The following is a 57,671-nucleotide window of genomic DNA, read 5'->3' on the forward strand; positions in this document are numbered from 1 at the left end:
GCGGTGGACGGTCATTTCGAGCACATCGCCGAACGGCTCGGCCTCGAAGCCCCGCGCACGCTGTTCGCGCCGAGCCCGTTCGACTGGACGCGTCAGGCCTTGTGCTTCCTGCCGCCGGGCCTGCCGCCGCCGTCGGCGCGCGAGTACACCGCGGCGGTGGCCGAGGCGGTTTTGCCGGTGCTGCAGGCGTCCGGTGGGCGCGCGTTCCTGCTGTTCGCCTCGCACCGCGCGTTGCGCGAGACCGCGGCCCTGCTGCGCGACGGTCCGTGGCCGCTGTTCGTGCAGGGCGAGGCGCCGCGTCATGTGCTGTTGCAGCGTTTCCGCGAATCGGGCAACGGGGTGCTGCTGGGCGCGGCCAGCTTCCGCGAGGGCGTCGACGTGGTCGGCGATGCGCTGAGCGTGGTGGTGATCGACAAGCTGCCGTTCGCGGCGCCCGACGACCCGGTCTTCGAAGCGCGTCTCGAGGCGATCCGCCGTGCCGGTGGCCGCCCTTTCGCCGACGAGCAGTTGCCGCAGGCGGTGATCGCCTTGAAACAGGGCGTGGGGCGATTGATCCGCAGCGAGCGCGACCGCGGCGTGCTGGTGCTGTGCGATCCGCGGCTGACCACCCGCGGGTACGGACGGACGTTTCTCGGATCGCTGCCGCCGTTTCCCGTCACCCGGGCGCTCGCGGAGGTCCAGGCGTTCTTCGGCGAGGCGGGCGACGGGACGCCCGCGTAGACGGTCGTACGGCCCGGCATCGTGGCCGGGGACCGCAGCGGTACTAGTCGCCGCTAACTGCGGCGTCCCGATCAGGCGTTCGTGCCACCGGCCATGGATCGTCTCGAGGTCGTCCGCATGGGCGGCCTGCTCGAGCGGTCCGGGCCGGATCCCTCGTGGCGACGGGGCGCTGCCGGCACCGCTCGGAGCGCTGGAACGGGGAGCGCGCGCCGGCTTCGCTTCCCTCGACCGGCCGGAACGCCCAAAATAGCCGGTTCTCCCGGCCCGGTGCCGGGATCGATTGCCCCCGGAGCCCCCATGCGTACCCATTACTGCGGCCTGATCGACGAAGCCCTGATCGGCGAGACCGTCACCTTGTGCGGTTGGGCGGACGTCGCCCGCGATCTGGGCGGGGTCTGCTTCATCGACCTGCGCGACCATGAGGGCATCGTGCAGATCGTCGCCGAGCCCAGCGACGCTGCGGGCAACGCCGAGGTCGTCGCCACCGCGGTGCAGGTGGGCTACGAGGATTGCCTGCGCATCACCGGTACCGTGCGCCGCCGGCACAGCCCGAACGCGAAGATCCCCACCGGTCAGGTGGAAGTGGTCGCCACGGCGATCGAGATCGTCAACAAGGCCGCGCCGCTCCCGTTCCACGCCCACGAGAACCCGGGCGAGGAAACCCGCCTCAAGTACCGCTACCTCGACCTGCGTCGCCCCGAGATGCAGCGCATGCAACGCACCCGGATCAAGCTGGTGCAGGCGCTGCGGCGGTATCTGGACGGACGTGGCTTCCAGGACATCGAGACGCCGATCCTGACCAAGGCCACCCCCGAAGGCGCGCGCGACTTCCTGGTGCCGGCGCGCATGCATCCGGGCGAGTTCTACGCCCTGCCGCAGAGCCCGCAGCTGTTCAAGCAGATCCTGATGGTGGCCGGCTTCGACCGCTACTACCAGGTCGCGCGCTGCTTCCGGGACGAGGCGCTGCGCGCCGACCGCCAGCTCGAGTTCACCCAGCTCGACATCGAGTTCGCCTGGGTCCGCGAGCAGGATGTGCAGGACGCGGTGGAAGACATGATCCGCGCGGTATTCAAGGAGGTCGTCGACGTCGACCTGGTCGAGTCCTTCCCGCGCATGACCTGGGCCGAGGCGATGCGCCGCTACGGTTCGGACAAGCCCGACCTGCGCATCGACCTCGAACTGGTCGACGTGGCCGAACGGGTCAAGGACAGCGATTTCGCGGTGTTCTCCACCGCGGCCAACGACCCTGACGGCCGCGTGGCCGCGCTGCGCATTCCCGGTGGCGCGCGCCTGAGCCGCAAGCAGATCGACGAGTACGCCGCGCACGCGGCCAAGTACGGCGCCAAGGGCCTGGCCTACGCCAAGATCGACGACGCCGGCGCGGTGAACTCGCCGGTCGCCAAGTTCTTCGACGAAGCCGAGTTCGCCGCGTTGCTGGCCCAGGTCGGCGCGGCCAACGGCGACATCGTGTTCTTCGGTGCCGGTGCCTACGGCAAGGTCAGCGACTTCATGGGCGCGGTGCGGCTGAAAGCCGGCAAGGATTTCGGCCTCGTCGCCGCGGGCTGGAAACCGCTGTGGGTCACCGACTTCCCGATGTTCGAATGGGACGCGGACGACCAGCGCTACGTCGCCCTGCATCATCCGTTCACCGCGCCTGCCGTCGACGACATCGCCGATCTGCGCACGCACGCGAAGACCGCGGTGTCGCGCGGCTACGACATGGTGCTCAACGGCAACGAGATCGGCGGCGGGTCGATCCGTATCCACCGTCCGGACATGCAGAGCGCGGTGTTCGAACTGCTGGGCATCGGGGCCGACGAGGCCGAGGCCAAGTTCGGCTTCCTGCTCGACGCGTTGAAGTACGGTGCGCCGCCGCACGGCGGCATCGCCTTCGGCATCGACCGCATCGCCGCACTGATGGCCGGCACCGAATCGATCCGCGACGTGATTCCGTTCCCCAAGACCACCGGCGCGCAGTGTCTGATGACCGGTGCCCCGTCGCCGATCCCCGACGCGCAGCTGGCCGAAGTGCACGTGGCGGTGCGTCCCAAGGAGTGATGCGCCCGGATCCGGCGTCGCACCGGGGGGCGGTGCGGCCGTCGCTGCCGATGTGACGGTAAACGTGACCGCGCTCCGGGTTTGCGGGGCGCGCCGGGCATCGCGACGGCATGGGTGTAGGCTCGCCGGGGCAGGGGCATCCATGGAGGGCATCACGATGACATCCACCGTTTCAGGCTCCAGAGCGCGCCGCATCCGTTTCCGCGTCCTGCAGGGCGCCATGCTGGCGTTCGTCCTGGTCATGCTGGCCGGGACTACCTCGGCGCGTTGGCCGATTCCCGGCGTGGAGTGGGCGGAATGGACGAACTACGACGCTGCCGGCAATGCGATCGGCGGCGGCCGGATCGAGTGCGAAGGCGACATGCGGACCTGGGGCGACCCGGGCCGCCCGGGTCCGTTCACGCTGTATCCCTGCCCGTGACCTGAGCGCACCGGCGCGTGCGTGAGTCAACCGGCGTCGCGGCCGCAGCGAGCGCTGCGGTCGTGCGCCGGCGATGTCCGGATACACCATGCCGTGCCCGGTGGGAGGTTCCGCGTTGGGCGGCGTCGGTCCGGCAGGCATACTGGCGGTGTCTTCCCCACACAGGCATCACGATGCCGGTCGTTCTCCGTCGTGCCACCGTCGACGATGCGCAGGCCCTGTCCGAGTTGGCCGCACGCACGTTCACCGAAACGTTCGGTCACTTGTATCCGCGCGAGGATCTCGACGCCTTCCTGTCGGAGGCGTACGACGTCGAGCGCCAACGGACCATCCTCGGCCACGCCGACTATGCGGTATGGCTGCTCGAGGCCGACGGCGAGCCGGTCGGCCATGCGGCGGCCGGCCCATGCGGTCTGCCGCATGCGGGCAGTGCGACCGGCGACGGCGAGATCAAGCGGCTGTATCTGCTGCGGGCGTGGCAGGGCACCGGCCATGGCGCGCGGATGATGGATGTGGCGATGGACTGGCTGCTGCAGGCCGGCCCGCGCACGCTGTGGGTGGGCGTGTGGTCCGAGAACCTCGGTGCGCAACGGTTCTACGGCCGCTACGGATTCGAGAAGGTCGGCGACTATCTGTTCCCGGTCGGCGAGACGCGCGACCTGGAGTTCATCCTGCGACGGCCGGCTGCGTCCGCCTGACCGGAACGATCACTGGTGCCGGGCACCTGCTTTGCGTGAGCCGTTCCTGCAGGCGCGGCCCGGGCGGCGATGATGGCGCTGCGTCGTGGCGATGCGCCGACGGGAGAGGCCGGCAAGCTGGTGCGAACCGTGGCCGCACGAAGATCCGGCACCCAGATGCAAGACAGGACCGACGCCGTTGCCGGCGCCGGTCCTGGCCGTCCGCTGTCGCTGGGCGGGCCGGTGTCGGATCGGACGTCACTCGCGCAGGAAGTCCAGCAGATCCTGGTTGAGCCGGTCCTTGTGGGTGTCGGTGATGCCGTGGGGGCCGTCGGGGTAGACGATCAGGCGGGCGCCGTCGATCAGCGCGGCGGAGGCGCGGCCGGACAGGTCGAGCGGCACGATCTGGTCGTCGGCACCGTGGATCACCAGAGTGGGCACGTCGAACTTCGCCAGGTCCTGGCGAAAGTCGGTGGCCGAGAACGCCGCGATCGAGTCGTAGGTGTTCTTGTGGCCGGCCTGCATCCCCTGCGCCCAGAACGACTGGACCAGGCTGTCGTCGGGCGTGGCGCCGGGGCGGTTGAAGCCGAAGAACGGACCCGAGGCGATGTCCAGATACAGCCGCGAGCGGTTCGCCACCGACGCCACCCGCAGGCCGTCGAAGACCTCCTGCGGCAGGCCACCCGGGTTGTCGTCGGTGCGCAGCATCAACGGTGGCACCGCGGAGACCAGCACGGCCTTGCTCACGCGCGAGGTGCCGTGGCGGCCGATGTAGCGGGCGACTTCGCCGCCGCCGGTGGAAAACCCGACCAGGGTGACATCGCGCAGATCGAGGGCCTGGATCACGGCGGCCAGGTCGTCGGCGTAATGATCCATGTCGTTGCCGTCCCAGGGCTGGCTGGAGCGGCCATGGCCGCGGCGGTCGTGGGCGACCACGCGATAGCCGCGTTCGGCCAGGAAGAGCATCTGCGACTCCCAACTGTCGGAACTCAGCGGCCAGCCGTGGCTGAAGGCGACGACGGGACCGTCTTTCGGGCCCCAGTCCTTGTAGTAGAGCTGCACGCCGTCGGCGGTGGTGATGGTGTCCGCGGTGCGCTGGATCGCGTGCTCCGCGGTCGCAGGGGTGGCCTGGGCCTGTGCGGGATCGACGATCAGGCCGATGCTGGTGGCCAGCAGGCCGGTGGCGAGAAGGCGGGGCAGGGTGTTCATGGGATCTCCTTGGGATGGAGGCGCCGATGCCGTTCGTGGCCCGGCCGCCCGGTGAACACACTGTGCGCGGGACCTTCATACGGAAGGTGATATAAAATCCTCATTACTTGATCGAGAGTTCCCGTGACCGACCGGCTCGCCATCCTGCTCGACCGCTTCGCCGTCGAGGCCGACGTGTTCCACGCCGGTGCGTTGTGCGGCATCAATCTCCTGGAAGCCGATACCGGGCTGGGGCAGTTGCATCTGATCCGCAGGGGGCCGGTCGATGTCGTGCACGAAGGCGCGCCTATGCGGATCGAGACGCCGAGCCTGCTGCTGTATCCGAGGCCGATGACGCATCGTTTCGTGACCGATCCCAATCGCGGCGCCGACATGGTCTGCGCGAACCTGCGTTTCGAAGGCGGGACGGCCAATCCCATTGCGGCCGGCCTGCCCGGGGTCGTCTGCATGCCGTTGGACGACGTGTTCGGGCTGTCCGAAGTCCTGGTGGTGCTGTTCGACGAGGCGTTCGCGCAGCGCTGCGGGCGGGTCGCGCTGGTGAACCGGCTGTTCGAGGTCGTGATGATCCAGATCCTGCGGCAGTTGATGGAACAGGGCGCGGTCGAGGTCGGCCTGCTCGGCGGCCTCGCCCATCCCCGGCTGCGGCATGCGCTGGTGGCGATGCACGAGGCGCCGGCGCGTGCGTGGACCCTCGAGGCGTTGGCGGACGTGGCGGGCATGTCGCGCAGCACGTTCGCCACCGGATTCCGCGATGCGGTCGGGGTGACGCCGGGTCAGTACCTGCAGGGCTGGCGGGTCGGTCTGGCGCAGCAGGGGCTGCGCCGCGGCCAGCCGTTGAAAGTGGTGGCGGGCGATGTGGGCTACGGCAGCGAAGCGGCGCTCTCGCGCGCATTCAAGGCGTACAGCGGCGTGTCGCCGCGGGAATGGAAGCGCACGCATGCGCCCGGGAGTGCCGGATGAGCGCGCTTGCGGCGCCGGGGCAGGACGATGCGACGTCGATCCTGCTGGTCCATGGCATCTGGAACGCGAAATCCTGGCTGGTGCCGATGGCGCGCCTGTTGCGGGGGCATGGCTTCCGGGTGCGCACGTTCGGCTATCCCAGTGTGTTCGGCGGGCCGGAGCCGGCCGTCGAGGCGCTGGTGGCGTGTCTGCGCGATGGCGGACCGACCCACGTGGTGGGCCACAGCCTGGGCGGCATGATCGGCGTGGAAGCGTTGCGCCGGGAGCCCGCCCTGCCGGTGCGGCGGATGGTCTGTCTCGGTTCGCCGCTGTGCGGCAGTGCCACCGCGCGCAGTCTGGTCGCGCGCGCGTGGTCGTCGTGGGTGCTCGGGCGCAGCGGCACCCTGCTGCGCGATGGCTGTACGCCCTGGCAGGGCGCCGTGCCGGTCGGCATGGTCGCGGGCAACGTACCGCACGGCGTGGGGCGCCTGCTCACCCGTTTCGAGGGCGGCTCCGATGGCACGGTGGGGCTGGACGAGACCCGCCTGCCCGGGCTGGCCGACCATTGCGAAGTTGCCGCCAGCCATACCGGACTGGTGTTTTCCCGGGCCGCTGCCGCGCAGACCGCGCAGTTCCTGCGGACCGGGCGTTTCCTGCGAGGCGGGGCGGGCACCGGCGCGGTGTAAAATCGCGATCTTCCGATCACCACATTCCGGACTGTCAGATGGGTCGAGGACCTTCCATCGAGGCGCGCAAGAACGCCTCGGACGCCAAGCGCGGCAAGATGTTCACCAAGATCATCCGCGAGGTCAGCGTGGCCGCGCGCGACGGTGGTGGCGACCCCGCCAACAACCCGCGACTGCGCGTGGCCATGGACAAGGGGCTGGCGGTCAACATGTCCAAGGACGTCATCGAGCGCGCCATCAAGAAGGCCACCGGCGAGCTGGAAGGCGTCGAGTACGAGGAGATCCGCTACGAGGGCTACGCCCCGGGCGGTGTCGCGGTGATCGTCGATTGCCTGACCGACAACCGCGTGCGCACGGTGGCCGATGTTCGCCACGCCTTCTCGAAGAACGGCGGCAACATGGGCACCGAAGGGTCGGTGGCCTTCATGTTCAAGCGTCTGGGCGTGCTGAGCTTCGGCGCCGGTGCCGACGAGGATCGGGTGACCGAAGCCGCGATCGAGGCCGGAGCCGAGGACGTGACGGTCTATCCCGAGGACGGCGCGATCGATGTGCTCACCTCGGCCGAGGACTTCGCCACCGTGCGCGACGCGATGACGGCCGCCGGTCTGGTGCCCGACCATGCCGAGATCACGTTCCGCGCCGACAACGACATCGCCGTGGATGCCGACACCGCGCCACAGGTGCGCAAGCTGCTGGACATGCTCGAGGACCTGGACGACGTGCAGGACGTCTACTCCAACGCCGACCAGGCGTCGCTGGAGCAAGGCTGATCCCGCGGCGCGCCGCGGGCGAGGCCGACGTCATGGATGTACCCGCCCGGCGCCGGTTGCTCGCCACACCTCGGTGCCGCGTGTCGGCGACGGCGACGCGCCTTCGGTCGGGGCGTCGATCGGTCTGCACGCTGTGCAGCGGGCGGGCCCGGCGATGACCCGCATCCTCGGCATCGATCCCGGCTCGCAGCGTACCGGTGTGGGGATCGTCGATGTCGCGCCCGACGGGCGCATGCGGCACGTCTATCACGCACCGTTGAACCTGCTCGGTGCCGGCGCGTTTCCCGATCGCCTCAGGCGGTTGCTGGACCAGCTCGGCGAGGTGGTCGACACCCACCGTCCCGACGAGGTGGCGATCGAACAGGTGTTCATGTCGCGCAATCCCGATTCCGCGCTCAAGCTGGGCCAGGCCCGTGGTGCGGCGATCTGTGCGGTCGTGCTGCGCGACCTGCCCGTGCACGAATACGCCGCCACCGAGATCAAGCTCGCGGTGGTCGGCCGCGGCAAGGCCGACAAGACCCAGGTCCAGCACATGGTCGGCGTGCTGTTGAACCTGCAGGGCAAGCTGCAGGCGGATGCCGCCGATGCGCTGGCCGCCGCGATCACCCACGCCCACGTCCGCGCGAGCGCCGCACGCCTGGGCGTCGGCACGCGCCAGGCCTGGAGCCGGTGATGCCGGTGCGCGGCGTCGGGATCGGTCCGGCAGCGTCCGGGCGCCGATGCCGGGAGGGCTCCGTACCGCGGCAGGTCCGCCTGGTGGTCGCGATCCCTCCGGCCGGGCGCCGCGGGTCCGGAGACCGCCGAGGTCGGCCGATCCGCGGGGCCGACCGCGCGCCGCATGCGCCACTTGCCCCCCATTCCCGTTCGAGCTCCAGGAGACCCTCATGATCGGCCGCCTCAAAGGCCTGCTGGCCCACAAGCAACCGCCCTGGTTGGTCATCGACGTGCATGGCGTCGGCTATGAGCTGGAGGCGCCAATGAGCACCTTCTACGATCTGCCCGAGGTCGGACGCGAGGTGGCGCTGTTCACGCACTACGCGCAGAAGGAAGACAGCGTGTCGCTGTACGGCTTTCTCAGCGAGGCCGAGCGGCGGCTGTTCCGTGACGTGCAGAAGGTCAGTGGCATCGGCGCGAAGATCGCGCTGGCGGTGCTGTCCGGGGTCAGTGTGGGCGAGTTCGCGCGGCTGGTGCAGACCGGCGACGTGACCGCGCTGACCCGGATCCCCGGCATCGGCAAGAAGACCGCCGAGCGGATGGTGGTGGAACTGCGTGATCGCGCCGTGGATCTCGCGGCCGGGGCGCCCGGCGGGCTGCCCAGCGCCGGGCCGGTACCGGCCGATCCGCTGTCGGAAGCCATCGTGGCGCTGCAGCAGCTCGGCTACAAACCGGCCGAGGCGCAGAAGATGGCCAAGGCCGCGGTCGAGGAAGGGGATTCCGCTGAAATCATCATCCGAAAGGCGTTAAAGTCCGCGCTTCGCTGACGCCCCCACCGTCCGCGCGCCCACGACATGACCCGTCCCCACCCCGCAGGCCCCATCGCCCGCCAGGAAGCCGGTCACCATGGCAAGGTCGGTCTCGCCGGCCTCGCCGTGGGCGCGATCGGCGTCGTCTTCGGTGACATCGGCACCAGCCCCCTCTACACGATCCGCGAGGCGTTCTCGCCGCACTACGGTCTGGTCGCCGATCACGATACCGTACTCGGCGTGCTGTCGATGATCTTCTGGTCGCTGATGCTGGTGGTCACGGCCAAGTACGTGACCATCATCATGCGCGCCGACAATGACGGCGAGGGCGGGATCATGGCGCTGATGGCGCTGGCGCAGCGCTGCCTCCCGACGGGGTCGCGGTCGGCCTATCTGGTCGGCCTGCTCGGCATCTTCGGGGCGTCGCTGTTCTTCGGCGACGGCGTGATCACGCCGGCGATCTCCGTGCTTTCGGCCGTGGAAGGTCTGGAAGTGGTCGCGCCGAGGATGCACAACTGGATCGTGCCGATCGCGCTGGTGGTCCTGATCACGTTGTTCACCACCCAGCGCTACGGCACCGAAAAGGTCGGCCGGATCTTCGGGCCGATCATGGTGGTGTGGTTTCTGGTGCTGGCGGTACTCGGAATATTCAACATCGTCCACGAGCCGGAGGTGCTGCAGGCCCTGAATCCGTGGTGGGCGGTGCAGTTCTTCCAGGCCCACACCTTCGGCGGCATCTTCATTCTCGGTGCGGTGATCCTGGCGGTGACCGGCGGCGAGGCCATCTACACCGACATGGGGCACTTCGGCCCGCGGCCCATCCGGTTGGCGTGGTACTGGTTCGTGCTGCCTGCGCTGATGCTCAACTACCTCGGCCAGGGTGCGCTGGTGCTCGAGGACCCGTCGGCGATCCGCAATCCGTTCTACATCGGGGTGCCGGAGTGGGGGCGCATCCCGATGATCGTGCTGGCCACCATGGCCACCGTCATCGCGTCGCAGGCGGTGATCACCGGTGGCTTCTCGGTGGCACGGCAGGCGATGCAGCTCGGCTACATCCCCCGCATGAAGGTGCTGCACACTTCGCGCGAGACCATCGGGCAGATCTACATCCCGGCGATCAACTGGATGATGATGGTCATCGTGATCGGACTGGTGCTGGGTTTCCGCACCTCGTCGGCACTGGCGACCGCTTACGGAATTTCGGTGTCGCTGACGATGCTCATCGACACGTTGTTGCTGGCGATCGTGGCCCGTGCGCTGTGGCCGCGCTGGCGGCGCTGGGTGCTGCCGCTGTGCGCGGTGTTCCTGGTGATGGATGTCGGGTTCGTCGTGGCCAACATCGCCAAGGTACTCCAGGGCGGCTGGTTCCCGGTGGTGCTGGGCCTGACTCTGTTCACCTTGCTGCGCACCTGGCGCAAGGGGCGTCACCTGCTGCATCAGGAGGTGCAGAAACAGGGCATTCGCCAGGAGACATTCATTCCCGGCCTGATGCTGGCGCCTCCGGTCCGGGTGCCCGGTACAGCCGTGTTCCTGACCAGCGATCGTGGTGTGGTACCGCAGGCGTTGATGCACAACCTCAAGCACAACAAGGTGCTGCACGCGCGCAACGTATTCCTGACGGTGGAGACGCTGACGGTTCCCTACGCGCACCGGCGGCTGAAGATCGAGACGATCGGCGACGACTTCCATCGCGTGCTGATCCGGTTCGGCTTCATGGAGACGCCGGATGTACCGCTGGCGTTGATGGGCAGTAGCGATCTCGACGGGGGGTTCTGTATCGATCCGATGGAGACGACCTACTTCACCAGTCGCGAGACCGTGGTCGCCAGTGCGCACCGGGGTATGGCGTTGTGGCGGGAGAAGGTGTTCGCGGTGATGCATCGCAATGCGGCGCCGGCGTCGGGGTTCTTCCGGATTCCGGGCAACCGCTTGGTGGAGCTGGGGACCCAGGTGGAGATCTGACGGCACGCTTGCCTTTGCCTTTGCCTTTGCCTTTGCCTTTGCCTTTGATCTTGATCTTGTCGTTGATCTTGATCTTCGAGCCGTAAAGCGAGCCGAGCATCGCAGGACGGCGGGGCCGAAGAGCTGCCCATGTTTGAGCGCAGCGAGTTTGGGCAGCGTGCCCCGTCGTCCGAGAAGCGCAGGGGCCCGGTCGGGCGCAGCCCGGCCGGATCGCGTCCGGCGAAAGCGGTTTGACTCGCGCTTGCAGCGCTCGCCCTTCGGGCCGGCTTCGCCGTTCGCCGCCACTGCGCGGCGTCGTGGCTTACTTTTGTCGCGACAAAAGTGAGTCGCGCTTCAGCGCGAAAGCTGTTGATCTTGTTGTTGCTCCGGCTTCCTGCCGGGCTCCGTCATGTCTTGCTGCAGAGGGAGCAAAAAGCGCGAGCAGGATCAAGAGCGGTTTCGCACGCTGACACGCGCGAGTTCCTTTTTGCAGGACCAGAAAGGAACCAAAAAGTCCTTTCGCCGGACGCGAGCCGGCACGGCTGCGCCGCGCCGGTCCCCTGCGCGCCTCGCCCGACCCGGCACGGCGCCCAAACTCGCTGCGCTCAAACATGGGCGCCTCTTCGGCCGCGCCAGGCTCCGGTGCTCGGCTCGCTTTACGGCTCGAAGATCAAGATCAACAGCCACAGCCACAGCCACAGCCACAGCCACAGCCACAGCACTGCGACTGCAGACGTGGGCGACGGACTTCGGCTCCCCGGGGCGCAAACGAGCGGGAAAGGTAGGACAAGAAAGGACGGATCGAAAATCCGTTGCCTGTGCCTTCGGATGAAACGTGTGCGCAGCGCAGCGCTGCGGAAGGCGCCACTGAGCATCGTGGTGGGCGTGTGGCGGGGGGTGTCCGACGCGCCGGCTCTGTAGCGGGAAGCAAGGGCCGCGCCGTGTCGCGGCATTCATGAATGATTGCCATCGACGGGCGAGCGCACGCCGACGCACGTGCCGACTTTCGCCGCGGCGCTGCTGTCGCACAAGCGGAGCTTCCTGCGCGCGGCCGCCTGTGCGGGTGATCGGTGATGGGCCGCAGCGTCCCGCGCCGCGGGCTCGTGCGCGCGCGGGATGCGCGGCAAGATGGGCGGCATGAGCACACCCGTCCCCCTGTCCGTCCTCGATCTCGCGCCGGTCTGCGAAGGCAGCGACATCGCCGCCGCGTTTCGGCAGTCGCTGGATCTCGCCCGCCATGCCGAACGCCTCGGCTACCGCCGCTATTGGCTGGCCGAGCACCACAACATGCCGGGCATCGCGTCGGCGGCCACGGCAGTACTGATCGGTCATGTTGCCGGTGGCACGTCGACCATCCGCGTCGGTGCCGGCGGCATCATGCTGCCCAACCACGCGCCGCTGCAGGTGGCCGAACAGTTCGGCACCCTCGATGCGCTGTATCCCGGGCGGATCGACCTCGGCTTGGGTCGTGCGCCCGGCACCGACCAGGCCACGGCCCGTGCGCTGCGCCGGTATTTCGACAGCGCCGATGCGTTTCCCGACGATGTGCGCGAGTTGCTCTATTTCTTCGAGCCCGCACGCCCGGGGCAGCCGGTGCGCGCAGTACCCGGTGCCGGGGCGGACGTGGAGGTGTGGCTACTCGGTTCCAGCCTCTTCAGCGCGCGGCTGGCGGCCGCACTGGGGCGGCCGTTCGCATTCGCGTCGCACTTCGCGCCGGGCGCGATGGCCGAGGCGCTGGCGGTGTACCGTCGCGAGTTCCAGCCTTCCGCCCGGCTCGATCGCCCGCACGCCATGCTGGGCGTGAACGTGGTGGTGGCCGACACCGAGGCCGAGGCGAAGCGGCTGTTCACCACCCAGCAGCAGGCCTTCGTGCGCCTGCGCCGCGGCCAGCCGGGCCTGGTGCCACCGCCCATCGACGATATCGAAGCATTCTGGAGTCCGGCGGAGAAGGCGATGGCCGAGCAGGCGCTGGCCTGCGCGGTGATCGGCGATCCGGCCCAGGTGAGCGCCGGCCTGCGCGACTTCGTCGCCCGCCACCATCCCGACGAGCTGGTGCTGACCGCCAACATCCACGACCACGCCGCGCGCGTGCGCAGCTTCGAGCTGGCGAAAGCGGCCTACGCCTGAAGCCCCCGGGCGGCGGAGACCACGCGCCGCTGAAACCCCTTGGCTCGGGCGGCCAGACCCGGGCCGGGCACAGATGCCCGGTCTCGCCGCCGCATCCGTCAAGGCGGTGCGGCGAGCCGCTATCCTGATCGAAGCGCCGGGTCGTGCGGCGCGTCCAGGGGCTCCCGATGATCACGAACACCGCCCGCCTGCCGGCGCTCGACGTCCTGCGCGGCATCGCCATCCTCGGCACGCTGGCGACCAACGTCTGGGTGTTCACCCATCCGGCCGGCCTGCTGGGCGAGATCGACGGGCCACCGCCGTCGGACCTGGCGGAGGTGCTGCTGCGGCAGCTGTCGACCGGCAAGTTCCTCGGCCTGCTGTCGATCATGTTCGGGATCGGCCTGGCCATCCAGCAGCGCGCGGCGCTGGCCGCCGGCCGCCCGTGGCCGCGCTCGTATCTGTGGCGCGCGGCCCTGCTGTTCCTGGACGGCGCGCTCAACTACATCCTGGTGGTCGAATTCGATGTGTTGATGGGCTACGCCGTCGCCGGCGCGGTGGTGGCGTGGCTGCTGTGCGCCAGCGAGCGGGCCCAGCATCGCTGGTGCGTCGTCCTGGTGGCGGTGCATGGGGTGCTGCTCACGCTCGGAGCCCTCGCGATGCTGGCGCTGCCGGCGTCGGCGCATGCCGATCCGGCGGCGTACGCGGCGAGCCTGGACTGGAATCCGTATCGCGACGGCAACTGGTGGGAGATGGTGCGTCACCGGGTCGAGCACCTGCCGCTGTTCCGCATCGTCGAGCCGGTGTTGATCCTGCCGGCGACGATCGCCCTGTTCCTGCTCGGTGCCCGGCTGTTCCGCGCAGGCGTGTTCGAGCCCGAGGGGGCGGTGTTGCGCCGGCGACTGATCCTGATCGGTCTACTGGCCTGGCCGGTCGACATGGCCATCGCGGTGTTCGCCGGCATGCCCTGGTGGTTCTACACGCGCTGGGGCACGGCGGCGCTGGTGGCGCTGGGCATCCTTGGGCTGGTGGCGGCGTTTTACCGGTGCCGGCCGGCACCCGGCTGGGTCGGCCGGCGGCTGTCCGAGGTGGGGCGCACCGCGCTGAGCTGCTACGTGCTGCAGAACGTGCTCGCCTCCATCGTCTGCTACGGCTGGGGATTCGACCTGGCGGGCCGCATCGACGACACGCAGCGCCTGCCGGCCACGGTCGCGCTGTACCTGGCGCTGGTCCCGCTGATCGTGCTGGCGGCGCACCTGTGGCTGCGCTGGTTCCGGCGCGGGCCGCTGGAGGCGCTGTGGGCGCTGGGCGGCCGGGCCGGCCGCGACCCGCGGGCGCCGGCGCGCGAGACGGCGTAGCGTTGTCGCGGCAAGCCGGTGGCGTGCGACCATAGCGCGATGACCGAAGACCGCATCATCGCCGCCGGCGCCACCCGCGAGGACGACGCCGCCGAGGCCAGCATCCGCCCGCAGCGCCTGGCCGATTACCTCGGCCAGCAGCCGGTGCGCGAGCAGCTCGGCATCTACATCGAGGCGGCCAAGCGGCGCCGCGAGGCGCTCGACCACGTGCTGATCTTCGGGCCGCCCGGCCTGGGCAAGACCACGCTGTCGCACGTGATCGCCAACGAGCTCGGGGTCAGCCTGCGGGTGACGTCCGGCCCGGTGATCGAGAAGGCCGGCGACCTGGCCGCGCTGCTGACCAACCTGCAGCCGCACGACGTGCTGTTCATCGACGAGATCCACCGGCTGTCGCCGGTGGTCGAGGAAGTGCTCTATCCGGCGATGGAGGACTTCCAGATCGACATCATGATCGGCGAGGGCCCGGCCGCCCGTTCGATCAAGCTCGACCTGCCGCCGTTCACCCTGATCGGTGCCACCACCCGCGCCGGGCTGCTGACCGCGCCGTTGCGCGACCGCTTCGGCATCGTCCAGCGGCTGGAGTTCTACAGCGCCGAGGAGCTGACCCGCATCGTGCGGCGTTCGGCGGCGATCCTCGGCATCGCCTGCGAGGGCGAGGGCGCGGCCGAGGTGGCGCGGCGCGCGCGCGGCACGCCGCGCATCGCCAACCGCCTTCTGCGCCGCGTGCGCGACTACGCCGAGGTGAAGGCCGGCGGCCGCATCGACCGCGACGTGGCCCATGCGGCGATGCAGATGCTCAAGGTCGACCCGGAAGGCTTCGACGAGCTCGACCGCCGCATGCTGCGGCAGATCGTCGAGCATTTCGACGGGGGGCCGGTCGGGGTGGAATCGCTGGCGGCGGCGCTGTCGGAGGAGCGTGGCACCCTGGAGGACGTGATCGAGCCCTATCTGATCCAGCAGGGCTACCTGGTCAGGACCGCGCGCGGCCGCATGGCCACCCACAAGGCTTATCGCCACCTCGGGTTGACCCCGCGAGCGCGGCCGGACCTGTTCGCGGGCGGTGGAGGCGACGACATCGCCGATGCACACTGACCGCTATCGTGCCGGCGCCGCGTCGCGGGCCGCGTCCCTGCGGATCCGGTCCGTCTCATGAGTCCATCGGGTTTTCAAGCAATGTTCAGCCATCCGGTTCGTATTTATTGGGAAGATACCGACGCTGGCGGCGTGGTCTACCACGCGCAGTACGTCGCCTTCCTCGAGCGGGCCCGCACCGAATGGTTGCGATCGCTCGGCCACGGACAGGAGCGGCTGCGCACGGAGCACGATCTGGTGTTCGCGGTGCGGGCGATGCGGATGGATTTCCGAAAGCCCGCGCGGCTGGACGATGCGCTGGAGGTGTCGGTGGCGCTGGTCGAGTGCCGGCGCGCCAGCCTGGTGATCGCCCAGTCGATCCGCCGCGGCGACACCCTGCTGCTGGATGCGGAGGTGCGGGTGGCGGCGCTGGATGCGGCGGGCTTCAGGCCGCGGCCGATTCCGGAGCCGCTGTACCCGGAACTGAAATCGCTGCAAGTCGTGCCGGACTGACAAGGACGCCTCCCCGGCCTTCAACGAATCGGCCCGCATCGCGAGGACGCGATCGGGCATCATGGCGCGCGGTCGACCGCGCGTGGATACCCCAAATCGGAGCGGATGCATGATCCCATTGACGATGCTGCTGCAGGCCACCCAGGTCGAGCCCCTTCCCGAGCAGGCGGCGGCGAGCGCCGAGGCGCTGCAGGCGGGTGGCGAGGCGGCCGGCGAGGCGGTCATGTTGGGCACCGACATGAACGTCATGGAGCTGATCCTGCATGCATCGCTGCCGGTGCAGCTGGTCATGCTGCTGCTGCTGTTCGCCTCGATCGCATCGTGGGTGATCATCTTCCGCAAGAAGCGTCTGCTCGATCGCGCCACCCGGGAAGCCGACCGTTTCGAGGAGCGCTTCTGGTCGGGCGCCGAGCTGACCAAGCTGCATGCCTCGGCCACGGAGCGCAACCGCGAGATCGAGGGGCTGGAGGCGATCTTCGAATCCGGCTTCCGCGAGTACTCGCGCCCGCGTCGCAGCGTGGATCCGCGCTCGCGCCTGGAAGCCGCCCAGCGCGGCATGCGGGTCTCCGGCGCGCGCGAGATCGACGGTCTGGAGCAGAACCTGGAGTTCCTCGCCAACGTCGGTTCGATCGCCCCGTACGTGGGCCTGCTCGGCACGGTGTGGGGGATCATGGTGTCGTTCCAGGGCCTGGCCAATGTGCGCGAGGCCACCATCGCCACCGTCGCACCGGGTATCTCCGAAGCGTTGATCGCCACCGCGATGGGCCTGTTCGCGGCGATTCCCGCGGTCTGGGCCTACAACCGCTTCGCCACCCGCGTCGAACGCATCGCCGGCCGGTACGAGGCGTTCTCCGAGGAGTTCTCCTCGATCCTCGAACGCCAGTCCAGCGAGGGCTGACCCCGCGCGCGCCCGTCGCGCGTTGATCCGACCCGACTGCGAGGACCGACCATGTCCGTCACCATGCGCCGCAGCAAGCGCCGCAAACTCAAGAACGAAATCAACGTCGTGCCCTACATCGACGTGATGCTGGTGCTGCTGATCATCTTCATGGTCACCGCGCCGCTGATGAACCTGGGCACCGATGTCACCCTGCCCGATTCCAACGCGCGCTCGCTGAGCACGCCACGGGATCCGGTGATCGTCAGCGTGTACCCCGACGGCGCGCTCGCCCTGATGGTCGAGCAGCAGAACCAGTCGGTGACCCGCGAGGACCTGCTGGTCCGGTTGCGCGCGATCCACGCGCAGAATCCGGAGGCGACGATCCTCGTGCGCGGTGACGGGTCCGCCAGCTACCAGCTGATCATGGACGCGATCAGCGCGATCAACGAGGCCGGAGTGACGAAGGTCAGTCTGCTCAGCCGTCCGCTCGAGTCGGGTGGCTGATGCGGCAGCAGCGTGCCGACACGGTCCAGGCGGTCGTCCTCGCCCTCGGGCTGCATGTCGTCCTGATCCTGTTGCTGGTGTTCGGGCTGGGCCTGAGCCGCAGCAACACCGATCCGGCCTTCGGGTCGCCGGTCAGCGCCGACATCTTCGATCCGGACGCACTCTCGGCCGCGCAACGCCGTGCGCTGGATGCCGCACCCGAGCCATTGCCCGAGCCTGTACCGGCGCCGTTGCCCGATCCCGAGCCGGAGCCTTCGCCCGAGCCGGTCGAGGACAGCGCGCCGCCGCCCCAGCCCTTGCCGGCCCCGGTGCCTGAGGACGCGGAGATCGCGCCGCAGCCCCGGCCGCAGGAGCGGGTGCCCGAGCCCGACACCGTCGATCAGGATGCCGCGCGCGAGCAGGCCGAAGCCGAGCTCACGGCACAGCGCGAGCAGGAAGAGCGTCGCCGCCAGGAGCAGATCGACCTGACCGAGCGCCAGCGCCAGCAGGAGGCCGAGCAAAAGCGCCGGCTGGCCCAGCAGCAGCGCGAGGAAGAGCTGGCCAAGATCCGCGAGCAGCGCGAGCGCAACCGTCGCGAGGAGGCCCAGGCCGAACAGCGGCTCAAGCAGATCGCCGATGCGCGCGCGCGCCAGGCCGCCGAGCAGGCGGCCAGCGCGTCCGCCAGTCCGCCGCCCGGCCGCCCGGACGGCAGCAACGACCTGGCCGCGAAGTACGCCGCAGCGTTGCAGGAGGCGATCGCCCGAGAATGGACCCGGCCCGACAACGTGCCGCTGGGCCAACGCTGCAGGATGTACATCACGCAGCTGCCTGGTGGCGAGGTCATGAGTGTGGAGTTCGACGCTTCCTGTCCTTACGACGCGCTCGGCCGTCGCTCGATGGAGGCGGCGGTACGTCGTGCGGCGCCGTTGCCCTATGCCGGGTTCGAGTCGGTGTTCAATCGCCGCTTGAACCTCAATTTCACTGCGCAGGACCGCTGACCGGTTCCGCGTTCACCTTGCGCTGCGGGTATCGCGTTCAAGCTGTCCGCCGGCCCGCCACGGGCGAACGGAATCCGTTCCCGTGGTGAGCACGCTGTTCTTTCCGAAATCCAAGTCCATACCGGGTGTACCGATGAAACCAATCGTGCGTTGCCTGCTCGTCCTGTTCGCCCTGATGCTGCCGTCGCTTGCTGCGGCGCAACAACAGGGGCTGGAGATCGACATCGTCGGCGGCCATGCCTCGGCCTTGCCGATCGCGGTCGTCCCGATGCCGTACGAGGGCTCGGGCCAGGCCCCCGATACCGATATCGCAGCGGTCATCCGTGCCGACCTCGATCGTTCCGGCCAGTTCCGTACGCTGCCCGAGCGCGACATCGCCGAGCGCCCGACCCGCGGCAGCGACGTCCAGTTCCAGAACTGGCGCGTGCTCCGGCAGGACTTCCTGGTCATCGGCCGTGTGCTGGATGCCGGCGCCGGCACCTACCGCGTCGAGTACGAACTGTTCGACGTCGCCAAGCAGGAGCGCCTGATCGGCATGGCGATGACCGCGCGCTCCGGCTCGATGCGTGACGTCGCCCACCAGATGGCCGATGCCATCTACGAGAAGATTCTCGGCGTGCGCGGCGCGTTCTGGACCCGGATCGCCTATGTCACCCAGACCGGCGTGGGTGACAGCGCACGTTACGCGCTGATCGTGGCCGATTCCGACGGCTACAACCCGCAGACGGTGGTGCGCTCCAACGAGCCGTTGCTGTCGCCGGCGTGGAGCCCCGACGGCAATCGCCTGGCCTACGTGAGCTTCGAGCGCCGCAACTCGTCGATCTACATCCAGGACATCAACACCGGCAGCCGCGAGCTGGTCGCCAGCTTCCGCGGCATCAACAGCGGACCGGCGTTCTCGCCCGACGGCAACCGTCTGGCCATGACCCTGTCGCGCAGCGGCAACCCCGAGATCTACGTCATGGACCTGGGCAGCAAGGCGCTGACCCAGCTCACCAACCACTTCGCCATCGACACCTCGCCGGCGTGGAGCCATGACGGCAGCACCATTTACTTCACCTCCGATCGCGGCGGCCGCCCGCAGATCTACCAGGTGCCCGCCAGCGGCGGCAGCGCCACCCGGGTGAGCTTCCAGGGCAACTACAACGCCGACCCGAGCGTGTCCTTCGACGGGCAGAAAATCGCCGTAGCGCAGGGTTCAGGGAACGTGTACCGTATTGCCGTGCTGGATCGCAGTCTGGGTTCGCCCCGCTGGTCCACGCTGTCGCCAGGGTCGCTCGACGAATCGCCGAGTTTCGCCCCGAACGCCAGCATGATCCTGTACGCGGCACGCGAGGGGCGGCGAGGGGTGTTGTATGCCGTTTCGGCGGATGGACGGGTTCGGCAGCGGCTGGTGCTGTCGGACGGCGATGTCCGCGAGCCGGCCTGGGGGCCCTATCGCGAGCAGCGCTGACGCGGTCTGCACATATAACCAATCAATCTGAACCGCCTGTTCAACCACTTAGGGAACGACGAGATGAACACCACCACCCGAGTCCTGCTCGCCGCCGCACTGTGCGTCGCCGTTGTCGGTTGTGCCCGTAAAGTCCGGGAAGAGCCGACCACCACGGCTCCGCCTCCGAGCACGGTGACCCAGCCGCAGCAGCCCACCGCCGGCGCCTATGGTCCCGAGGACCTCGACACCGACGCCTGCCTGCGCCAGCGGGTGGTGTACTTCGACTTCGATCAGGAATCCCTGCGTCCGGAGTTCCAGGCCGCGATGGCCTGCCACGCCAAGTACCTGCGCGACCGTCCGTCGGCCCGCATCACCCTGGAAGGCAACGCCGACGAGCGCGGCAGCCGCGAGTACAACCTCGGCCTGGGCGAGCGTCGTGGCAATGCGGTGTCGTCGGCCCTGCAGGCCAATGGTGGCTCGGCCGGCTCGCTGACCACCGTCAGCTACGGCGAAGAGCGTCCGGTCTGCACCGAGACCAGCGAAGACTGCTGGGCTCGCAACCGTCGCGTCGAGATCGTCTACACCGCCCGTTGATCGGCATGCGTGGATTGATCGTTTCAAGCCTGGTCGCGGCCGCCCTCGTGGCGGCCGCGCCCGCGTCCGCCCAGCGCGCGAGCCTGGCCGACCGGGTCACCCTGCTCGAGCAGCAGGCGGCCAGCAACCAGGGCAACATGGATCTGCTCAACCAGCTGACCCAGTTGCGCTCTGAAGTTCAGACGCTGCGTTCGCAGATGGAAGAAGTGCAGAGCGAGAATGGCCAGCTGCGCGAAAGCGTCCGCGCCCAGTATCTCGATGTCGACGGTCGTCTGAACCGGATCGAGAGCGGTGCCGGCGGTGCCGGGCTCGAACTGCCCGACCCGCAAGCCGCGACCGGCGAGGCAGCGCCCGCGCCGCCTCCCGCCCGGGGCGAAGAGGGGAGCCGCCCGGCGGCTCCGCCCATCGCGATGCCGGCGGCCAACGAGCGCGAAGCCTACGACCAGGCCTTCAATGCACTGCGTGCCGGCCAGTATGCCGACGCGGCCAACCTGTTCCAGGATTTCCTGCAGCAGCATCCCGACGGCGCGCTGACCGCCAACGCCGTCTATTGGCTGGGCGAGAGCTACTACGTCACCCAGAACTACGCGTTGGCGCAGGAGCAGTTCGAAGCGCTCATCGCCCGCCATCCCGAGAGCGACAAGGCGCCCGGCGCGTTGTTGAAGATCGGCCTGTCGCAGTACGGGCAGCAGGAACTCGACGCGGCCGAGGCCACGCTGGCGGAAGTCGGCAAGCGGTATCCCGCCTCCGATGCCGCACGCACCGCCGAGGATCGCCTGCGCGCGATCCAGATCGGTCGCCTGCGCTGAGCAACGAACCGGCCTCGCGGCCGATGCGAATCCGCTCCGGCCCTGATCGGGCCGTGGCATCGCCCTGGCGTCAGTCGTCCAGTCGCCGGGCGCCGCAGTGATTGCCGCCTACGGCCGCCGCGGGAACTGACCGCGCGGCCGCATCGCCCGGATCCAGCACGACCGTTACAATACGCCGATGCACGGCGTCGCTCCCCAGGCCCCCACAGCCTCCGCGCCTCCGGTCGCCGACCGACTGCGGATCACCGAGATTTTCCTGTCCCTGCAGGGCGAAGCCCTGGATGCGGGGTGGCCGACGGTGTTCGTCCGCCTGACCGGCTGCCCGTTGCGTTGTCAGTACTGCGACACCGCCTACGCCTTCCATGGCGGCGAGTGGCACACGATCGACGCGATCCTGGCCGAGGTCGCCGCGCACGGCGTTCGCCACGTCTGCGTGACCGGTGGCGAGCCGCTGGCGCAGAAGCGCTGCATCGGGCTGCTGCAGCGACTGTGCGATGCCGGCTACGCGGTGTCGCTGGAGACCTCCGGCGCACTGGACATCGGCCAGGTCGATCCGCGCGTGTCGCGGGTGCTCGACATCAAGACGCCGGGCTCGGCCGAGGTGCACCGCAACCATTGGGACAATCTGCCTCTGCTCACGCCGCACGACCAGGTCAAGTTCGTGATCTGCTCGCGCGAGGACTACGAGTGGGCGCGGGGCGTCGTGCTCGAGCACGCGCTCAACGCGCGCTGCACGGTCTGGTTCTCGCCCAGCAAGCAGGAAGTGGATCCGCGCGCGCTGGCCGACTGGATCGTCGCCGATCGCTTGCCGGTGCGTTTCCAGTTGCAGCTGCACAAACTGCTCTGGGACGACGCGCCCGGCCGCTGAGGCCGCACCGTCGCAGCACGGCCCGGAACCCTCGTTTTCTGCCGGCCCGCATCGGGTGCGCGACTCCCGTCCTCGCCTTCCGTCTTCCATCTCTCCGGACCCGCTACCTTGACCGCGTTACCGAATCGACCCGAACCCACGAAAAAAGCCGTCGTCCTCGTGTCCGGCGGTATGGACTCCGCCGTCGTCGCCGCGCTGGTGCGCGAGCAGGGCTTCGCCGTGTATGCGCTCAGCGTCCGCTACGGGCAGCGGCACACGTCCGAGCTCGAGGCCGCGGCACGCCTGGCGGCCGAGGTCGCGGTGGCGCACAAGACCGTCACCGTGGACCTGCGCAGCATCGGCGGCTCCGCGTTGACCGACGACATCGAGGTCCCGGACGCCGGCGGCGCCGGCATCCCGGTGACCTACGTCCCCGCACGCAACACGATCATGCTGTCGATCGCGCTGGGCTGGGCCGAGGTCCTGGGCGCCAGCGACATCTTTTGTGGCGTCAATGCGGTGGATTATTCGGGCTATCCGGACTGCCGGCCGGAATTCATCGACGCGTTCGAGCGTCTCGCCAACCTCGCCACGAAGGCCGGGGTCGAAGGTGCCGGACTGCGCGTGCATGCCCCGCTGTTGCGCATGAGCAAGGCCGACATCGCCGCCGAAGGGGCGCGCCTGGGCGTGGACTTCGCCGGCACGGTGTCGTGCTACCGCGCCGACGATGCCGGCCGCGCCTGCGGCCACTGCGATGCCTGCCGGCTGCGCGCCGAGGGTTTCGCGGCGGCCGGGCTGCCGGACCCGACCCGTTACGTCGACGGGGCGTCGCCGCCCGTCTGAACGCGTCGCGGACCCCGCGGCACGCATTGCGCTAGAATGCGCCCCCTGCGCGGGCCGATCGGCCCTGCGCACCGTCTTTCGGGTCGTTAGCTCAGTCGGTAGAGCATCGGACTTTTAATCCGCTGGTCGTTGGTTCGAATCCAACACGACCCACCATCGAATCAGCCGTTTCTGGCTGTGCCACGCGCCCTTGAATTGATGTCCTGACGACTCCGCGTCTTCAGACGGGGTTGGACGCCGGTGCGTAGCGGTTCTGCCGCGGCGTGCCGCGAAATGCTCAAGGGGCCGATGCTCCCGACTCGACTCGACTCGACTCGACTCGACGCGACGCGCCTGCGGGTGTCGTTGTCTCCGCGATCGGCGCGGACGGCCGGCGGTAGGCGACCGGGCCTTCAGTGGTGCGTTCCGTTGTCCTGATTCGCGACGGAACGCTGCGATGCCGGGGCATGCATCGAGTGCCGTGCCGCCCGGCTGGACATCCATGAAAGGGATGGGCAACGTCGCTGCCCGGCGGGAAGTTGATCGTGGCGATGGCGTTCGCGGCGGCAACGGCGACGGCTTGCAGCCATGGACATGATGCTCGCATCACAGGTGATGGCTCCGCGGCGCCGGAGCCGATTACGTTTCGACGCGCTCCTGGCCGACAGGGGCAAGGGAGGGGTGCAGAGTCGCGCCCCTGCCGATGTTCCGCAGGCCGTCCGTCCGCTCATCCGTCGTGGGTAGCAGGGCGACGACACGGATCGTGCAACCGATACCCCGGCGCGCATGTCTCACGGGTCGGTATGCGCCTGCATGGCGCGGCCGCGCAGCCAGCCGGCGACGCCGTGCAACTGGTTGGCGAAGGTCTCGACCCATTCGGCGATGGCGATCATGTCCTGCTCCTCGAATGCCGGGCGGTCGCCGCGGGTTCGTCCCGTGGCGGCATGCGACGTGCCGGATGCCCCGTGCCGGCCGGCGTCGAGGGAGCGATCCCCTCGTCGGCGCCGGTGCCGCAGGAACGATAGTGCGGCCTGGAGCGGCCGCCGGGTGTCCGGAATCGGCCGCTGGATGGGCGGAATCGGCACGAAGACCCGATGATGGGCGTCGACGGGTCCTCATTGCGCGGCGGCGGCGTCGAGCGCCGCCGTGGCGGTGCGCCAGGCATCGGCCAGGTCGACGGGACGCCCGTCCGTCCACACCGCGACGATGCGGCGGGTGGCCAGGATGTCCTGCGTCGGATCGCCATCCACGACGACGATGTCCGCGCGGGCGCCGGCGTCGAGGCGTCCCAGGTCGTCACGGCGCAGGATGTCGGCGGCGACCGACGTCGCAGCCTGCAGCGCCTGCACCGGCGACAGGCCGGTGGCGACGAGGGCGTCGAGCTCCTGATGGAGGGCCGCGCCCGGGAGCAGACCGGGGGCCGCCGGCAAGTCCGAACCGGCGCCGATGCGGACCCCCGCCGCCGCGAGCCGAGGCAGCAGGGCGCGGGCGAGGCGCAGGTCGGCGGCCGCGTTCGCCTGCGCACCCGGGGCCACGACGTGGCCGGACAGCCAGGTCCAGTAGGCCTCGAAATGCGGCACGAGCAGGGCGGCGCCCGGCAGCGTGTCTGGAGCGACAGCGTCCGAGCCTGCGAAGCGGTGTGTCGCGGCCACGGTGGGCACCACCGCCATGCCGCTGGCGGCGATGTCGAGCGCGAGCGTATCGAGCAGGTCGTCGCGCAAGGTGGCCGCGGTCGGATCGCCGCCGAGCCGGCGATAGGCCAGCGCGACGCCGCCGAGGTGTTCGAGCGTCCCGACCCCGGCCGCGCCGGCCTGCACCGCATCGATGTCGGCACCGGACAGGCCGCGGGTCAGCATCATGCCCAGATCGACCATCACCGGAAGGCCGGCCGCTTGCGCGGCCGCCAGTGCGGCGTGGAAGGCGTCCGCCGGCATGCGTTCGTAGAGCTTGATCCAGTCGATGCCGGCGGCGACCAGTGCGGCGACCGCCACGCGCGCCTGCGCGGCATCGTGGACGACCAGGGGCATCGTGTCGGGCGCGAGCGGCTCGCCGTCGCCCAGGGGGGACGTATCGGCGCCGACGAGAACCCCGTGCGGGCCGTCGAGCATCGGTCCGCTGGCGATCAGCGTGGGCGCATACGGGCGTGCGCGCACGGCGTCGAGCATGGCCAGGGTGTTGTTGGCGTCGCGGACCGTGGTGACGCCGGCGGGTACGAACGTATCGGCGTAGTGCGGCCGCGCGTGGACGTGCAGATCGATCAGGCCCGGGAGCAGCATCGCCCGTCCGTGGTCGTGCACGGGCGCATCGCGCGGCCAGCGGCACGCGATGCGTGGCCCTGCGCAGAGGATGCGCCCGTTCGCCATCACGATCGCGGCGTCGTCGATCACCCGCCCGTTGCGCGCGTCGAACAGGCGCCCGAGCAGCACCGCATCCGCCGGAGGCGGCGGGCTGCATGCGCTCAGCACCAGTGCGGACAGGAAACACAGGACCGGGGACAGTCGAACGAGGCGAAATCGCATGGAAACTCCGATGGCGAGGCTGAACGCGACAGGGGCCGGCGGTTGAAGCGGACCGGCTTCGGGCGCAGATTGGTGGGGCCGCGGACGTGCCATCGCGCTGCTCCCGTCAGATCCTCCAGATGCGCCGCGACCCGCTAAGGTCGCAACCGGCGCACCGACCACGACGCCATGCCCCTCGACGCCTTCCACCCTGCCGTTTCGCGCTGGTTCAACGGCGCGTTTCCCGCGCCGACTGCGGCGCAGGCCGCGGCGTGGCCGGCGATCCGGGCGGGCCACGACGTGCTGGTATCGGCGCCCACGGGATCGGGCAAGACGCTGACCGCGTTCCTCACCGCCATCGACGGCCTGGTCCGCGAGGGGCTGGCCGCGCCGCATGGGCTGCCGGATGTCACCTCGGTCATCTACGTCTCGCCGCTCAAGGCGCTTTCGAACGACGTGCAGGTGAACCTGGAGGCGCCGCTGGCCGGGATCCGCGAGGCGCTGGCCGGACTGGGCCTGGCCGATGTGCCGATCCGTACCGCGGTGCGGACCGGCGATACGCCGCAGGCGGAACGTGCGCGGATGCGCCGCAGGCCTCCGCACATCCTGGTGACCACGCCCGAGTCGCTTTACGTGATGCTCGGCTCCGACTCCGGCCGCGCGATGCTGCAGACCGCGCGCAGCGTGATCGTCGATGAAATCCACGCCGTGGCCGGCAGCAAGCGCGGCAGCCACCTCGCCCTGAGCCTGGAGCGGCTGGATGCGCTTGCGGGCCGGCGCCTGGTGCGCGTCGGGCTGTCGGCGACGCAGAAGCCGATCGAGACCGTCGCCCGGTTCCTGGTCGGCGGCAGCGACGACGCGACCGCGCCGCCGGCCTGCACGATCGTCGACGTCGGTGCGGACAGGCCGCGCGATCTCGCGCTGGAACTCCCGCCCACACCGCTGTCGTCGGTGCTGTCCAACGATCAGGCGGAACAGGTCTACCGGCGCATCGCGCACCTCGCCCAGCACCACCGGACCACGCTGGTGTTCGTCAACACCCGGCGCATGGCCGAGCGGGCGGCCCGGCATCTGGGCGAATTGCTGGGACGCGAGCACGTGGCCGCGCATCACGGCAGCCTGGCGAAGGAGGCGCGGCTCGATGCCGAGCAGCGGCTCAAGCGCGGCGATCTGCAGGCGCTGGTGGCGACGGCGTCGCTGGAACTGGGTATCGACATCGGCGATGTCGATCTGGTCTGCCAGATCGGCTCGCCGCGTTCGATCTCGGCGTTTCTCCAGCGCGCCGGGCGCTCGCGTCACCACGTGGGCGGCGTGCCCAAGGCGCGGTTGTTTCCCACCAGCCGCGACGAACTGGTCGAGTGCGCCGCGTTGCTGGACGGCGTGCGCCGCGGCGAGCTCGACGTGCTGCGGATGCCGCAGGCCCCGCTGGACGTGCTGTCGCAGCAGATCGTGGCCGAGACCGGCGCGCAGGATTGGGACGAGGACGCGCTGTACGCGATGTTCCTTCGCGCATGGCCGTTCCGCGCCTTGGCGCGCGCGGACTTCGACGCGGTGGTGCGCATGCTCGCCGAGGGCTACGTCGGCCGGCACGGCCCGCGTGCCGCCTGGGTGCATCGCGACGCGGTGCACCGCCGGCTGAGCGCGCGCAAGGGTGCGCGCCGGGTGGCGTCGATGTCGGGCGGGACGATTCCGGAGACCGGCGACTACAGCGTGCTGCTCGAACCCGACGGCCACGGCATCGGCACGGTGAACGAGGACTTCGCGGTCGAGAGCCTGGCCGGCGACGTGTTCCAGCTCGGCAACGCCAGCTACCGGATCCTGCGCATCGAGTCCGGGCGATTGCGGGTGGAGGATGCGCAGGGACAGCCGCCGAACATCCCGTTCTGGATCGGCGAGGCGCCGGGCCGCACCGATGCGCTGTCGGCGAGCGTGTCGCGGCTGCGGGAGACGATCGAGGCGCGGCTGGGGGCGCCTGCGGACATCGCCGACGGCATGCGTGCGAGCGACGTGGCGGGTGCAGCCGTCGAGGCCGGCACGGCGGCCATGGCCGCGATGGATCCGGCCGCCGCCGGCGCATCGCGTGCCGCGGCCCGTGGCGAGGTCCGGATCGGCGACGGCGAGCCGGCTGCGATCGCGCGCCGGACGCCTGACCGCCAGGGCGATGCCGATGCCGCATGCGCCTGGCTGACCGGCGAGGTCGGCCTGGACGAAGCGGCGGCGCGGCAGATCGTCGAGTACCTGGCCGCGTCCCACGCTGCGCTGGGCGTGCTGCCGACCCAGCGCCAGGTCGTGCTCGAACGCTTCTTCGACGCCAGCGGCGGCATGCAGCTGGTGATCCACGCGCCGTTCGGCAGCCGCATCAATCGCGCCTGGGGCCTCGCCCTGCGCAAGCGGTTCTGCCGCACCTTCAACTTCGAACTGCAGGCCGCGGCCACCGAGGACGCGATCGTGCTGTCGCTGTCGACCAGCCACAGTTTCCCTCTCGACGATGTCGCACGGTTCCTGCATTCGTCCAGCGCGCTGGAGGTGCTGGTGCAGGCGCTGCTGGACGCGCCGTTGTTCGGCGTGCGCTGGCGCTGGAACGCGACCACCGCCCTGGCATTGCCGCGCTTCGCCGGCGGTCGCAAGGTGGCCCCGCAACTGCAGCGGATGAGGTCGGAGGACCTGCTGGCGGCGGTGTTCCCCGATCAGGTCGCCTGTCTGGAGAACATCGTGGGCGAGCGCGAGATTCCCGAGCATCCTCTGGTCGCGCAGACCCTGCGCGACTGTCTGGAGGATGCGATGGATGCCCCCGGCTGGCTGGCGGTGCTGCGCGGCATCGAGGCGGGCGACATCGCGATGGTGGCGCGCGATCTGGTCGCACCGTCGCCGTTGGCGGCCGAGCCCTGCAACGCGCGGCCCTACGCCTTTCTCGACGATGCGCCGCTGGAGGAGCGACGGACCCAGGCCGTGCAGCATCGTCGCCATGCCGACCCGACCGGTGCCGACGATCTGGGCCGGTTGGATCCGCGCGCGATCGCGCGCGTGCGGGAGGATGCCTGGCCCGCGCCGGCGACGGCCGACGAGCTCCACGACGCCTTGATGACGCTCGGCGCACTGGACGACGCCGAACTGCAGACCATGCCGGACGGCCCCGCACTGCTGGCGCGCCTGCTGGACGACGGCCGCGCGACGCGCATGACCCTGGCGGGTGGGACGCTGCATCTGGCGACCGAGCGTCTGCCGCTGCTGCGCGCGCTGCATCCCGACGCGCCGGTGGCGCCGGAGGTCGCGGTGCCGCGCGAGTACCTCCAGGACTGGACTTGTGAAGCCGCCTGCGTGGACCTCGTGCGCGCCCGGCTCGGCGCGCTCGGCCCGGTCGATACGCTCGCGCTGGCGAAGCCCCTCGGCCTCGATGTCGCCGAAGCGCTGCAGGCGCTGCTGGCGCTGGAGCAGGCCGGCACCGCGATGCGCGGCCGCTTCACCGGCGACCACGACGACGAGTGGTGCGAACGGGGCCTGCTGGCACGCATCCATCGCGACACGCTCGGACGCCTGCGGCGCGAGATCGAGCCGGTGCCGGTGGCCGATTACGTGCGCTTTCTCTGCGACTGGCAGCGCGCTAGTGGGCATGCACGCGCCGGGGGACAGGAGGCGCTGCCTGGGGTGCTCTCGCAGCTGGAAGGCTTCGAGGCGCCGGCCATCGCCTGGGAATCGGAGTTGCTCGCGCTGCGTCTGCGCGACTACGCCAGCGGCTGGCTCGACGAACTGTGCACGGCCGGTCGCACCACCTGGTTGCGCCTGCGGCCGCGCGCGGCCGACACGGCGCCCGCGCGCGGCGGCAGCCTGCGCACCACGCCGGTCGTGCTATTGCCGCGGCGCGAGAGTGCGTCCTGGGTGCGGCTTGCGCCCGCGCCAGCCGCGGCCGATGCGCTGTCCTCGCGCGCGCAGCGCCTGTACGGGGTGCTGCAGCGGCAGGGGGCGTCGTTCTTCGACGAACTGGAAACCGATGCACGCCTGTTGCGGACGGAACTCGAGGATGCGCTGTCGGAACTCGTCGCGGCGGGCCTGGTGCATTGCGACAGCTTCGCCGGTCTGCGGGCGCTGCTGGTGCCGCCGTCGCGGCGTCCGTCGTCCGTCCGTCGTCGCGCACGCGGCATTCCGATGTCGGGGATCGCCGATGCCGGCCGCTGGAGCCCGGCCCGCCCATCCGCGCGTGCGGTCGGTGCGGGCGCGGCGGCCGAGTCCGACGATATCGAGTACGTCGCGAGGGTGCTGCTGCGCCGTTATGGCGTGATCGGCTGGCGCATGTTGGAGCGCGAGCCGGACTGGCTGCCGCCATGGCGCGAGCTGGTGCGCGTGTACCGGCGGCTGGAGGCGCGTGGCGAGATCCGCGGTGGCCGCTTCGTGGCCGGACTGTCGGGCGAGCAGTACGCCTTGCCCGAAGCGATCGGCCTGCTGCGTGCGGTGCGCAAGCGGCCGCATGACGGCGAATTGATCTGCGTGTCGGCGCACGATCCTTTGAATCTGGCCGGCACGGTGCTGCCGGGCGAGCGGGTGCCCAGATCGCCCGGCGCGCGCCTGGTGCTGTGCGATGGGCGTGTCGTCGGTACGCGGGTCGGGGACGTCGTCGCGTTCGGCCCTGGCGTGGGCGACGACGCGCATGCCGGGATCGAGCGGGAACTGCGGGCCAGCCCCTCGGAAAGGCGTATCCGGGCGATCAGAGACCTGCCGCTACGAACCGGTCGTTGAGTTCGTACACCAGGCGTCCGATCTCCGGCGTGAGGCAGTCGTTGAACGCAGCCGGGTCGGCACAGCGCGCATCCACCTCGGCCGCGCGCTGGCGAAGCGCGGAGGCGGCCAGGATGGCGCGGCTGCGCGCGTAGCAATCGGCCGCTTCCGAGCCCTGGCGAAGCGGTCCGTGTCGGGCGATGCAATAGCTCATGGCGCTCGCCAGTCCGGCGGCGCTGACGGCGTGGATGGCGCGAGGCGACGAACCGTCGGCGGATGTCTGCGCGGCCACGCTGCTGACGCACATGAGAAGCGCAGCGCTGGACATGATCCGGGCAATGGACCGGCACGACCGCACGGCGAGCTGTTGCAGAGGCATGGAATGGTCCTTTTTCGTCACTTGTTGACAGTCACCGAGAGTCGATCCGTCCGAATCGAAGGAAGTGTGAAACGTTTTAGATAAACCGTGATCGAGTTGGCATTGATCGTGCTTCGTTTGTGTGAATCGTGTCACATAAAAATCGTGACATAGAACATGGCCTCGGGCCACAACGGAGATCGGCAATGAACAGGGTATTTCGGAAAGTCTGGAACACGCGCCTGGCGCACTGGGTGGTGGCCTCGGAGTTCGCCACGGGCGACACCCCGGCCCGTGTGATCGCGGCGACCACGACGGCGCCGCGGCCGCAGCCTCTCGCCAGCGCGCTGCTGGTCCTGTGTGCCGCATCGCTCGCGTTGCCCGCCGCCGCGCAGGAGTTCACCGTGACCGACGGTACGACGCCCGCCTCGGTCGCTCCGGGCGACACCGTGACGTTCCGTGGCGACGACAACATCGGCGTCCGCCAGACCGGCAGCGATGGCGATGCCGTCGTCGAGATCACGCTCGATCCCGACCTGGCGGTCGACAGTGTCAGCGCGGGCGCGACGCGGCTCGATACCACTGGTGTGGCGATCGGCCCGAATGCGTTTCTGGGTGCCGATGGTCTGACCCTCGGCGCGGGCGCGCCCAGCCTGACCACCTCGGGCATCGATGCCGGCGACCTGGTGATCGGCGGCGTGGCACGCGGCACCGCCGCCGACCACGCGGTCAACCTCGCGCAGCTGCAGGACGTGCAGGCGCAGGCGGCCGCGGGCTGGAACGCAACGGTCGGCGCCGAGACCCGCAACATCGGGCCCGACGGCCGCGTCACCTTCGTTGGTGACGACAACGTGCGCGTGTCGCTCGGCGGCACCGACGATGCGGCCAGCGTGCAGATCGGGCTCGCGCCCGATGTCGCCGTCACCAGCCTCACCGCAGGCGCGACACGGGTGTCCGATGCCGGTGTCGCCATCGGCGCGGCCACGCTCGGCGCGACCGGCCTGACCGTGGCCGGCGGGCCGAGCGTGACCGGCGCGGGCATCGACGCGGGCGGGCTGCAGATCGGCGACGTCGCCGACGGCCTGGTGGCGGCCAACAGCCAGCAGGCGGTGACCGGCCACCAGCTCTACATGCTGCGCGAGGAGTTGTTCGCCGACGGTATCGGCGTGAAGTACTTCCACGCCAACTCGGTGGCCGAGGACTCCCAGGCGGTCGGCCAGGAATCGGTCGCGATCGGCCCGAACACGGTGTCCAACGGCGCCAGCAGCCTCGCCGCGGGCAACGGCGCCAGCACCACCGAAGGCGCGACGGGCAGCGTCGCCGTCGGCCAGGGCGCGCGCGCCGGCACGCCGGCGCCGGGCGCGCAGCGCGTCGACGGCGTCGGCGCCGTGGCGATCGGTCGCAATGCGGTGTCCGCCGGCAACAGCACGCTGGCGATCGGCGACGGCGCCGGGGTGACCTCGGAGTTCGTCGACCACGCGCTGGTGATCGGCAGCGGCGCGCGCGTCAACGGGACCGCCAGCAGCCAGGCGCTGGCGATAGGCCGCCAGGCCGCCGCCAGCGGCACCAGCGCCACGGCGATCGGCCATCTCGCCAGCGCGTCCGGCGCCGCCACCCTGGCGCTGGGCCGCAGCGCGGTGGCGACCGGCGCCAGCACGCTGGCGATCGGCGACGGTGCACGGATCGAATCGACTTCGATCAACCAGGCACTGGCCGTCGGCAGCAATGCCCGCGTCTCCGGCGCCTTCAGCAGCCAGGCATTGGCCATCGGCAACCAGGCGCACGCCAGCGCGGCGAGCGCGACCGCGGTCGGCGCGTCGGCGTTCGCGTCCGGCGCGAGCAGCATCGCGATCGGTCAGGCATCCGCCAACAGCGCCAATGCGATCGCCCTGGGCACCGGCGCCCTGGGCGGGTCGCCGGACGGGATCGCGCTGGGCACCGGTGCCGGCGTGGGCACGAACGGCAGCAGCGCCGGCGACCGCACCTCGCACATCGCCATCGGCACCCGGGCGGGCACCGGCGTGGAGGGCAACCAGACCGTCGCGCTCGGCTACGAGGCGGGGCGCAGCGTCGTCGGGGACTACAACGTCGCCGTCGGCCCACAGGCCGGCAGCAATCTGCGCGGCGACGAGAACGTGTCGATCGGTTTTCAGGCGAATCTCGGCGCCGGCGAGATCGACCGCGCGACCGCGGTCGGCGCGTCGACCCGGGCCGAACGCGACGCCGTCGCGTTCGGCTACCGCGCCAACGCCGTCGGCGTGGGCGGCATCGCGGTGGGCTCGGAATCCATCGCCCAAGCCGACGGGGTCGCCCTCGGCCGCAACGCCGGCGCGAGCGGCGGCAGCGTGGCGCTCGGCTTCAACTCGGTGGCCGAGGAGGCCGATGCGCAAGGCGCCGGCTTTCTCACCGGCGATATCCACAGCGCGGGCACCGTGGTGTCGGTGGGTGCGACCCCGGTCGACGGCGGCCGTGCGGCGTTGCGCCGCCGTGTCGTCAACGTGGCCGACGGCGCGCAGGGCCACGACGCGGTCAACGTGAACCAGCTGCGCGCCGCGCAGGAGGCGACCGCCAACCTCGTCAGCCCCAATCTGATCGTGAACCCCGACGGCACCTACGGCGGCTACGTCATCGACCTGGTGGACGCCGACGGCGTCACCCAGCGCTACACGAGCGTCGAGGGCGCACTGCGCGCGGTGTCGAGCGGCGAGGTCAACGTGGGCCTGCCCGCGAACGCCGTGGTCTACAACGGCGACGGCTCGATCACCCTCAACGCGCCCGCCGGCGCGGCCAACCAGGCGGTCAGCCTGGGGCAGATGAACGCGGCGATCGACCAGAACACCGCACGCTACTACAGCATCAACTCGGCCGATGCGGCCAACCGCGACAATGCCGGCGCCTCGGGCGCCGACGCGATCGCGATCGGCCCGCAGGCCGATGCCGACGGCGTGTCGTCGCTGGCGGTCGGCCACCAGGCCCGCGCGCTCGGCGACGAGTCGGTGGCACTGGGCTACAACGTCGCCGCGCTCTCGGCCAACGCCACCGCGATCGGCAACGGAAGCCAGGTCTACGACGAAGGCGGCGTGGCGCTGGGCCAGCGCGCGATCTCGCGCGGCCTGAATTCGGTGGTCATCGGCACCGGTGCGGAGGCCGATCCCAAGTCGCCCGGCGTCTCCATCGACAATGCGGTGGTGATCGGCACGCGCGCCGAGGCGACGGCCGAGGACGGCATCGCGGTCGGCCGTGATTCGGTGGCGGCCGGCATCCGCTCGGCGGCGCAGGGTGTCGACGCGCAAGCGCTCGCCCTGGACGCGATGGCGTACGGCACCGGTGCGTTGGCGAACGGCATCAGCGCGCAGGCCAGCGGCACCGACGCCCTGGCCTCCGGCGTCAATGCGGTCGCCACGGGCACCGGCAGCCAGGGCCTGGCCGGTAACAGTGTGGCGATCGGTACTGCCGCGATCTCGGGCTTCGCCCCGTTGCCTGGCCAGGAGAGCAGCAACGTCAACACGATCGCGATCGGCAACGGCGCGCAGGCCACGTTCCGCGACGCGACCGCGATCGGCCGCGCCTCGCGGGCGACCGCCACCGCCGCCGCCGCCTTCGGCGACAGCGCCAACGCCGGCAACGTCGCCGCGCTGGCGCTGGGGCGCAACGCCGCCGCCAGCGGCAGTTCGTCCATCGCACAGGGCGACGACGCGCGCGCCAGCGGGCTGTCGTCGATCGCCCAGGGCACGGCGTCGCGCGCGCAGGGGCAGGGCGCGGCCGCGCTCGGCCGCGGCGCGCAGGCGACGCAGACCTCGGCCACCGCGGTCGGCGACGACGCACGCGCCACCGGCATCAATGCGACCGCGGTCGGCCATGCGTCGCGCGCGAGCGGCCTCGCGGCGGCGGCCTTCGGCCACGACGCGCAGGCGCTGGCCGAGAACGCGCTGGCGCTCGGTGCGCTCAGCCGCGCCACGGCGGAAGGCGCGGCGGCGTTCGGCCAGAACGCGCGCGCCACCGGCCTGCATGCGCTGGCCCTGGGCCAGGGCGCACAGGCGACGCACGAGAACGCGGTCGCGCTGGGCCACAACGCCGCGACCGCCGCGGCGGTGGAGACCGCATTCGCCGAGATCGACGGCGTGCGCTACGACTACGCGGGCGACGCGCCCATCGCCACGGTGAGCGTGGGCCGGACGGGCGAGACCCGCACCTTGACCCACCTCGCCGCGGGCCGGGTCGATGCGCAGAGCACCGACGCCGTCAACGGCAGCCAGCTGTACGCCGCGCACCAGGCGACCGAGGCGGTGGCCGACGATGTCGACACGCTCGGCACCAGTGTGGCCGGCGCGCTCGGCGGGGCCTCCGCCTACGATCCCGACACCCATCGCGTCACCGCCGGCCTGACCGTGGGCGGGGCCAGCTACGACAGCGTGCAGAACGCGCTGACCGCGGCATCGGCGGGCTGGAGCGTGAGCGCGCAGGGTGCCAACGCGACCGAGGTCGGCATCGACAGCGCCACCGGCAACAGCGTCGACCTGCGCAATGCCGACGGCAACATCGTGGTGTCGAAGGCCGACGACGACAACACCGTGGTGTTCGACCTGGCCGACCGGATCGCAGTCGAGCGCGTCACCGCGGGTGCGACGGTGCTCGACACCACCGGCGTGGAGGTGACCGGGACCGCCGGGCGGGTCGCCCAGTTGACCGCCAGCGGGCTGACCGCGAGCGTCGGCGCGAGCACCGTCACGATCGCACCGGGCGCGGTGGCGGTCGGCAACGGCGTCCACATCAGCACGCTCTCGCCGACCTCGCTGTCGGTGGGCGGCGCGTTCCCGATCGTGGTGAGCGGCACCAGCGGCACCATCGGCGGGCTGCAGAACCGCACCTTCGATCCGAACAACTTCACCAGCGGGCGCGCGGCCACCGAGGACCAGCTGGCGCAGGTGCGCAATGCGGTGGACGCGGTCAACGGCGGCTGGACGGTGGCCGATGCGGAAGGCAGTACCGCCGGTATCGCGCCCGGCGGTGTGGTGACGTTCGAAGGCGACAGCAACATGACGGTCGCGCAGACCGGTGTCGATCAGGCCGGCGTGGTGGCGATCAGCCTCAACCGGGATCTCGACGTCGATACCGTGACCCTGGGCGGCACCGTGGTGGACGGGCAGGGCATGACGGTGGAAGACGCGCTCGGCAACAGCACGCGCATCCAGGCCGGCACGCTGATCGCCGACGATGCGGCCGGCAACAGCACGCAGATCGGTGCCGGCAGCCTGACCGTTGCCGACGCCGCCGGCATCACGTCGGTCGGCGGCGACACGATCACCGTCGGCGGTGCGAGCCCGGTGACGATCGGTGGTGCGAGCGGCACGATCACCGGTCTGGGCAACCGGACCCTCGACGATGCCGCGTTCGCCGACGGCTCCGGCCGCGCCGCGACGGAAGAGCAATTGCAACTGGTGAGCCGGACCGCGAACGCCGGCTGGACGGTGACCGATGTCGACGGCAACGCGGCGACCATCGGCCCTGGCGGCACCGTCACGTTCCAGGGTGACGCCAACCTGACGGTCGCGCAGACCGGCGCCGACCAGGACGGCGTGGTCGCGATCGCGCTCAACCGCGCGCTGGACATCGACAGCCTGAGCGCCGGTGACACCGTGATCGACACGACCGGCGTCGCGATCGGCACCCGGGTGCGCCTCGGCGACACCGGGCTGACGATCGCCGGCGGCCCGAGTGTGACGGTTGCAGGGCTCGATGCCGGCGGCGCCGTGATCACCAATGTCGCGGCCGGCTCCAACGACACCGACGCGGTCAACATGGGCCAGCTGCGCGACACCGTCGCCGCGGGCCGGACGCGCTATCACAGCGTGAACTCGACCGGCGGCGGCAACGAGAACGGCGACGGCGCCACCGGCGACGATGCGATCGCCTCCGGCAAGGATGCGACCGCACAGGGCGACGAAGCCGTGGCGATCGGCCTGGGCAGCCGTGCCGCCGGGGACGGTGCGCAGGCGATCGGCTCGGGCGCGCAGGCACTGGGGCTCGACGGTCTCGCCATCGGCCGCGGCGCGGTGAGCAGCCACGCCAACAGCATCGCGCTGGGTGCGGGCTCGGCCACGACGGTGGGCGCCCGCAGCGGCTACCAGGGCGCCTACGTGGGCACCAGCGATTCGACCGGCGAGCTCAACGTCGGCGGGCGGCAGGTGACCGGCATCGCTGCGGGCTCGGCCGCCGACGATGCGGTCAACGTCGGTCAGCTGCAGGCCGGTGTCGATCACGCCGTGACCGAGGCCAACCGCCACACCGACACCCGGCTCGATGCGGTGGACGATCGCATCGATCAGGTCGACGGGCGGGTGACCCGCATCGAGGGCGACCTGGTCGACATCCGCGGCGACATCACCGACATCCAGGGCGACATCGTCGACATCCGCGGCGACATCACCGCGGTCGGCGATCGCGTCACCGGCATCGAGAACGTCGTGGTGGACACCGGCAATCGCCTGGACCAGCTCGAGGCCGGGGCCAGCGGTCCGTTCCGCATCAGTCAGGGCGAGACCTACGTGGCCCCGAACCCGAGCGGGCGCAATGCGACCGCGGGTGGCAACGGCGCGGTGGCCAGTGGCGACAACGGCGTGGCGATCGGCAACCAGGCCGTGGCCAGCGGTGCGGGCAGCACCGCGCTCGGTCAGGGGGCCACGGCGTCGGCGGCCGACAGCACCGCCCTCGGCCAGGGGGCCGTGGCTCGCCACGACAACAGCGTCGCCCTGGGCGCGGGGTCGCAGACCACGGTCGGCGCCCAGGCCAACTACACCGCGGCCTACGTCGGCAGCAGCCAGTCGACCGGCGAGGTGAACGTGGGTGGACGCACCGTGACCGGCGTGGCGCCGGGCGTGGCCGGCACCGACGCGGTGAACGTCAATCAGCTCAATGCCGGCGTCAACCACGCCATCACCGCATCCAACCAGTACACCGACGGACGTATCGCCCAGGTCGAGGGCGACATGTGGGCGATCAACCGCGGTTACCGCGGCGCGACCGCCTCGGCGATGGCGATGGCCGGTCTGCCGCAGGCCTACCTGCCCGGCAAGAGCATGCTGTCGGTCGGCTTCGGCGGTTACCAGAGCGAGTACGGCATGGCGGTGGGTCTGTCGGGCATCACCGACAACGGCCGCTACGTCTACCGGGCCCAGGCCAGCGGCAACACCGCCAGCGAATGGGGCTTTTCCGTCGGCGCCGGCATCCAGTGGTGATCCCCCGCGGGCCCGGCGGATGCGCCGGGCCCGCGCCTCGACCCAGGGAAGCGGTCGTGCCGCTTCCGATGCCTTCGGGCGCATTCCCATGCAGAGAACCGACACCATGAATATCCCCAAGATTGCCCGACTCACCGGCCTGGCCCTGGTCGCGACCGCAGCGGCCGGCCTGCTGGCCGCGTGCGGGACGCGCCACGTCAGCCGCGACATCTCTCCCGACGGCGTCGCCGCCGAGGTCGTCTTCCCCGACCCCGCACATGCGTTCTTGGCCGGGGGGACGTTCCCCGATCCCGACGCGTTGCGCCGTATCGGTCCGGGCGTCACCAAGGACCAGCTCTACCAGGCGCTCGGCCGGCCGCATTTCCGCGAAGGGCTGATCGGCGTGCGCGAATGGGACTACCTGTTCCAGTTCCGCACCGCCGACGGCGTGGTCACCTGCCAGTACAAGGTGATCTTCGATCGCGACTACCGCGGGCAGCGTTTCCATTGGCTGCCGGAGCATTGCCTCGAAGCGGTGATGCCGGCCGACGCGTAGCCGCATCGGTGCCGGCCCGTCGCCGGCACCTTCTCGTCGCATTCTTTGCGCGCCGAGCGGCGGGTCACGGCGCTCAGTCGTGTTCGAACACCACGTCGATCACCGCCTCGCCGTAGCGTTCCAGCTTGCCGGCGCCGATGCCGCCGATGCCGCCGAGTTCCGGCAGGCTCTTCGGGCGCCGGGTGGCGATCTCGCGCAAGGTGGCGTCGTGGAAGATCACGTACGCGGGGACGTTCTGTTCGCGCGCCAAGCGGCCGCGCCACGCGCGCAAGGCCTCGAACAGCGGCTGGTCGGGTGCCTCCACCGCGGCGGCCGCGCTGCTGGCGCGCGCACCACCGGTGCCGCCGCGTGTCGGCGGGGCCAGCTTGCGCAGGCGCACGCCGTCCTCGCCGCGCAGCACGCCGCGGCTGGCCGGGGTGAGGCGCAGCGCGCCGTAGCCTTCGGCATCCACGCCCAGCAGGCCTTGCGCCACCAGTTGCCGGAACACGCCGCGCCAGGCGCGTGCGTCGAGTTCGCCGCCGATGCCGTACGTCGACAGCGTGTCGTGGCCGAACTGGCGGATCTTGTCGTTGTCCGCGCCGCGCAGGATGTCGATGACATGGGCAGCGCCGAAGCGCTGCCCGCTGCGAAAAACGGCACTCAACGCCTTCTGCGCCGCGATGGTGGCGTCCCAGCTTTCGGGCGGTTGCAGGCAGTTGTCGCAGTTGCCGCAGTCGTGGTCGCCGGCGCCGATCGCGCCGGTGGGGCGGTAGGTCTCGCCGAAGCTCGCCAGCAGCACGCGGCGGCGGCAGGCCATGGTCTCGGCGTAACCGACCAGTTGGTCGAGCTTGCGGTGTTCGAGACGCTTGCGCTCCTCGCCGGACTCCGACTGTTCGATCATCTGCCGCAGCAGCACCAGGTCGCCCAGTCCGTAGCACATCCAGGCGTCGGCGGCCTCGCCGTCGCGGCCGGCGCGGCCGGTTTCCTGGTAGTAGCCCTCGATCGATTTCGGCAGGTCCATGTGGGCGACGAAGCGCACGTCGGGCTTGTCGATGCCCATGCCGAAGGCGATGGTGGCGCAGACGACCACGCCGTCCTCGCGCAGGAACCGGCGCTGGTGTTCGGCGCGCACGCGCGCATCGAGGCCCGCGTGGTAGGGCACCGCGTCGATGCCGTGGGCGACCAGCCATTCGGCGGTCTCCTCGACCTTGCGCCGCGACAGGCAGTAGACGATGCCGGCCTCGGCGCGGTGCGCCTGCAGGAAGGCGAGCAACTGGCGTCGCGCGTTGTCCTTCTGCACCACGTGGTAACGGATGTTGGGGCGGTCGAACGAGCTGACGAAGCGGGTGGCGTCGTCGAGCTGCAGACGTTCTGCGATCTCGCGTTGGGTCGGCGGGTCGGCGGTGGCGGTCAGGGCGATGCGCGGCACGTCGGGCCAGCGCTCGTGCAGCACGGTGAGTTCGCGGTACTCGGGGCGGAAGTCGTGGCCCCATTGCGAGACGCAGTGGGCTTCGTCGATGGCGAACAGGGCGATGCGGCTGCGGTCGAGCAGGCCCATGAAGCGCGCCGTCAGCAGACGCTCCGGCGCGACATAGAGCAGATCGAGCGCGCCTTCGCGCAAGTCCCGCTCGATGGCCTGGGCCTGCTCGGCATCGAGCGTGGAATTGAGATAGGCGGCGCGCACGCCGAGTTGGTGGAGCGCTTCGACCTGGTCCTGCATCAGCGCGATCAGCGGGGAGACCACGATCGCGGTGCCGTCGCGCAGCAGGGCGGGCACCTGGTAGCACAGCGACTTGCCGCCGCCGGTGGGCATCAGCACCAGAGCATCGTGGCCGCTGGCGACGTGGTCGACGATGGCGGCCTGCTCGCCGCGGAAGTCGGCATGGCCGAACACGCGCTGCAGGGTTTCGAGCGCGCGTGAAGGATGAGGCGATTGCATGGCGGACAGGATACCGCCGCGCGCCCGGATTCCGGGGCCGGAGTCGCCCTTGCCGAGGTCGGGCGAGTGGCGGACGCGGTGTGGGGGAATCCCTGCCTGCGGGTTGCAGGGAGGTCGTATCCACGGCCCCGGCGCGGGTCGGGCGCCGGGGCCGCAGCGGCTCACATTTCGATGATCGGACCGCCCGGGTCCGGCGACGGACAGTTGCCCGATTCGCACATGCCCAGGAAACGCCAGGCGCCGCCCCGGCACTGGTAGGCGAAGAACACGTTGGGGGTCGCCGGGTCCGCGACGGCGTGGAACATGTGGCCTTCGGTCTCCGTCGTGCAGGCATAGGTCGGCTCTGTGGCGAGCGCCGATGTCGAGCCCAGTCCCATGGCGGCGGCGGTCAGGGCGATCGCGGCTCCGATTCGAAACGATCCAGTCATGATGTCTCTCCATTGGTCGCCGCCGGACGCGTGCCCGCATGGGCACGAGCGACGGCGCCGGGCGCCGGTACGATCAACGCGTGCCCGGACCCGCAAGGAGGTGGCGGCGGCCTCCCCGAACCGTCGTGCGTCCGACGCTAGCATCCGCCGCTGCGGCGCGACGCATGGCCGGGATCACCGACGCGCAGGGCTGTGACCGTTATCACGAACCGTCGCCCGCGGGGGCGGCGACACGGGGGAGCCGGGTGGCGCACCGGCCTGCGTCCGGACGCGACGGCGGCTGCATGCCGGTGCGCGTCCGATCACCACGCGTGTGCAGGCGAGGGGTGTGTCTATGGCGACAGGCCGTGGCCGGCCGCGGTTCACGCGTAGCCGATCCAGACCGCGATCACCAGCGCGAGCGCGGACGCGAGCATCAGTTTGACCATCAGCGGCCAGGCGAACCGGAACCAGCGGTCGTAGGGCACGCCGGCCATGCCCAGGATCGCCATCAGCACGATGTTGGTGGGCAGGATCAGATTGGCGAAACCGTCGCCGAACTGGAACGCGAGCACCGCGACCTGGCGCTCGATGCCGGCCACATCGGCCAGCGGCGTCATGATCGGCATCGTGGCGAAGGCCTGGCCCGAGCCCGACGGGATGAAGAAATTGATGAAGGTCTGCATCACCAGCATGCCGACCGCCGACAGCTCCGGTCCCAGTCGCGACAGCGGCATCGAGGCGGCATGCACCAGGGTGTGCAGCACCTGGCCGTCCTCCAGGAGCAGGGCGATCGAACGCGCGAAGCCGACCAGCAAGGCCACCACGGCGAGTTCCGCGGCGCCGGAGGCGAACCGTTTCGCGGTCTCGTCGACGCCGAGTCGGCCGACCAGACCGGCGGCCAGGGCCACCACCAGCCACAGCGCGCCGAGTTCGGTCAGATACCAGCCGTGCTGCGAGATGCCGTAGACCATGGCCGCCACGGCGGCCAGCACGATCAGCGCGATCAGCGCATGCCGCCGCTCGAACGGCGTCTGTGCGGTGGCTTCGGGAGCGGGCGTGTCCACGCCGACCATCAGGCTCTTGCCCGGATCGGCCGCCACCCGGCGCGCGTAGCGCCAGACGTGGTGCGCGGAAATCAGCACGAAGGGTGCGAACAGCGCGAGCCGGTAGCCGATGCCCGACGTCGGCGGCAGCTCGGCGATTTCCTGCGCCACCAGCACGGTATACGGATTGGTCCACGCCACGCCGTAGCCCACCGCATAGCCGCCGATCATGATCCCCATCGCGGTCATCGCATCCAGCCGCATCGCCACGCACAGGCCGACCAGCACCGCGGCGAACGGAATGTATTCCGTCGATACGCCCAGCGTGCCAGAGCCTGCGGCGAACGCGGCGGTGCCGAGCAGGATGAGCACACCGGGCTTGCTGCCGATGGTGCGCAGCAGCCAGCCGAGCAGGGCATCGATCAGACCGGTGGCGCGCAGCACGGCGATGGCGCCACCGACGATGAGCAGGAAGAAGATGATCGCCTGCGAATCGGCCAGCGCCCGCGGCACCGCGGTGAACAGCGCCGCCGGCGACAGCCGGACGCGTTCGTCGTGCACGGCGTAGCTGCCGGGCACCACCATCATCCGCCCGGTCTCGTCCGGTGCGGTCTGGAAACTGCCCTGGGGCAGCAGCCAGGTCGCGACCAGCGCCGCGATCATGATCAGGAACAGCAGGACGAGGGTGTGGGGAATACGGAAGCGGGAAGTCACTGCAAGCAGGGTCCGGGCGCTGGATCGGCCCCGCATGCTACTGCAAGGCGCAGCGCGGCTGCCGGCGTGTAGAGTCGTGGCCTGGGCCGATAGCCGCGACGATCCGCAATGACGACGACCGCCACCGCCACCGCACCCCTGCCGCGTCCGTCGGCCTCGCAACGCTGGCTGGTGCTGGTGTTGGTCAGCCTGGCCATGTTCGGCAATTACTACGTCTACGACGCGCTGAACCCGGTCATCGACCTGATGCGCACGCAGGAGGGCTTCAGTTACCGGCAGATCGGCATGCTGTCCACGGCGTACAACGTCGCGGCCTTGCTGGTGCTGCTGGCCGGCGGCTACATCATCGACCGCTGGGGCACCAAGCGTGCGATCACCGTGTTCGCGCTGATCTGCCTGGCCGCCGCGGCGACCACCGCGGCCGCGGCGCGCTACGAAACCGTACTGGCCGGCCGTTTCATGCTCGGGCTGGGTGCGGAACCGCTCATCGTCGCGGCGACCACGGTGTTGGCGAAATGGTTCAAGGGCAAGGAACTGAGCTTCGCGTTCGGCATCAACCTGTCGATCTCGCGACTGGGCTCGGCCTCGGCGGACTGGTCGACCTCGTTCGCCAGTCCGCTGTACGCCAACTGGCAGGACCCGCTGTGGCTGGCTACGGGTGTGGCCGGTGCGGCGGTGGGTGCGGCGCTGCTGTACTGGCTGATGGAGCGACGCGCCGAAGGCCGCCTCGATCTCGGCGCGCCGCCGGAGACCGACAAGCTCGAACTCAAGCGGCTGTACGCGTTCAGCGCGTCGTACTGGTACATCGTGGCCTTGTGCGTCGTGTTCTACTCGACGGTCTTCCCGTTCCGCACGTTCGCCATCGATTACTTCCAGCAGGCCCACGGGCTCGACCGCGAAGCGGCCGGGCTGCTCAGCAGCCTGTTGCCGCTGGCGGCGATCTTCGCCACGCCGCTGTTCGGGCTCTGGGTGGATCGGGTGGGGCGGCGCTCGCTGTTCATGGCGGTCGGTTCGCTGGTGATGCTGCCGCTGTTCCTGCTGGTGACGTACCTGCCGCCGGGGCCGGCCGTGACGATCGCCATCCCCTTCATCGGCGGTGCGCAGGTGCCGTTGACGTTGCTGGTGGTGATGCTGTTGCTGGGCGGGGTGTTCTCGCTGATCCCGGCGGTGATGTGGCCCTCGGTGGCCTACATCGTCGACGCGCGCCGGCTGGGTTCGGCGTACGCCCTGATGACGTTTTGCCAGCAGCTCGGCTGGGCGGTGGTGCCGTTGGTGGTCGGCCTGCTCAACGACCGCTTCCTGGCCGGGCCCGCGCATCCGGGCGGCTATGCGCCGGGGATGTGGTTTTACACCGCGCTGTCGTTGCTGGGATTGTGGTTCGCCTATCTGTTGTGGCGCACCGAGTCCGGCCCAGGAGGGCACGGACTGGAACGGCTGACGGTCCACAACGCGCCGGGCTGAGCCGGGTTCCGCATCGCCTGCCGCGAGGGTCCGCACCGGAACGCATTCCGGGGCGTGCGTTTGCCGCTCCGCCGGTGGGCCGGATCGAGGCCGCGTCCCGATCGCGTCCTCGCCATGGCCGCCCTCGTTCTCGCGGTACGTCCTGACCCGGGATGAAGCGCCGCGTGCGCGGAATGCCGTGGACACGCCCCGTCGTGAGACGTCCTTGCCGGCGGGTCAGGAGGGGAACACATCCTCCAGCCGGGTCAGCAGCCGGTCCAGCACCGCGCGTTCGTCGTCCTGGAGGTGGGCCAGCAACCGGCGTTCGTAATCCAGCGCCAGCGGCACGATGTCGCGGTAGACCTGCAGGCCGGCTTCGCTCAGACGCAGGACCGAGCGGCGGCGGTCGTCGTCGTGGAGCTCGCGCTCCAGCCGCCCCGCCTCCAGCAGTTTCGACACCGCGCGGCTGACCGCCACCTTGTCCATCGCGGTGCGCTGGGCGACCGCATTGGCCGACAGCCCCGGAAAACGCCCCAGCACCGCGATCACCCGCCATTCGGTGATCGCCAGGCCGTAGCGCTCGGAGTAGATCTGCGCGATCGCCGAGCTGATGCGGTTGGACAGCACGCTCAGGCGATAGGGCAGGAACTGCTCCAGCAGCAGGCCGCCGGCATGGCGGTCGGGCGCCGTTTCGCCTTCGGCTGCGGGTGCTGTTGAGGCGTGCTGACGTTCGGCCATTGTGGCAGTGCACCTTGCAAATGGTTTCATTTGAAACTACAAAGGAGGTCATCATCCGGCCAGCCGCCTCGCGGCCGGCCGCCGTTCTTCCAGGAGGCGATCATGACCGCGCAACCGCAGACCTCGACCCAGGGCCCCAATCTTGGCATGGAGGTCACCACCTTCGAGAACCCGATGGGCATCGACGGCTTCGAATTCGTCGAATTCGCCGCACCCGATCCCGAACTGCTGCATGCGCTGTTCAAGCGCATGGGGTTCACCGCGGTCCTCAGGCACCGCACGCGCGACATCACCGTCTACCGCCAGGGTGGGGTGAACTTTCTGGTCAATGCCGATCCCGATTCGTTCGCGGCCGAGTTCGCCAAGGCGCACGGCCCGAGCGCCTGCGGCTTCGCGATCCGCTTCAAGCGCCCGGCCGACGAGGTCAAGGCCACCGCGCTCGACAACGGCGGCGAGACCTTCGACGACGAGGGTTCCAAGGCGGTGCCGGCCCCGGTGATCAAGGGCATCGGCGACTGCATGCTGTATCTGGTCGACCGCTACGGCGACGCCGGCTCGATCTACGACGCCGACTTCGTGGCGATCGAAGGCGCGGACCAGAATCCGGCCGGGTTCGGCCTGACCTTCATCGACCACCTGACCCACAATCTGTACCTGGGCAACATGCAGAAGTGGTCGGACTACTACGAGCGGCTGTTCAACTTCCGCGAGATCCGTTACTTCGACATCAAGGGTGCCAAGACCGGCCTGAAGTCGAAGGCGATGACCGCGCCCGACGGCATCGTGCGCATTCCGCTCAACGAATCGAGCGATCCGAAGTCGCAGATCAACGAGTACCTCGACGCCTACAAGGGCGAGGGCATCCAGCACATCGCCTGCTTCACCGACGACATCTACGACACCGTCGAGAAGATGCGCGCGCAGGGTGTGGAGTTCCTCGACACGCCCGAGACCTATTTCGACGTGATCGATCAGCGCATTCCGGACCATGGCGAGGATGTCGCGCGGCTGGCGAAGAACAAGATCCTGATCGATGCCGATCAGGAGACCAAGAGCCGCAAGCTGCTGCAGATCTTCACCCAGAACACCATCGGGCCGATCTTCTTCGAGATCATCCAGCGCAAGGGCAACGAAGGCTTCGGCGAAGGCAACTTCCAGGCGCTGTTCGAGAGCATCGAACGCGACCAGATGAAGCGCGGCGTGCTCTGACGTGACATCGCCTTCCGACGCGCCCGGCGTGCCCGCGCCGTTGCCGATCGCGCCGGAGCAGGGCGAGCGGATGGGCCTGGTCGAGGCCGTGGCGCGCTACGCGCTGGGCGAGCGGATGATCTCGCTCGACCCGGCCCGCGCGGCTCTCGATCCCGGGGGCGCGGTGCGCGTCGTCGAGGGCGACCTGACGATCGACGGCAACCTGTGCCTGGACTGGGACTACTGGCAAACGTTGGGCCTGGTCGTCACCGGCGATCTGCAGGTGAACGGCGCCATCGTCAATGCGGAGATGGAAAGCGGTCCGTTCCTGTTCGTCGGCGGCCGCACCCGGGCGGGTGCGATCATCGCCGGCGGTGCGGAGTTCCTGTTCGAAGGCGACGTCCAGGCGGACGACATCGTGCTGGGTCATTACAACGACGGCGTGCTGACATTCGGCGCCGCGCTCCGGGCGCCGGCGGTGGTCACGATGGATCACCACCTCGAGATCCGCGGCCGACTCGAAGGGCGCAGGTTCGACACGCTCTTCGGTGGCGACCCATGGTCGGCGGTGTTCGACATGGCGCCCGACATGCTGGAGGCGTTCGACGACAATGCATTCCGCAGCCTGGACCGGGTGCTGATCCCCCAGGTGATGGCGGGCCGGCCCGTCGTGCGCGACGATCTCCGGCAACCCGTCGGCTGAGTGCCGGCGATCCTTTCAATCCGGTTCCGAACATGGGTGCGGACATGAATTACATGAGCGGCTTCGGCAACGAGTTTGCGACCGAGGCAGTGCCCGGCACGCTGCCGGTCGGGCAGAACGCGCCGCAGCGGGTGGCGCACGGCCTGTATGCCGAGCAGCTGTCGGGCACCGCGTTCACCGCGCCGCGCGCCGAGAACCGGCGGAGTTGGCTGTATCGCATCCGGCCGGCGGCGATGCACGGGACGTTCGAGCCCTTCGAGCAACCTCGCCTGCACGACGACTTCGCCGTCGGTCCGGTGTCGCCGGACCAGCTGCGCTGGAGCCCGGCGCCGCTGCCCGACATGCCGGTGGACTTCGTCGAGGGCCTCTACACGATGGCCGGCAACGGCTCGGCGGAGGCGCAGACCGGCATCGGTATCCGGGTGTACGCGGCCAATGCCTCCATGCGGGGGCGTTACTTCTACAGCGCCGACGGCGAACAGCTGATCGTGCCGCAGCAAGGGCGCCTGCGCATCGCCACCGAGTTCGGCGTGCTGGACGTCGAGCCGCAGGAGATCGCGGTGATCCCGCGCGGCGTGCGCTTCAGCGTCGAACTGCCGGATGGCGCCTCGCGCGGTTACGTCTGCGAGAACTTCGGCGCCGCGATGCGCTTGCCGGATCTCGGGCCGATCGGGTCGAACGGTCTGGCGAACCCGCGTGATTTCCTCAGCCCGGTGGCGGCTTACGAGGACCTCGAAGGCGAGTTCGAATTGATCGCCAAGTTCCAGGGACACCTGTGGCGCGCGGGCATCGGCCACTCGCCACTGGATGTGGTGGCGTGGCACGGCAACTACGCGCCTTACAAGTATGACCTGCGGCGGTTCAACGCGATCGGCTCGATCAGTTTCGACCATCCGGATCCCAGCATCTTCCTGGTGCTGACCTCGCCCAGCGACACGCCCGGCGTGGGCAACATGGACTTCGTGATCTTCCCGCCGCGCTGGCTGGTGGCACAGCACACGTTCCGGCCGCCTTGGTTCCACCGTAACGTCGCCAGCGAGTTCATGGGGCTGGTGCATGGCGCCTACGATGCCAAGGCGGACGGCTTCGCGCCGGGTGGTTGTTCGCTGCACAACTGCATGACCGGCCACGGGCCGGATGCGGCCACGTTCGAGAAAGCGTCGAACGCCGACCTCTCGAAGCCGGATGTGATCGCGGACACCATGGCCTTCATGTTCGAGTCGCGCGCGGTGCTGCGCCCGAGCCGGCAGGCGATCGAGGCCGGTCATCGCCAGCGCGACTACCAGGCCTGCTGGGCCGGCCTGCAGCGGCACTTCTCCCCGCCGGCCTAGCGTGAGGGTCCGACACGCGTTCGCGGCCGGTTAACGGGGGCGGCGCGAGGCTGGGCGTCCGTTAACACGAAGGATGTCCCATGGCGCAGAAAACCCTGCCGCTGGCCGTTGCGCTGATCGCCGCGCTCGCCCTGGCCGGCTGCGATCGCGGCGGCGATGCCGACACACACGCCGGTCTGCCGACGGCACCGGCCGGCGACGCAATGGATGACCCGTCCGCGCCGCCGCCGATGGCCGATCCCGCAGCCGGAGCGCCCGCGGAAGGTACCGGTCAGCCGTCGCCGGGCGGACAGCCCGCACCCGGCACGATCACCTGGGAAGGCTTCGGCCCGGCCGAGTTCGGTGCCGACCAGGAAGCGGTCCGCATGGCCTGGGGACGTGATCTCGGCGACGCGCGCCCCTCCGAGCCGGGCGGCTGCTACTACCTGATGCCGCAGCCGGCCGGCACCGACGGCGTGGGTTTCATGATCGAGCAGGATCGGTTCGTGCGTATCGACGTGCGGGACCCGCAGGTCGAGGCGCCAGGCGGCGGTCGCGTCGGCATGCCGACCGCCGAGATCGAGCGGCTCTATCCTGGGATGATCGAGACGTCGCCACACAAGTACGAAGAAGGCGCGCACACGCTGCGCATTCCGGCGCCGGAAGGACGGCCGGGCGCGCTCGTGTTCGAGACCGCGCCGGATGGCGACGTGCAGCAGTGGCGCGTCGGCTTGCCGCCGCAGGTGGATTACGTGGAGCGCTGCGGCTAGCGGTCGACGGCGCGGCGCGAGGCCGCACGACAGGCGTCGCGTCGTCGTTCACGCCGTCGCGTCCGAGTGCTCCGGACGCGGCGGCGAGCCGGCCTGCGGGGGGCGCCCGCACGTCGTTGCACGTCGTGACACAATGCGCGCCGTCGTCCTGATGGCTCCCTGAGCGGAGAGCGGTTTGACCCGAGGTATCCGTCATCCTGCGCGGCTGGTGCCGGTCGGCTTCGCGGTGCTCATCGCGCTGGGTACCGTGCTGTTGATGCTGCCCGCGGCCCGTGTCGGCGATGCCGGCGCGCCCCTGATGACCGCACTGTTCACCGCGACGTCCGCGGTATGTGTGACCGGTCTGATCGTGGTCGATACACCGAGCTACTGGTCGGTGTTCGGCCAATGGGTGATTCTGGGGCTGTTCCAGGTCGGCGGCTTCGGGATCATGACCGGTGCGACCGTGTTGGGTCTGTTCGTTGCCGGCCGGCTCGGTCTGGAGTCCCGTCTGGCCGCACAGTCCGAGACCCGCGGCGTGCAGCTCGGCGACCTGCGCGATGTGCTGCGTGTGGTGGTGCTGGTGACGCTGGTGGTGGAGGCCGTCGCGACCGCACTCTTGTCGCTGCGTTTCCGGTTCGCCTATGGCATGGACTGGGGGGCGGCGCTGTGGGACGGCTTCTTCCATGCGGTGTCTGCCTTCAACAACGCCGGCTTCTCCACCCGCTCCGACAGTCTGACCGGTTGGGCGGGCGATGCATTCGTCATTCTTCCGATCACACTGGCCGTGGTCCTGGGCGGATTCGGTTTCCCCGTTCTCAACGAATTGCGCAAGCGCCCGCTGGACTGGCGGCGCTGGTCGGTGCATACCCGCCTGACCTTGTACGGCAGTGCGCTGCTGATTGTCGGTGGCGCATTGCTGATCGGCGTGTACGAGTGGCGCAATCCTGCCACGTTCGGCGCGTTGGGCGGTGCGGAGCGCGCGCTGGGTGCGATGTTCCACTCGGTGGCCGCGCGTACCGCGGGATTCAACACCATCGACGTCAGTGAGATGCGCGTGGAGACCCAGGCCGTGAACTGGGCCTTGATGTTCATCGGCGGTGGCAGCGGCGGCACCGCCGGGGGCATCAAGATCACCACCTTCATGCTACTGGGCTACGCGATCTGGGCGGAAGTGCGTGGCAGTGAGGACACGGTGGTGTTCCGGCGGCGCATTCCCCATCAGGCGCTCCGTCTCGCACTCGCGGTCGTGTTGATGGCGCTGACGGTGGTCGCCTTCGGCGTACTGGCGCTGCTGACGGTCGCCGACATCGCGCTTGCCGATGCGATCTTCGAGGTGATCTCGGCCTCGGCCACCGTCGGCCTCTCGACCGGCATCACCGGCGAACTGCCGCCTGCCGGTCAGGCGGTCATCGTGGCGTTGATGTTCATCGGCCGGGTCGGATCGGTGACACTGGTCACCGCCCTGGCGCTGCGCCGCGCCCCGCGTGCCTACCGCTATCCACAGGAGCGCCCCATCGTTGGCTAATCGAAACCGGACGATCCACCGTGGCGACAGCGTCGCCGTCATCGGCCTGGGCCGCTACGGCAGCGCGGTGGCGACCTCGCTGCTTCGGCTCGGTCACGAAGTGCTGGGGATCGATGAAGACGCCGAGACCGTGCAGCGCTGGGCCGACCGGCTGACCCACGTGGTCCAGGCCGACAGCACGAGCACCCAGGCGCTGAAGCAGCTCGGGGTGCACGAATTCGAGCGCGCCGTCGTGGGCATCGGGTCGGACATCGAAGCCAGTGTGCTGACCGTGCTCGCGCTGGAGGAGATCGGGGTGCCGGATATCTGGGCCAAGGCCAACAGCAGCAAGCACGGCCGCATCCTCGAGCGCACCGGCGCGCATCACGTGGTGTATCCGGAAGCGGCGATGGGCGAGCGCACGGCCCACCTGGTGACAGGCAAGATGATCGACTTCATCGAGTTCGACGACGGCTTCGCGATCGCCAAGACCCGCGCGCCGCGCGAAGCCGCCGGAAAGACCCTGAGCGAGTCGGCGCTGCGCACCCGATACGGGGTCACGATCGTCGGCTACAAGCGTGGGCGTGCGGACTTCGCCTACGCCCGCGAGGACACCATCGTCGAGGCCGGGGACATCCTGATCGTCTCGGGCGCCACGGACCGGGTGGAGACGTTCGCGGCGCTGACGTAGCGGCAGACCCAGGCCACGCCCACGGCGACCGGGCCGGTTCCGGATGCACGGGGCCGGGATCCCGTGACTTGCCGCGCGCGGGGGCGGCCTTCGCACGCCCACATCCGGCATCCATGTCCTGCATGTGCGACCTGCGCTGCGGGACCTGACCGATTCCGGTCGTGACCTTTGCCCGTCAAATCGCACGTTTGCTAACATCGAGGTCTTGGTCGGCCCTGTCCAGGCGCCATTCCCGCCACTATCGCCCGTTCTGGAGAGCAATGGCCGAAGCGAAGATCAACGGCGCTCCATCGCCGCACCCGGGCAATGCCTCAAGACTCGGGTGGCTCGCCCTGCTGCCGCTGGCACTGTTCGGTCTGGCCCTGCACCAACTGTTGAGCGATGCACCTCCCCGGGTGCTCGATCTGGCCTGGTTTCCTTCGGCGGGCGTCGATCTGCGTTTTCTCCTCGACGGCCTCGCATTGCAGTTCGTGCTGTTGATCACCGGCGTCGGCGCCATGGTGATGGTCTACGCCGGTGGCTACATGGCCGGCATGGCCCAGCGTGAACGGCTGTTCGTGCTGCTGTTCCTGTTCATGCTGGCGATGCTCGGCTGTGTGACCAGCGACAACCTGGTGGTCACCTTCCTGTTCTGGGAAATGACCAGCCTGACCTCGTTCCTGCTGGTGGGCTTCAAGCACGAGTACACCGACGCGCGCAAATCCGCGCAACAGGCATTGATGGTGACCTTCGGCGGCGGCCTGGTGCTGCTGGCCGGGGTGATCATGCTGGGCAACATCGCCGGGACGCTGACCATTTCGGAACTCATCGCCACCGCGCCGGCATGGCGCGACGATCCACGCCTGGGTGCGGCGATCGGGCTGTTGTGTGTCGGTGCGTTCACCAAGTCCGCCCAGTTGCCGTTCCACTTCTGGCTGCCCAACGCCATGGCCGCGCCGACCCCGGTAAGCGCCTATCTGCATTCGGCGACCATGGTGAAGCTCGGTGTGTACCTGCTGGCGCGCCTGGATCCCGCGTTCGACGATCTCGCGCTGTGGCAGCAGATCCTGGTGCCGGTGGGTGCTGCGACCGCCGCCTGGGCGATGCTGCTGACCTTGCGCGAACGCGATCTCAAGCGCATCCTGGCCTGGTCGACCGTCTCCGCACTGGGCACTCTGGTGATGCTGGTGGGCCTGCCCGGCGAAGCTGCGGCGACGGCGATGGGGACCTTCCTGCTGGCCCATGCGCTCTACAAGGCGCCGCTGTTCTTCGTGGCCGGCAACGTCGACCACTGCACGGGCTCGCGCAACATCGACCACGTCACCGGCCTGGCGCCGCGGATGCCGTGGACGGCTGCCGCCGCCGCGCTGGCGGCCATCTCGATGGCGGGCATGCCGTTCTCCATGGGATTCGTGGCCAAGGACCTGATCGATATCGCCAAGGAGCAGGGTGGGGCGCTGGCCTGGATCAGTTACTCCAGTGTGTTCGTCAACGCCATCACCGTTGCGGTGGCGGCCGTGGCCACGATCCGGGTGTTTTTCCGCCGTCGCGGCGAGGAGGGCGTTCCCGGCGAAATCCACGAGGCCCACTGGACGATGCTGCTGCCCCCGCTGTTGATCGGCAGCCTCGGCATCACGCTGGGCCTGCTCCCTTGGCTGCTGGATCCGTTGATCGGCGGCACCGTGTCCTCGACCGGCCCGGGCGGCGTGTTCGAGGGGATCGAGCCGGCGGTCACCCATTTCCACGCCTGGACCGCGATCGCGATCGCGGCGGCACTGGGCGCGGTGGTGTTCGTGTTCTGGGATCGTCTGCACCGGCTGATCGAGCAGGTGCTGCTGCGCGCCGATCCGCTCTCGTCCATTGCCTGGTATCGACGGATGATGGCCGCCATTCCGGCACTGGCCACGGCGCTGACCCCGCGGCTGCAGAACGGCCGGCTCACCACGGCGGTGCTGTTGATCCTGGTGTCGTTGCTGGTGTTGACGATCGGCGCGCTGTGGCTGGGCGGCGCCGTGGTGGTGCCGGACATGGGGACACCATCGTTGACCGTGGCCGGTGCAAGTCTGGCCATGATCGCCGCCGCGGTCGGCGTGTGTCTCGTGCGCGACCCCTTCCTGATGCTGCTGGTCTCGGGTTTCATCGGACTGAGCTCGGCGCTGCTGTTCCTCTTCCTGGCTGCGCCGGACCTGGCGTTCACCCAGTTCGCTGTGGAGGTGGCCTTCGTGGTGGTGATCGCGGCGGTGCTGCTGCGGATGCGACGCCTGGGCGCCGGGGTCGGCGGCGATGCGCCGGTGCTGCCGAGGCTGCTGATCGCGGTGGCGGCCTCGGTGACCATGATGCTGGTGTTGCTGGGGGCGTTGGACGGCCCGTTCGACACCGCGCTGCCGGACTACTTCGCCCAGGCGAGCTATCCCGAAGCGCACGGCCGCAACGTGGTCAACGTGATCCTCGTGGACTTCCGCGCGGTCGACACCCTCGGTGAGATTTCGGTGGTGGCCATCGCCCTGCTGGGACTGCTGCCACTGCTGGCGCTGTTGCGGCGACGCCAGGCGGGCCGCACGGTCACCGGGCGGCCGGGAGCGCACCCATGACGCCGCGCGCGTTGATCCTGACCGTCGCCGCGCGGGCGATCTATCCGCTGATGCTGCTGGTGTCGGCCTGGATTCTGCTGCGCGGGCACAACGAGCCTGGCGGTGGCTTCATCGGCGGCATGGTGGCGGTTTCGGCGACGGCGATGCTGGCGGTCGCCCACGGTGCGGATGTCGCGATGGGCCGGATGCCCGGCGGCGCGATGCGCCTGGCCACGGCCGGTGTCCTGTTGTCGCTGATCAGCGGGTTGCCTGCGTTGTTTCTCGGATTGCCTTACATGACCCATCTCTGGGGCACGCTGCCGCTGGGTTTCACCGACGTCGATGTGTCGACCGTCCTGCTGTTCGACATCGGGGTGTTCGCGGCGGTGTGGGGCGCTCTGGGCGGTGTCTGTGCATCCGCCATCGCGATCGACGAGGCCGTGCGATGAGCGCGGTGCTGGTGTTCGCGATCGGGGCCGTGCTGGCGGCGGGCCTGTTTCTGGCGATGTCGCGGCATCTTCTGCGGGTCGTGGTGGGAGTGTCGCTCATCGGTGCGGCCGCCAACCTCATGCTGTTCGTCTCCGGTCGGCTGGGCGGTACGCCACCGGTGATCGAGGCGGGTCTGCAGGCGCTGGACGGCGGAACGAATCCGCTGCCGCAGGCCCTCGTGCTGACGGCGATCGTGATCGGGTTCGCCCTGACCTGTTTCTCGCTGATCTTGGCACTCGCGGTTCGACAGAGCAGTGACCAGGGTGATGCTGATCACCTGGTCGAAGCCGAGCCGCCTGCGGGCAGCGACGGCATGCCGGCCGTGCTAGACGATGCCCCCGATCGGGAGCCACGCGCATGAGCGGGTTCCTGGTGGTGGCTCCGGTCCTGGTGCCGCTGGCGTTCGCGCTGATCACCGCGCTCGCGCACGGCCGACCGCAGCGGGTGGCGAACCTCAGCCTGGCGGGGGCCTTCGCGTTGCTGGCGTGCACGCTGGCCCTGCTGGTACGGGTCGTGCGCGACGGTGTCCAGCGCAGTGCGTTCGGCGGCTGGGATGCGCCGTTCGGCATCGAGTTCGTGGTCGATCCGCTCAGCGCCAGCATGGCGGTGATCACCGCGTTGATGGGCGTGGCGGCGCTGGTGTTCCAGCGCTCGTCGGCCGATCCCGCGCCCGAGGGCCCGACCCTGCATCCGCTGGTGCATGCGCTGCTCGCCGGCGTCGGCGGCGCCTTCGTCACCGGCGACCTGTTCAATCTCTACGTGTGGTTCGAGGTGATGCTGCTGGCGTCACTGGGCCTGCTGGCGCTGGGCATGGCGCGGCGGCACCTCGAAGCCACGTTGAAGTACTTCGTGCTCAACGCGGTCGGGACGTTGCTGCTGCTGATCGGTGTGGCCAGCGTCTACGCCATGACCGGGCACGTGAACTACGACGCGCTGTTGTCGGCCTCGGGCGGCATCGAGCCGATGCGGCTGCTGCCGGTGGTCGCGCTGCTGTGCCTGGCCTTCCTGATCAAGGGCGGTGCGTTCCCGGTGTTCGCCTGGCTGCCGGCCAGCTACCACACGCTGCCGGCACCGCTGCTGGCGCTCTTCGCCGGCCTGTTGACCAAGGTCGGCGTGTACGCGGTGTTGCGCATGCTGGCCGACGTTTTCGTCGCCGTGCCTGATGTGGCCTATCAGGCGTTGGGGTGGATCGCGGTGGCGACGATGATCACCGGCGTGCTCGGCGCCGCGTATCACTGGGACATGCGGCGCATCCTGTCGTTCCACATCGTCAGCCAGATCGGCTACATGTTGCTGGGCATCGCGCTCGATTCGACCCAGGGCACGGTCGGCACCGTGTTCTACATCCTCCACCACATCGTGGTGAAGGCGAACCTGTTCCTGATCGCGGCGATCGTGTTCGCACTGACCGGCAGTTACGACCTGCGCCGCGCCGGCGGGCTGTGGAAGGCGCGGCCATGGCTGGGCGTGCTGTTCCTGATCCCGGCGCTGTCGCTGGTCGGTATCCCGCCGCTGTCGGGCTTCTGGGCCAAGTACATCGTCGTGCGCGAGGCATTGACCCAGGGCCAGGTCGTCTGGGCGGCGTCGGCGCTGCTGGTCGGCTTCCTGACCATGTATTCGATGATGAAGATCTGGATGCAGGCGTTCTGGGCCAAGCACCCGGACGACGCGTGGACGCCGCCGGCCGACGTCCGTCTCGGACCCGCATGGGTCGTGACCGTGGGGCTGGCCGCGATCACTTTGGTCATCGGCCTGATGCCCCAGCCGCTGTATGTCTTCGCCGAAGAGGCTGCGCGCGTGATGGGAGCCGGATCATGAAACCCGTGGTGGCTCTCGTCCTGCTGCTGCGCTTCGTCTGGCAATTGATCGTGTCCGGCCTCACCACCGCGTGGCTGATCGTGCGGCCGGCCCGGCCACGGCCCGGGCTGGTACGCATGCGCTACCGCAACCTGGACGACGTGGGTGTGTCCATCCTGGGCTGCCTGATTTCGCTGACGCCGGGAACGACCACGATCGACATCGACACCGAGCGCGGCGAGCTGTTGCTGCACCTGCTCGACGCGGACGATCCCGCGGGCACCGTTGCGGGAATCCGCAGCGAGTTCGAGCGCCCCCTGCAACGGCTGTATCCGGCTGGAGAAGCAAACGATGGGTGATTCGACACTGGCCGTTTCAATCATCGTGGGCGCGGCGCTGCTGGCGCTGCTCCTCGCGTTCGTGCGCTTGCTGCGCGGTCCTGCCCAGGCCGACCGCGTGGTGGCGCTGGACGTCGTGTTCTCGTCGTCGATCGCGATGGCGGCAGGCGCCGCGCTGGCCAGCGGTCGGGCATTGTTTCTCGACGTGGCGATCGGCCTGGCCGTGGTCGGTTTCGTGGCGACGATTGTCTGGGCGCGCCTGATCGAGGCCTCGCCCCGGGAGGAGAGCTGACATGCAGATGCTGACGATCGCACTGATCGTGGGCGGGGCCGCACTGCTGGTGTTGTCGGCGCTCGGCCTGTTCCTGCTGCGCGATGCGCTGTCGCGCCAGCATGCCGCCACGAAATCCGCGACGCTTGCGCTGGGCCTGTTGCTGATCGGCGTCGGCCTGCAGGGCGGGGACGCCGCCTGGTGGGGGCGGGTCGCGGTGATCCTGGTCCTGCTGCTGATCACACTGCCGGTCGCTTCGCACATGCTGGCCCGGGCGGCCACCCGCCATGCCTACACCGAGGACGAACTGCGGGCGGTGCCCGATGCCGAGTCGGGGGCCGATCAGGACGCGCGCGGCGGTTGAGGGCCGGATGTCGTAGTGTCCGCCGCGTCCTGGGGCTCGTCACCTCGGCGCGTATTGCGGTTGTCGATGTCCTCGCGGATCGGCGCTTCCGGGTCCGGGGTGTGCGACGGATCGATCGGCGTGTTGTCCATGAGCGACAAGGCCGACTGCGACATCAGGATGGCGCTGACCGGCGCGGTCAGGAACACGAACACGGTGATCAACACCTCCCGCGGATGCAGGCCGGCACCGTAGAAGGTGTGGTAGACGATCGACACGATCAGGATGCAGCCCACCCCCAGCGCGCTGGCTTTGGTGGGACCGTGGATGCGCAGGAAGAAGCTCGACAGCTTCACCAGGGAAAACGAACCGAGAAAGGTGAAGAAGCAGCCGATGGCGAGCAACAGGACGAGCAGGATGTCGAGGGCGGTGCTCATTCGACGATATCCCGGCGGATGACGTACTTGCTCAGTACCACTGTGCCGAAGAAGCCCAGCATGGCAATGACCAGGGCGGCCTCGAAATAGATTTCGGTGTTGAGATACATCCCGAACAGGATCAATTGCGCGATCGTGCTGACGTACAAGGTGTCCAGGGCCAGGATGCGGTCAGGGGCGGTCGGGCCGCGCAGCAGGCGCCACAGCGACAGCAGCATGGCCAGGCCGATGACGTGCAGCGCGACGACGATGGCGATTTCGATCATGGGAATACCTCGCGTAACGGCGCCTCGTAGCGGCGCTTGATGTCGGCAATCATCGCCTCGGGGTCATCCACGTTCAGGCAATGGATGAGCAGGTAACGGCGATCCGACGAAAGCTGGGCGGTCACGGTGCCCGGGGTCAGGGTGATGACCGCGGCCAGCGCGGAGATGGCGTGGATATTGGTCAGATCCAGCGGCACCCACAGGAAATCGGACTTGAGCCTGGATTCCGGGCCCAGTACCTGCAGGGCCACGGTCACATTCGCCTTGATGATGTCCCAGACCAGCATCGCACCCAGCTTGGGCAGGATCCGCAGCTTGCCCAACTGGGCGAATTCGCGCTCGAGCCGGGTCGCGATCTGGGGCATCAGCCACGCCAGCAGCAGCGCCATGAGCATGTTGCTTGCGCTGTAGTCCTCGGCCATGAGCAGCCAGAACAGGAAGACGGTGATGCTCTGGGGAATGGAGGGGAACATACGCTTCATGTCAGGGAGCCCTCACCTGCGGCGTGGTCCCGCGGATCTCGCGGATGTACGCATCCGCGTCAAGCAACTGGTCCGCAGTGGCTTGCGCATAGCGGACGACCGGTTCGGCCGCCAGGGTCATGGCGAGCCCATATGCCAGGAGGACGACGGTC

Annotated in this window: 50 protein-coding genes and 1 tRNA gene (2 of these 51 running past the window's edge); 40 read left to right on the top strand and 11 right to left on the bottom strand. The window is 69.7% G+C overall.

All coding sequences use genetic code 11. The features are described 5' to 3' along the window. The 4 genes from yoaA to RG19_RS01945 all read left to right on the top strand — a co-directional run. Positions 1-720, top strand: partial view of a DNA repair helicase YoaA gene (gene yoaA / locus RG19_RS01930; protein WP_058836360.1) — the final stretch only. The gene continues 1,287 nt to the left of window position 1, outside the view; the window shows 720 of its 2,007 coding nt (coding positions 1,288-2,007); the start codon falls outside the window, past its left edge; its stop codon occupies positions 718-720. Positions 721-1,017: 297 nt separating this feature from the next. Then, complete coding sequence (gene aspS, locus RG19_RS01935; protein WP_058833784.1) at positions 1,018-2,778, top strand: aspartate--tRNA ligase; 1,761 nt, start codon at positions 1,018-1,020, stop codon at positions 2,776-2,778. Positions 2,779-2,935: 157 nt separating this feature from the next. Beyond that, entirely contained in the window at positions 2,936-3,199 is a 264-nt protein-coding gene (locus tag RG19_RS01940; RefSeq protein ID WP_157515133.1) for a hypothetical protein, read from the top strand. Positions 3,200-3,372: 173 nt separating this feature from the next. Next, on the top strand, positions 3,373-3,897 hold the full coding sequence (locus RG19_RS01945) for a GNAT family N-acetyltransferase (RefSeq protein WP_058833786.1): 525 nt from the start codon (positions 3,373-3,375) through the stop codon (positions 3,895-3,897). Positions 3,898-4,134: 237 nt separating this feature from the next. On the opposite strand, the gene RG19_RS01950 is transcribed toward RG19_RS01945, so the two are convergent. Next, entirely contained in the window at positions 4,135-5,085 is a 951-nt protein-coding gene (locus RG19_RS01950; protein ID WP_058833787.1) for an alpha/beta fold hydrolase, read from the bottom strand. Positions 5,086-5,208: 123 nt separating this feature from the next. On the opposite strand from RG19_RS01950, the gene RG19_RS01955 reads away from it, so the two are divergent. From RG19_RS01955 to RG19_RS02050, 19 genes are all read left to right on the top strand, one after another. Continuing rightward, a complete protein-coding gene (locus tag RG19_RS01955; protein WP_058833788.1) occupies positions 5,209-6,045 on the top strand; it encodes an AraC family transcriptional regulator in 837 nt (278 codons plus the stop codon). Continuing rightward, positions 6,042-6,710, top strand: a complete 669-nt coding sequence (locus RG19_RS01960) for an esterase/lipase family protein (protein WP_058833789.1) — start codon at positions 6,042-6,044, stop codon at positions 6,708-6,710. The genes RG19_RS01955 and RG19_RS01960 overlap by 4 nt, the downstream gene beginning before the upstream one ends. Positions 6,711-6,748: 38 nt before the next feature. After that, positions 6,749-7,480 (top strand): YebC/PmpR family DNA-binding transcriptional regulator, encoded by a 732-nt coding sequence (locus RG19_RS01965; protein WP_058833790.1) that lies wholly within the window; start codon positions 6,749-6,751, stop codon positions 7,478-7,480. Positions 7,481-7,634: 154 nt separating this feature from the next. After that, positions 7,635-8,153, top strand: coding sequence for a crossover junction endodeoxyribonuclease RuvC (ruvC, locus tag RG19_RS01970; protein WP_058836361.1), 519 nt, complete (start codon positions 7,635-7,637; stop codon positions 8,151-8,153). A 211-nt stretch (positions 8,154-8,364) separates the two neighbouring features. After that, positions 8,365-8,961 carry a Holliday junction branch migration protein RuvA gene (gene ruvA / locus RG19_RS01975; RefSeq protein ID WP_058833791.1) on the top strand — a complete coding sequence of 199 codons (597 nt, stop codon included), beginning with the start codon at positions 8,365-8,367 and terminating at the stop codon, positions 8,959-8,961. Between the two features lie 27 nt (positions 8,962-8,988). Then, on the top strand, positions 8,989-10,905 hold the full coding sequence (locus RG19_RS01980) for a potassium transporter Kup (RefSeq protein ID WP_082672421.1): 1,917 nt from the start codon (positions 8,989-8,991) through the stop codon (positions 10,903-10,905). A gap of 1,116 nt (positions 10,906-12,021) precedes the next feature. Next, positions 12,022-13,011, top strand: coding sequence for an LLM class flavin-dependent oxidoreductase (locus RG19_RS01990; RefSeq protein WP_058836363.1), 990 nt, complete (start codon positions 12,022-12,024; stop codon positions 13,009-13,011). A gap of 167 nt (positions 13,012-13,178) precedes the next feature. Continuing rightward, the gene (locus RG19_RS01995; protein WP_058833793.1) at positions 13,179-14,348 is read left to right on the top strand and encodes a DUF418 domain-containing protein; all 1,170 of its coding nucleotides are present in this window, start codon (positions 13,179-13,181) and stop codon (positions 14,346-14,348) included. A gap of 39 nt (positions 14,349-14,387) precedes the next feature. After that, positions 14,388-15,440: a Holliday junction branch migration DNA helicase RuvB gene (ruvB, locus tag RG19_RS02000; protein ID WP_058833794.1), complete on the top strand. Its 1,053-nt coding sequence runs from the start codon at positions 14,388-14,390 to the stop codon at positions 15,438-15,440. 57 nt (positions 15,441-15,497) lie between these two features. Then, a complete protein-coding gene (ybgC, locus tag RG19_RS02005) occupies positions 15,498-15,932 on the top strand; it encodes a tol-pal system-associated acyl-CoA thioesterase (protein ID WP_058833795.1) in 435 nt (144 codons plus the stop codon). Positions 15,933-16,041: 109 nt separating this feature from the next. Next, on the top strand, positions 16,042-16,830 hold the full coding sequence (gene tolQ, locus RG19_RS02010) for a protein TolQ (protein WP_058833796.1): 789 nt from the start codon (positions 16,042-16,044) through the stop codon (positions 16,828-16,830). A 51-nt stretch (positions 16,831-16,881) separates the two neighbouring features. Further along, positions 16,882-17,316, top strand: a complete 435-nt coding sequence (gene tolR, locus RG19_RS02015; RefSeq protein ID WP_058833797.1) for a protein TolR — start codon at positions 16,882-16,884, stop codon at positions 17,314-17,316. Further along, the gene (gene tolA, locus RG19_RS02020; RefSeq protein ID WP_058833798.1) at positions 17,316-18,293 is read left to right on the top strand and encodes a cell envelope integrity protein TolA; all 978 of its coding nucleotides are present in this window, start codon (positions 17,316-17,318) and stop codon (positions 18,291-18,293) included. Before tolR ends, tolA begins: the two co-directional genes overlap by 1 nt. A gap of 133 nt (positions 18,294-18,426) precedes the next feature. After that, complete coding sequence (gene tolB / locus RG19_RS02025; protein WP_058833799.1) at positions 18,427-19,746, top strand: Tol-Pal system beta propeller repeat protein TolB; 1,320 nt, start codon at positions 18,427-18,429, stop codon at positions 19,744-19,746. A gap of 63 nt (positions 19,747-19,809) precedes the next feature. Next, positions 19,810-20,322, top strand: a complete 513-nt coding sequence (pal, locus tag RG19_RS02030; protein WP_058833800.1) for a peptidoglycan-associated lipoprotein Pal — start codon at positions 19,810-19,812, stop codon at positions 20,320-20,322. Between the two features lie 5 nt (positions 20,323-20,327). After that, positions 20,328-21,131, top strand: coding sequence for a tol-pal system protein YbgF (ybgF, locus tag RG19_RS02035; RefSeq protein WP_058836364.1), 804 nt, complete (start codon positions 20,328-20,330; stop codon positions 21,129-21,131). Between the two features lie 178 nt (positions 21,132-21,309). After that, positions 21,310-21,999, top strand: a complete 690-nt coding sequence (gene queE, locus RG19_RS02040) for a 7-carboxy-7-deazaguanine synthase QueE (RefSeq protein WP_058833801.1) — start codon at positions 21,310-21,312, stop codon at positions 21,997-21,999. Positions 22,000-22,107: 108 nt separating this feature from the next. After that, on the top strand, positions 22,108-22,821 hold the full coding sequence (gene queC, locus RG19_RS02045; protein WP_082672423.1) for a 7-cyano-7-deazaguanine synthase QueC: 714 nt from the start codon (positions 22,108-22,110) through the stop codon (positions 22,819-22,821). A gap of 80 nt (positions 22,822-22,901) precedes the next feature. Next, a tRNA-Lys gene (locus tag RG19_RS02050) sits at positions 22,902-22,977 on the top strand. 938 nt (positions 22,978-23,915) lie between these two features. On the opposite strand, the gene RG19_RS02060 is transcribed toward RG19_RS02050, so the two are convergent. Beyond that, the gene (locus RG19_RS02060; protein WP_058833804.1) at positions 23,916-25,319 is read right to left on the bottom strand and encodes an amidohydrolase family protein; all 1,404 of its coding nucleotides are present in this window, start codon (positions 25,317-25,319) and stop codon (positions 23,916-23,918) included. A 168-nt stretch (positions 25,320-25,487) separates the two neighbouring features. Between RG19_RS02060 and RG19_RS18115 the strand changes: the two genes are divergently transcribed. Continuing rightward, the gene (locus RG19_RS18115; protein WP_058833805.1) at positions 25,488-30,029 is read left to right on the top strand and encodes a DEAD/DEAH box helicase; all 4,542 of its coding nucleotides are present in this window, start codon (positions 25,488-25,490) and stop codon (positions 30,027-30,029) included. Here the strand turns inward: RG19_RS18115 and RG19_RS17495 are convergent. Continuing rightward, positions 29,998-30,522 (bottom strand): hypothetical protein, encoded by a 525-nt coding sequence (locus tag RG19_RS17495; RefSeq protein WP_157515134.1) that lies wholly within the window; start codon positions 30,520-30,522, stop codon positions 29,998-30,000. The two genes, RG19_RS18115 and RG19_RS17495, sit on opposite strands and share 32 nt — an antisense overlap. Before the next feature lie 50 nt (positions 30,523-30,572). Between RG19_RS17495 and RG19_RS02075 the strand changes: the two genes are divergently transcribed. Both RG19_RS02075 and RG19_RS02080 read left to right on the top strand, forming a co-directional pair. Continuing rightward, positions 30,573-37,601 (top strand): YadA-like family protein, encoded by a 7,029-nt coding sequence (locus RG19_RS02075; RefSeq protein WP_058833807.1) that lies wholly within the window; start codon positions 30,573-30,575, stop codon positions 37,599-37,601. A gap of 106 nt (positions 37,602-37,707) precedes the next feature. Then, on the top strand, positions 37,708-38,136 hold the full coding sequence (locus RG19_RS02080; protein WP_162267041.1) for an outer membrane protein assembly factor BamE: 429 nt from the start codon (positions 37,708-37,710) through the stop codon (positions 38,134-38,136). A 73-nt stretch (positions 38,137-38,209) separates the two neighbouring features. Here the strand turns inward: RG19_RS02080 and recQ are convergent, their stop codons facing one another. The 3 genes from recQ to RG19_RS02095 all read right to left on the bottom strand — a co-directional run bounded on the left by recQ (position 38,210) and on the right by RG19_RS02095 (position 42,221). Then, the gene (recQ, locus tag RG19_RS02085) at positions 38,210-40,054 is read right to left on the bottom strand and encodes a DNA helicase RecQ (RefSeq protein WP_058833809.1); all 1,845 of its coding nucleotides are present in this window, start codon (positions 40,052-40,054) and stop codon (positions 38,210-38,212) included. A gap of 161 nt (positions 40,055-40,215) precedes the next feature. Next, on the bottom strand, positions 40,216-40,482 hold the full coding sequence (locus tag RG19_RS02090; RefSeq protein WP_157515135.1) for a hypothetical protein: 267 nt from the start codon (positions 40,480-40,482) through the stop codon (positions 40,216-40,218). A 362-nt stretch (positions 40,483-40,844) separates the two neighbouring features. Beyond that, positions 40,845-42,221 carry a YfcC family protein gene (locus RG19_RS02095; protein WP_202905308.1) on the bottom strand — a complete coding sequence of 459 codons (1,377 nt, stop codon included), beginning with the start codon at positions 42,219-42,221 and terminating at the stop codon, positions 40,845-40,847. 108 nt (positions 42,222-42,329) lie between these two features. On the opposite strand from RG19_RS02095, the gene RG19_RS02100 reads away from it, so the two are divergent. Continuing rightward, a complete protein-coding gene (locus RG19_RS02100; protein WP_058833812.1) occupies positions 42,330-43,682 on the top strand; it encodes an MFS transporter in 1,353 nt (450 codons plus the stop codon). A gap of 216 nt (positions 43,683-43,898) precedes the next feature. On the opposite strand, the gene RG19_RS02105 is transcribed toward RG19_RS02100, so the two are convergent. After that, complete coding sequence (locus RG19_RS02105; protein ID WP_058833813.1) at positions 43,899-44,399, bottom strand: MarR family winged helix-turn-helix transcriptional regulator; 501 nt, start codon at positions 44,397-44,399, stop codon at positions 43,899-43,901. Between the two features lie 102 nt (positions 44,400-44,501). Between RG19_RS02105 and hppD the strand changes: the two genes are divergently transcribed. The 13 genes from hppD to RG19_RS02170 all read left to right on the top strand — a co-directional run bounded on the left by hppD (position 44,502) and on the right by RG19_RS02170 (position 56,355). Then, positions 44,502-45,608: a 4-hydroxyphenylpyruvate dioxygenase gene (gene hppD, locus RG19_RS02110; RefSeq protein WP_058833814.1), complete on the top strand. Its 1,107-nt coding sequence runs from the start codon at positions 44,502-44,504 to the stop codon at positions 45,606-45,608. A gap of 1 nt (position 45,609) precedes the next feature. Further along, on the top strand, positions 45,610-46,290 hold the full coding sequence (locus tag RG19_RS02115) for a hypothetical protein (protein WP_058833815.1): 681 nt from the start codon (positions 45,610-45,612) through the stop codon (positions 46,288-46,290). 32 nt (positions 46,291-46,322) lie between these two features. Continuing rightward, positions 46,323-47,621, top strand: a complete 1,299-nt coding sequence (gene hmgA / locus RG19_RS02120) for a homogentisate 1,2-dioxygenase (RefSeq protein ID WP_058833816.1) — start codon at positions 46,323-46,325, stop codon at positions 47,619-47,621. 80 nt (positions 47,622-47,701) lie between these two features. Next, on the top strand, positions 47,702-48,370 hold the full coding sequence (locus RG19_RS02125; protein ID WP_058833817.1) for a hypothetical protein: 669 nt from the start codon (positions 47,702-47,704) through the stop codon (positions 48,368-48,370). 175 nt (positions 48,371-48,545) lie between these two features. Further along, positions 48,546-49,877 carry a TrkH family potassium uptake protein gene (locus RG19_RS02130; RefSeq protein WP_058833818.1) on the top strand — a complete coding sequence of 444 codons (1,332 nt, stop codon included), beginning with the start codon at positions 48,546-48,548 and terminating at the stop codon, positions 49,875-49,877. Next, positions 49,870-50,547: a potassium channel family protein gene (locus tag RG19_RS02135; RefSeq protein ID WP_058833819.1), complete on the top strand. Its 678-nt coding sequence runs from the start codon at positions 49,870-49,872 to the stop codon at positions 50,545-50,547. Before RG19_RS02130 ends, RG19_RS02135 begins: the two co-directional genes overlap by 8 nt. A gap of 260 nt (positions 50,548-50,807) precedes the next feature. Then, positions 50,808-53,117 (top strand): hydrogen gas-evolving membrane-bound hydrogenase subunit E, encoded by a 2,310-nt coding sequence (gene mbhE, locus RG19_RS02140; protein WP_058833820.1) that lies wholly within the window; start codon positions 50,808-50,810, stop codon positions 53,115-53,117. Further along, the gene (locus RG19_RS02145) at positions 53,114-53,545 is read left to right on the top strand and encodes an MnhB domain-containing protein (protein WP_058833821.1); all 432 of its coding nucleotides are present in this window, start codon (positions 53,114-53,116) and stop codon (positions 53,543-53,545) included. Before mbhE ends, RG19_RS02145 begins: the two co-directional genes overlap by 4 nt. Further along, complete coding sequence (locus RG19_RS02150) at positions 53,542-53,946, top strand: sodium:proton antiporter (protein ID WP_058833822.1); 405 nt, start codon at positions 53,542-53,544, stop codon at positions 53,944-53,946. The genes RG19_RS02145 and RG19_RS02150 overlap by 4 nt, the downstream gene beginning before the upstream one ends. Then, positions 53,943-55,403 carry a proton-conducting transporter transmembrane domain-containing protein gene (locus tag RG19_RS02155; RefSeq protein WP_058833823.1) on the top strand — a complete coding sequence of 487 codons (1,461 nt, stop codon included), beginning with the start codon at positions 53,943-53,945 and terminating at the stop codon, positions 55,401-55,403. Before RG19_RS02150 ends, RG19_RS02155 begins: the two co-directional genes overlap by 4 nt. Continuing rightward, a complete protein-coding gene (locus tag RG19_RS02160; RefSeq protein WP_058833824.1) occupies positions 55,400-55,741 on the top strand; it encodes a Na+/H+ antiporter subunit E in 342 nt (113 codons plus the stop codon). Before RG19_RS02155 ends, RG19_RS02160 begins: the two co-directional genes overlap by 4 nt. Next, positions 55,734-56,012: an MrpF/PhaF family protein gene (locus tag RG19_RS02165; protein WP_058833825.1), complete on the top strand. Its 279-nt coding sequence runs from the start codon at positions 55,734-55,736 to the stop codon at positions 56,010-56,012. Before RG19_RS02160 ends, RG19_RS02165 begins: the two co-directional genes overlap by 8 nt. 1 nt (position 56,013) lies before the next feature. Continuing rightward, on the top strand, positions 56,014-56,355 hold the full coding sequence (locus tag RG19_RS02170; protein WP_058833826.1) for a cation:proton antiporter: 342 nt from the start codon (positions 56,014-56,016) through the stop codon (positions 56,353-56,355). On the opposite strand, the gene RG19_RS02175 is transcribed toward RG19_RS02170, so the two are convergent. The 4 genes in view from RG19_RS02175 to RG19_RS02190 are tightly spaced (at most 1 nt apart) and all read right to left on the bottom strand, a layout consistent with a single transcriptional unit that may run on beyond the window. Further along, complete coding sequence (locus tag RG19_RS02175) at positions 56,334-56,771, bottom strand: cation:proton antiporter (protein ID WP_082672426.1); 438 nt, start codon at positions 56,769-56,771, stop codon at positions 56,334-56,336. The two genes, RG19_RS02170 and RG19_RS02175, sit on opposite strands and share 22 nt — an antisense overlap. Then, positions 56,768-57,037, bottom strand: coding sequence for a K+/H+ antiporter subunit F (locus tag RG19_RS02180; protein ID WP_058833827.1), 270 nt, complete (start codon positions 57,035-57,037; stop codon positions 56,768-56,770). Before RG19_RS02180 ends, RG19_RS02175 begins: the two co-directional genes overlap by 4 nt. Continuing rightward, positions 57,034-57,519, bottom strand: coding sequence for a Na+/H+ antiporter subunit E (locus tag RG19_RS02185; protein WP_058833828.1), 486 nt, complete (start codon positions 57,517-57,519; stop codon positions 57,034-57,036). Before RG19_RS02185 ends, RG19_RS02180 begins: the two co-directional genes overlap by 4 nt. 1 nt (position 57,520) lies before the next feature. Next, on the bottom strand, positions 57,521-57,671 hold the final stretch of the coding sequence (locus RG19_RS02190) for a monovalent cation/H+ antiporter subunit D (protein WP_058833829.1). It continues 1,370 nt past the right edge of the window; 151 of the gene's 1,521 nt are visible here — the last part of the coding sequence; its start codon lies off the right edge, out of view; its stop codon occupies positions 57,521-57,523.

Origin of the sequence: Luteimonas abyssi (assembly GCF_001482195.1) — a bacterium.
Classification (GTDB): domain Bacteria; phylum Pseudomonadota; class Gammaproteobacteria; order Xanthomonadales; family Xanthomonadaceae; genus Luteimonas; species Luteimonas abyssi.

Coding starts and splice junctions, on each gene's coding strand:
- RG19_RS02160 (WP_058833824.1), top strand. CDS start 55,400: ATGAAACCCGTGGTGGCTCTCGTCCTGCTGCTGCGCTTCGTCTGGCAA.
- tolQ (WP_058833796.1), top strand. CDS start 16,042: ATGATCCCATTGACGATGCTGCTGCAGGCCACCCAGGTCGAGCCCCTT.
- ybgC (WP_058833795.1), top strand. CDS start 15,498: ATGAGTCCATCGGGTTTTCAAGCAATGTTCAGCCATCCGGTTCGTATT.
- RG19_RS02155 (WP_058833823.1), top strand. CDS start 53,943: ATGAGCGGGTTCCTGGTGGTGGCTCCGGTCCTGGTGCCGCTGGCGTTC.
- RG19_RS01965 (WP_058833790.1), top strand. CDS start 6,749: ATGGGTCGAGGACCTTCCATCGAGGCGCGCAAGAACGCCTCGGACGCC.
- RG19_RS02170 (WP_058833826.1), top strand. CDS start 56,014: ATGCAGATGCTGACGATCGCACTGATCGTGGGCGGGGCCGCACTGCTG.
- recQ (WP_058833809.1), bottom strand. CDS start 40,054: ATGCAATCGCCTCATCCTTCACGCGCGCTCGAAACCCTGCAGCGCGTG.
- tolA (WP_058833798.1), top strand. CDS start 17,316: ATGCGGCAGCAGCGTGCCGACACGGTCCAGGCGGTCGTCCTCGCCCTC.
- RG19_RS02060 (WP_058833804.1), bottom strand. CDS start 25,319: ATGCGATTTCGCCTCGTTCGACTGTCCCCGGTCCTGTGTTTCCTGTCC.
- RG19_RS02080 (WP_162267041.1), top strand. CDS start 37,708: ATGAATATCCCCAAGATTGCCCGACTCACCGGCCTGGCCCTGGTCGCG.
- ruvB (WP_058833794.1), top strand. CDS start 14,388: ATGACCGAAGACCGCATCATCGCCGCCGGCGCCACCCGCGAGGACGAC.
- tolB (WP_058833799.1), top strand. CDS start 18,427: ATGAAACCAATCGTGCGTTGCCTGCTCGTCCTGTTCGCCCTGATGCTG.
- RG19_RS02150 (WP_058833822.1), top strand. CDS start 53,542: ATGAGCGCGGTGCTGGTGTTCGCGATCGGGGCCGTGCTGGCGGCGGGC.
- RG19_RS02165 (WP_058833825.1), top strand. CDS start 55,734: ATGGGTGATTCGACACTGGCCGTTTCAATCATCGTGGGCGCGGCGCTG.
- RG19_RS01950 (WP_058833787.1), bottom strand. CDS start 5,085: ATGAACACCCTGCCCCGCCTTCTCGCCACCGGCCTGCTGGCCACCAGC.
- ruvA (WP_058833791.1), top strand. CDS start 8,365: ATGATCGGCCGCCTCAAAGGCCTGCTGGCCCACAAGCAACCGCCCTGG.
- RG19_RS02145 (WP_058833821.1), top strand. CDS start 53,114: ATGACGCCGCGCGCGTTGATCCTGACCGTCGCCGCGCGGGCGATCTAT.
- mbhE (WP_058833820.1), top strand. CDS start 50,808: ATGGCCGAAGCGAAGATCAACGGCGCTCCATCGCCGCACCCGGGCAAT.
- RG19_RS01980 (WP_082672421.1), top strand. CDS start 8,989: ATGACCCGTCCCCACCCCGCAGGCCCCATCGCCCGCCAGGAAGCCGGT.
- RG19_RS02075 (WP_058833807.1), top strand. CDS start 30,573: ATGAACAGGGTATTTCGGAAAGTCTGGAACACGCGCCTGGCGCACTGG.
- aspS (WP_058833784.1), top strand. CDS start 1,018: ATGCGTACCCATTACTGCGGCCTGATCGACGAAGCCCTGATCGGCGAG.
- RG19_RS02175 (WP_082672426.1), bottom strand. CDS start 56,771: ATGAGCACCGCCCTCGACATCCTGCTCGTCCTGTTGCTCGCCATCGGC.
- RG19_RS02180 (WP_058833827.1), bottom strand. CDS start 57,037: ATGATCGAAATCGCCATCGTCGTCGCGCTGCACGTCATCGGCCTGGCC.
- RG19_RS02105 (WP_058833813.1), bottom strand. CDS start 44,399: ATGGCCGAACGTCAGCACGCCTCAACAGCACCCGCAGCCGAAGGCGAA.
- RG19_RS02100 (WP_058833812.1), top strand. CDS start 42,330: ATGACGACGACCGCCACCGCCACCGCACCCCTGCCGCGTCCGTCGGCC.
- RG19_RS01995 (WP_058833793.1), top strand. CDS start 13,179: ATGATCACGAACACCGCCCGCCTGCCGGCGCTCGACGTCCTGCGCGGC.
- hppD (WP_058833814.1), top strand. CDS start 44,502: ATGACCGCGCAACCGCAGACCTCGACCCAGGGCCCCAATCTTGGCATG.
- tolR (WP_058833797.1), top strand. CDS start 16,882: ATGTCCGTCACCATGCGCCGCAGCAAGCGCCGCAAACTCAAGAACGAA.
- ruvC (WP_058836361.1), top strand. CDS start 7,635: ATGACCCGCATCCTCGGCATCGATCCCGGCTCGCAGCGTACCGGTGTG.
- RG19_RS01945 (WP_058833786.1), top strand. CDS start 3,373: ATGCCGGTCGTTCTCCGTCGTGCCACCGTCGACGATGCGCAGGCCCTG.
- RG19_RS01960 (WP_058833789.1), top strand. CDS start 6,042: ATGAGCGCGCTTGCGGCGCCGGGGCAGGACGATGCGACGTCGATCCTG.
- RG19_RS01990 (WP_058836363.1), top strand. CDS start 12,022: ATGAGCACACCCGTCCCCCTGTCCGTCCTCGATCTCGCGCCGGTCTGC.
- queE (WP_058833801.1), top strand. CDS start 21,310: ATGCACGGCGTCGCTCCCCAGGCCCCCACAGCCTCCGCGCCTCCGGTC.
- RG19_RS02125 (WP_058833817.1), top strand. CDS start 47,702: ATGGCGCAGAAAACCCTGCCGCTGGCCGTTGCGCTGATCGCCGCGCTC.
- RG19_RS01940 (WP_157515133.1), top strand. CDS start 2,936: ATGACATCCACCGTTTCAGGCTCCAGAGCGCGCCGCATCCGTTTCCGC.
- pal (WP_058833800.1), top strand. CDS start 19,810: ATGAACACCACCACCCGAGTCCTGCTCGCCGCCGCACTGTGCGTCGCC.
- RG19_RS18115 (WP_058833805.1), top strand. CDS start 25,488: ATGCCCCTCGACGCCTTCCACCCTGCCGTTTCGCGCTGGTTCAACGGC.
- ybgF (WP_058836364.1), top strand. CDS start 20,328: ATGCGTGGATTGATCGTTTCAAGCCTGGTCGCGGCCGCCCTCGTGGCG.
- RG19_RS02185 (WP_058833828.1), bottom strand. CDS start 57,519: ATGAAGCGTATGTTCCCCTCCATTCCCCAGAGCATCACCGTCTTCCTG.
- hmgA (WP_058833816.1), top strand. CDS start 46,323: ATGGGTGCGGACATGAATTACATGAGCGGCTTCGGCAACGAGTTTGCG.
- RG19_RS02090 (WP_157515135.1), bottom strand. CDS start 40,482: ATGACTGGATCGTTTCGAATCGGAGCCGCGATCGCCCTGACCGCCGCC.